The organism is Sporosarcina sp. P7 (assembly GCF_002743425.1).
Classification (GTDB): Bacteria; Bacillota; Bacilli; order Bacillales_A; family Planococcaceae; genus Sporosarcina.
In genome coordinates, this window is the sequence record NZ_PDZF01000014.1 from 1 (window position 1) to 57,671 (window position 57,671).

59 protein-coding genes and 1 pseudogene (1 of these 60 running past the window's edge) are annotated in these 57,671 nt (G+C 40.4%); 15 read left to right on the forward strand and 45 right to left on the reverse strand.

The window, feature by feature from the left end; genetic code table 11:
• The 3 genes and pseudogenes from CSV60_RS12785 to CSV60_RS12800 form a co-directional block, all read right to left on the reverse strand.
• Positions 1–323: pseudogene (locus tag CSV60_RS12785) on the reverse strand (conserved phage C-terminal domain-containing protein); the annotation flags it as partial.
• 471 nt (positions 324–794) lie between these two features.
• Complete coding sequence (locus CSV60_RS12795) at positions 795–2,111, reverse strand: hypothetical protein (protein WP_099637266.1); 1,317 nt, start codon at positions 2,109–2,111, stop codon at positions 795–797.
• Positions 2,092–3,705: an AAA family ATPase gene (locus CSV60_RS12800; RefSeq protein WP_158233181.1), complete on the reverse strand. Its 1,614-nt coding sequence runs from the start codon at positions 3,703–3,705 to the stop codon at positions 2,092–2,094. Before CSV60_RS12800 ends, CSV60_RS12795 begins: the two co-directional genes overlap by 20 nt.
• Positions 3,706–3,941: 236 nt before the next feature.
• On the opposite strand from CSV60_RS12800, the gene CSV60_RS12805 reads away from it, so the two are divergent.
• Positions 3,942–4,946, forward strand: coding sequence for a restriction endonuclease PLD domain-containing protein (locus CSV60_RS12805; protein ID WP_099637268.1), 1,005 nt, complete (start codon positions 3,942–3,944; stop codon positions 4,944–4,946).
• A 164-nt stretch (positions 4,947–5,110) separates the two neighbouring features.
• Here the strand turns inward: CSV60_RS12805 and CSV60_RS12810 are convergent, their stop codons facing one another.
• Complete coding sequence (locus CSV60_RS12810; RefSeq protein WP_099637269.1) at positions 5,111–6,280, reverse strand: DNA cytosine methyltransferase; 1,170 nt, start codon at positions 6,278–6,280, stop codon at positions 5,111–5,113.
• Between the two features lie 521 nt (positions 6,281–6,801).
• Between CSV60_RS12810 and CSV60_RS12820 the strand changes: the two genes are divergently transcribed.
• Both CSV60_RS12820 and CSV60_RS12825 read left to right on the forward strand, forming a co-directional pair.
• Positions 6,802–7,914 carry an SAVED domain-containing protein gene (locus CSV60_RS12820; protein ID WP_099637271.1) on the forward strand — a complete coding sequence of 371 codons (1,113 nt, stop codon included), beginning with the start codon at positions 6,802–6,804 and terminating at the stop codon, positions 7,912–7,914.
• Positions 7,901–9,295, forward strand: a complete 1,395-nt coding sequence (locus CSV60_RS12825) for a nucleotide-binding domain-containing protein (protein ID WP_099637272.1) — start codon at positions 7,901–7,903, stop codon at positions 9,293–9,295. Before CSV60_RS12820 ends, CSV60_RS12825 begins: the two co-directional genes overlap by 14 nt.
• Before the next feature lie 404 nt (positions 9,296–9,699).
• On the opposite strand, the gene CSV60_RS12830 is transcribed toward CSV60_RS12825, so the two are convergent.
• Positions 9,700–9,981, reverse strand: coding sequence for an ATPase, T2SS/T4P/T4SS family (locus CSV60_RS12830; RefSeq protein WP_199175290.1), 282 nt, complete (start codon positions 9,979–9,981; stop codon positions 9,700–9,702).
• 344 nt (positions 9,982–10,325) lie between these two features.
• Between CSV60_RS12830 and CSV60_RS12835 the strand changes: the two genes are divergently transcribed.
• On the forward strand, positions 10,326–10,568 hold the full coding sequence (locus CSV60_RS12835; protein WP_099637273.1) for a DUF2626 domain-containing protein: 243 nt from the start codon (positions 10,326–10,328) through the stop codon (positions 10,566–10,568).
• 61 nt (positions 10,569–10,629) lie between these two features.
• On the opposite strand, the gene CSV60_RS12840 is transcribed toward CSV60_RS12835, so the two are convergent.
• The gene (locus CSV60_RS12840) at positions 10,630–11,265 is read right to left on the reverse strand and encodes an MBL fold metallo-hydrolase (RefSeq protein WP_099637274.1); all 636 of its coding nucleotides are present in this window, start codon (positions 11,263–11,265) and stop codon (positions 10,630–10,632) included.
• Positions 11,266–11,423: 158 nt separating this feature from the next.
• On the opposite strand from CSV60_RS12840, the gene CSV60_RS12845 reads away from it, so the two are divergent.
• On the forward strand, positions 11,424–11,606 hold the full coding sequence (locus tag CSV60_RS12845; RefSeq protein ID WP_029054522.1) for a DUF2759 family protein: 183 nt from the start codon (positions 11,424–11,426) through the stop codon (positions 11,604–11,606).
• 137 nt (positions 11,607–11,743) lie between these two features.
• Here CSV60_RS12845 and CSV60_RS12850 read toward each other — a convergent pair whose 3' ends face one another.
• From CSV60_RS12850 to rpmG, 5 genes are all read right to left on the reverse strand, one after another.
• The gene (locus CSV60_RS12850; protein ID WP_099637275.1) at positions 11,744–12,763 is read right to left on the reverse strand and encodes a YqgU-like beta propeller domain-containing protein; all 1,020 of its coding nucleotides are present in this window, start codon (positions 12,761–12,763) and stop codon (positions 11,744–11,746) included.
• A gap of 68 nt (positions 12,764–12,831) precedes the next feature.
• Positions 12,832–14,733 carry an LTA synthase family protein gene (locus CSV60_RS12855; protein ID WP_099637276.1) on the reverse strand — a complete coding sequence of 634 codons (1,902 nt, stop codon included), beginning with the start codon at positions 14,731–14,733 and terminating at the stop codon, positions 12,832–12,834.
• A 127-nt stretch (positions 14,734–14,860) separates the two neighbouring features.
• A complete protein-coding gene (locus CSV60_RS12860; protein WP_099630186.1) occupies positions 14,861–15,046 on the reverse strand; it encodes a YqgQ family protein in 186 nt (61 codons plus the stop codon).
• Positions 15,039–15,623 (reverse strand): 5-formyltetrahydrofolate cyclo-ligase, encoded by a 585-nt coding sequence (locus CSV60_RS12865; protein ID WP_099637277.1) that lies wholly within the window; start codon positions 15,621–15,623, stop codon positions 15,039–15,041. Before CSV60_RS12865 ends, CSV60_RS12860 begins: the two co-directional genes overlap by 8 nt.
• Before the next feature lie 55 nt (positions 15,624–15,678).
• Positions 15,679–15,828, reverse strand: a complete 150-nt coding sequence (rpmG, locus tag CSV60_RS12870; RefSeq protein ID WP_029054517.1) for a 50S ribosomal protein L33 — start codon at positions 15,826–15,828, stop codon at positions 15,679–15,681.
• Between the two features lie 174 nt (positions 15,829–16,002).
• On the opposite strand from rpmG, the gene CSV60_RS12875 reads away from it, so the two are divergent.
• Positions 16,003–16,362 (forward strand): hypothetical protein, encoded by a 360-nt coding sequence (locus CSV60_RS12875; protein WP_099637278.1) that lies wholly within the window; start codon positions 16,003–16,005, stop codon positions 16,360–16,362.
• Positions 16,359–16,808 carry a hypothetical protein gene (locus CSV60_RS12880; protein WP_099637279.1) on the forward strand — a complete coding sequence of 150 codons (450 nt, stop codon included), beginning with the start codon at positions 16,359–16,361 and terminating at the stop codon, positions 16,806–16,808. Before CSV60_RS12875 ends, CSV60_RS12880 begins: the two co-directional genes overlap by 4 nt.
• Positions 16,809–16,862: 54 nt before the next feature.
• Here CSV60_RS12880 and CSV60_RS12885 read toward each other — a convergent pair whose 3' ends face one another.
• From CSV60_RS12885 to CSV60_RS12900, 4 genes are all read right to left on the reverse strand, one after another.
• Positions 16,863–19,013 carry a peptidoglycan D,D-transpeptidase FtsI family protein gene (locus CSV60_RS12885; RefSeq protein WP_233189625.1) on the reverse strand — a complete coding sequence of 717 codons (2,151 nt, stop codon included), beginning with the start codon at positions 19,011–19,013 and terminating at the stop codon, positions 16,863–16,865.
• Between the two features lie 99 nt (positions 19,014–19,112).
• Positions 19,113–19,721 (reverse strand): superoxide dismutase, encoded by a 609-nt coding sequence (locus tag CSV60_RS12890; RefSeq protein ID WP_099637280.1) that lies wholly within the window; start codon positions 19,719–19,721, stop codon positions 19,113–19,115.
• Between the two features lie 87 nt (positions 19,722–19,808).
• Positions 19,809–20,291 carry a DUF456 domain-containing protein gene (locus CSV60_RS12895; protein WP_099637281.1) on the reverse strand — a complete coding sequence of 161 codons (483 nt, stop codon included), beginning with the start codon at positions 20,289–20,291 and terminating at the stop codon, positions 19,809–19,811.
• A 21-nt stretch (positions 20,292–20,312) separates the two neighbouring features.
• Entirely contained in the window at positions 20,313–21,944 is a 1,632-nt protein-coding gene (locus tag CSV60_RS12900) for a Na/Pi cotransporter family protein (RefSeq protein WP_099637282.1), read from the reverse strand.
• Positions 21,945–22,187: 243 nt separating this feature from the next.
• Between CSV60_RS12900 and CSV60_RS12905 the strand changes: the two genes are divergently transcribed.
• Genes CSV60_RS12905 through CSV60_RS12920 form a run of 4 tightly spaced genes read left to right on the forward strand, consistent with a single transcriptional unit; the run spans position 22,188 to position 24,852 of the window.
• The gene (locus tag CSV60_RS12905) at positions 22,188–22,691 is read left to right on the forward strand and encodes a DUF1189 family protein (protein ID WP_099637283.1); all 504 of its coding nucleotides are present in this window, start codon (positions 22,188–22,190) and stop codon (positions 22,689–22,691) included.
• A 46-nt stretch (positions 22,692–22,737) separates the two neighbouring features.
• On the forward strand, positions 22,738–23,082 hold the full coding sequence (locus CSV60_RS12910) for a hypothetical protein (RefSeq protein WP_099637284.1): 345 nt from the start codon (positions 22,738–22,740) through the stop codon (positions 23,080–23,082).
• A gap of 55 nt (positions 23,083–23,137) precedes the next feature.
• Positions 23,138–24,265, forward strand: coding sequence for a flavodoxin-dependent (E)-4-hydroxy-3-methylbut-2-enyl-diphosphate synthase (gene ispG / locus CSV60_RS12915; protein ID WP_099637285.1), 1,128 nt, complete (start codon positions 23,138–23,140; stop codon positions 24,263–24,265).
• Positions 24,262–24,852, forward strand: coding sequence for a 5' nucleotidase, NT5C type (locus tag CSV60_RS12920; protein WP_099637286.1), 591 nt, complete (start codon positions 24,262–24,264; stop codon positions 24,850–24,852). The genes ispG and CSV60_RS12920 overlap by 4 nt, the downstream gene beginning before the upstream one ends.
• 204 nt (positions 24,853–25,056) lie before the next feature.
• Here the strand turns inward: CSV60_RS12920 and CSV60_RS12925 are convergent, their stop codons facing one another.
• The 3 genes from CSV60_RS12925 to CSV60_RS12935 are packed head-to-tail and all read right to left on the reverse strand — an operon-like array spanning position 25,057 to position 27,096.
• Positions 25,057–25,473 (reverse strand): Fur family transcriptional regulator, encoded by a 417-nt coding sequence (locus CSV60_RS12925; RefSeq protein WP_099637287.1) that lies wholly within the window; start codon positions 25,471–25,473, stop codon positions 25,057–25,059.
• Positions 25,474–25,498: 25 nt separating this feature from the next.
• On the reverse strand, positions 25,499–26,329 hold the full coding sequence (locus tag CSV60_RS12930) for a metal ABC transporter permease (protein ID WP_099637288.1): 831 nt from the start codon (positions 26,327–26,329) through the stop codon (positions 25,499–25,501).
• Positions 26,326–27,096 (reverse strand): metal ABC transporter ATP-binding protein, encoded by a 771-nt coding sequence (locus tag CSV60_RS12935; protein ID WP_099637289.1) that lies wholly within the window; start codon positions 27,094–27,096, stop codon positions 26,326–26,328. The genes CSV60_RS12930 and CSV60_RS12935 overlap by 4 nt, the downstream gene beginning before the upstream one ends.
• A gap of 99 nt (positions 27,097–27,195) precedes the next feature.
• On the opposite strand from CSV60_RS12935, the gene CSV60_RS12940 reads away from it, so the two are divergent.
• Positions 27,196–27,438 carry a hypothetical protein gene (locus CSV60_RS12940; protein ID WP_099637290.1) on the forward strand — a complete coding sequence of 81 codons (243 nt, stop codon included), beginning with the start codon at positions 27,196–27,198 and terminating at the stop codon, positions 27,436–27,438.
• Positions 27,439–27,474: 36 nt separating this feature from the next.
• Here CSV60_RS12940 and CSV60_RS12945 read toward each other — a convergent pair whose 3' ends face one another.
• Together CSV60_RS12945 and CSV60_RS12950 are read right to left on the reverse strand one after the other, a co-directional pair.
• A complete protein-coding gene (locus CSV60_RS12945; protein WP_099637291.1) occupies positions 27,475–28,377 on the reverse strand; it encodes a deoxyribonuclease IV in 903 nt (300 codons plus the stop codon).
• Positions 28,374–29,669, reverse strand: coding sequence for a DEAD/DEAH box helicase (locus CSV60_RS12950; protein WP_099637292.1), 1,296 nt, complete (start codon positions 29,667–29,669; stop codon positions 28,374–28,376). The genes CSV60_RS12945 and CSV60_RS12950 overlap by 4 nt, the downstream gene beginning before the upstream one ends.
• Positions 29,670–29,778: 109 nt before the next feature.
• On the opposite strand from CSV60_RS12950, the gene vrrA reads away from it, so the two are divergent.
• Both vrrA and CSV60_RS12960 read left to right on the forward strand, forming a co-directional pair.
• Positions 29,779–30,228 (forward strand): VrrA/YqfQ family protein, encoded by a 450-nt coding sequence (vrrA, locus tag CSV60_RS12955; protein ID WP_099637293.1) that lies wholly within the window; start codon positions 29,779–29,781, stop codon positions 30,226–30,228.
• A 69-nt stretch (positions 30,229–30,297) separates the two neighbouring features.
• Entirely contained in the window at positions 30,298–31,263 is a 966-nt protein-coding gene (locus CSV60_RS12960) for a 4-hydroxy-3-methylbut-2-enyl diphosphate reductase (protein WP_099637294.1), read from the forward strand.
• A gap of 40 nt (positions 31,264–31,303) precedes the next feature.
• On the opposite strand, the gene CSV60_RS12965 is transcribed toward CSV60_RS12960, so the two are convergent.
• The 9 genes from CSV60_RS12965 to ccpN form a co-directional block, all read right to left on the reverse strand.
• Complete coding sequence (locus CSV60_RS12965; RefSeq protein WP_099637295.1) at positions 31,304–32,425, reverse strand: Nif3-like dinuclear metal center hexameric protein; 1,122 nt, start codon at positions 32,423–32,425, stop codon at positions 31,304–31,306.
• Positions 32,412–33,119, reverse strand: a complete 708-nt coding sequence (locus CSV60_RS12970) for a tRNA (adenine(22)-N(1))-methyltransferase (RefSeq protein ID WP_099637296.1) — start codon at positions 33,117–33,119, stop codon at positions 32,412–32,414. Before CSV60_RS12970 ends, CSV60_RS12965 begins: the two co-directional genes overlap by 14 nt.
• Positions 33,120–33,236: 117 nt before the next feature.
• Positions 33,237–33,611 (reverse strand): c-type cytochrome, encoded by a 375-nt coding sequence (locus tag CSV60_RS12975; protein ID WP_199175291.1) that lies wholly within the window; start codon positions 33,609–33,611, stop codon positions 33,237–33,239.
• 138 nt (positions 33,612–33,749) lie between these two features.
• Positions 33,750–34,889 carry an acyl-CoA dehydrogenase family protein gene (locus tag CSV60_RS12980; RefSeq protein ID WP_099637336.1) on the reverse strand — a complete coding sequence of 380 codons (1,140 nt, stop codon included), beginning with the start codon at positions 34,887–34,889 and terminating at the stop codon, positions 33,750–33,752.
• A 110-nt stretch (positions 34,890–34,999) separates the two neighbouring features.
• A complete protein-coding gene (locus CSV60_RS12985; RefSeq protein WP_099637298.1) occupies positions 35,000–35,566 on the reverse strand; it encodes a hypothetical protein in 567 nt (188 codons plus the stop codon).
• 80 nt (positions 35,567–35,646) lie between these two features.
• Positions 35,647–36,816 carry an RNA polymerase sigma factor RpoD gene (gene rpoD / locus CSV60_RS12990; RefSeq protein WP_099630208.1) on the reverse strand — a complete coding sequence of 390 codons (1,170 nt, stop codon included), beginning with the start codon at positions 36,814–36,816 and terminating at the stop codon, positions 35,647–35,649.
• 15 nt (positions 36,817–36,831) lie between these two features.
• Positions 36,832–38,649 carry a DNA primase gene (gene dnaG / locus CSV60_RS12995; RefSeq protein WP_099637299.1) on the reverse strand — a complete coding sequence of 606 codons (1,818 nt, stop codon included), beginning with the start codon at positions 38,647–38,649 and terminating at the stop codon, positions 36,832–36,834.
• A 173-nt stretch (positions 38,650–38,822) separates the two neighbouring features.
• Entirely contained in the window at positions 38,823–39,641 is an 819-nt protein-coding gene (locus CSV60_RS13000) for a pyruvate, water dikinase regulatory protein (RefSeq protein WP_099630210.1), read from the reverse strand.
• Positions 39,642–39,652: 11 nt separating this feature from the next.
• Complete coding sequence (gene ccpN, locus CSV60_RS13005; RefSeq protein ID WP_099630211.1) at positions 39,653–40,291, reverse strand: transcriptional regulator CcpN; 639 nt, start codon at positions 40,289–40,291, stop codon at positions 39,653–39,655.
• 314 nt (positions 40,292–40,605) lie between these two features.
• Between ccpN and CSV60_RS13010 the strand changes: the two genes are divergently transcribed.
• Complete coding sequence (locus CSV60_RS13010; RefSeq protein ID WP_099637300.1) at positions 40,606–41,985, forward strand: glycine--tRNA ligase; 1,380 nt, start codon at positions 40,606–40,608, stop codon at positions 41,983–41,985.
• A 28-nt stretch (positions 41,986–42,013) separates the two neighbouring features.
• Here the strand turns inward: CSV60_RS13010 and recO are convergent, their stop codons facing one another.
• From recO to CSV60_RS13095, 16 genes are all read right to left on the reverse strand, one after another.
• The gene (gene recO, locus CSV60_RS13015; protein ID WP_099637301.1) at positions 42,014–42,808 is read right to left on the reverse strand and encodes a DNA repair protein RecO; all 795 of its coding nucleotides are present in this window, start codon (positions 42,806–42,808) and stop codon (positions 42,014–42,016) included.
• 30 nt (positions 42,809–42,838) lie between these two features.
• A complete protein-coding gene (gene era, locus CSV60_RS13020) occupies positions 42,839–43,747 on the reverse strand; it encodes a GTPase Era (protein ID WP_099637302.1) in 909 nt (302 codons plus the stop codon).
• Positions 43,728–44,141, reverse strand: a complete 414-nt coding sequence (locus CSV60_RS13025) for a cytidine deaminase (protein ID WP_099637303.1) — start codon at positions 44,139–44,141, stop codon at positions 43,728–43,730. Before CSV60_RS13025 ends, era begins: the two co-directional genes overlap by 20 nt.
• 28 nt (positions 44,142–44,169) lie before the next feature.
• The gene (locus CSV60_RS13030; RefSeq protein WP_099637304.1) at positions 44,170–44,520 is read right to left on the reverse strand and encodes a diacylglycerol kinase family protein; all 351 of its coding nucleotides are present in this window, start codon (positions 44,518–44,520) and stop codon (positions 44,170–44,172) included.
• Between the two features lie 4 nt (positions 44,521–44,524).
• Positions 44,525–44,998: an rRNA maturation RNase YbeY gene (ybeY, locus tag CSV60_RS13035; protein WP_099637305.1), complete on the reverse strand. Its 474-nt coding sequence runs from the start codon at positions 44,996–44,998 to the stop codon at positions 44,525–44,527.
• Positions 44,999–45,013: 15 nt separating this feature from the next.
• Entirely contained in the window at positions 45,014–47,131 is a 2,118-nt protein-coding gene (locus CSV60_RS13040) for an HD family phosphohydrolase (protein WP_099637306.1), read from the reverse strand.
• Positions 47,132–47,211: 80 nt separating this feature from the next.
• Entirely contained in the window at positions 47,212–48,174 is a 963-nt protein-coding gene (locus CSV60_RS13045; RefSeq protein WP_199175292.1) for a PhoH family protein, read from the reverse strand.
• A gap of 5 nt (positions 48,175–48,179) precedes the next feature.
• Positions 48,180–49,271, reverse strand: a complete 1,092-nt coding sequence (locus tag CSV60_RS13050; RefSeq protein WP_099637308.1) for a sporulation protein YqfD — start codon at positions 49,269–49,271, stop codon at positions 48,180–48,182.
• Positions 49,261–49,518 carry a YabP/YqfC family sporulation protein gene (locus tag CSV60_RS13055; RefSeq protein ID WP_099637309.1) on the reverse strand — a complete coding sequence of 86 codons (258 nt, stop codon included), beginning with the start codon at positions 49,516–49,518 and terminating at the stop codon, positions 49,261–49,263. Before CSV60_RS13055 ends, CSV60_RS13050 begins: the two co-directional genes overlap by 11 nt.
• Before the next feature lie 47 nt (positions 49,519–49,565).
• Positions 49,566–50,084 (reverse strand): hypothetical protein, encoded by a 519-nt coding sequence (locus CSV60_RS13060; protein ID WP_099637310.1) that lies wholly within the window; start codon positions 50,082–50,084, stop codon positions 49,566–49,568.
• A 36-nt stretch (positions 50,085–50,120) separates the two neighbouring features.
• Positions 50,121–51,110, reverse strand: coding sequence for a flotillin-like protein FloA (gene floA, locus CSV60_RS13065; RefSeq protein WP_099630343.1), 990 nt, complete (start codon positions 51,108–51,110; stop codon positions 50,121–50,123).
• Entirely contained in the window at positions 51,110–52,444 is a 1,335-nt protein-coding gene (locus CSV60_RS13070) for an NfeD family protein (protein ID WP_099637311.1), read from the reverse strand. Before CSV60_RS13070 ends, floA begins: the two co-directional genes overlap by 1 nt.
• A gap of 829 nt (positions 52,445–53,273) precedes the next feature.
• Positions 53,274–53,447 (reverse strand): 30S ribosomal protein S21, encoded by a 174-nt coding sequence (rpsU, locus tag CSV60_RS13080; RefSeq protein ID WP_029054680.1) that lies wholly within the window; start codon positions 53,445–53,447, stop codon positions 53,274–53,276.
• Positions 53,448–53,591: 144 nt separating this feature from the next.
• The gene (gene deoC, locus CSV60_RS13085) at positions 53,592–54,263 is read right to left on the reverse strand and encodes a deoxyribose-phosphate aldolase (protein WP_099637337.1); all 672 of its coding nucleotides are present in this window, start codon (positions 54,261–54,263) and stop codon (positions 53,592–53,594) included.
• Positions 54,264–54,357: 94 nt separating this feature from the next.
• Positions 54,358–55,716: a tRNA (N(6)-L-threonylcarbamoyladenosine(37)-C(2))-methylthiotransferase MtaB gene (mtaB, locus tag CSV60_RS13090; RefSeq protein ID WP_099637313.1), complete on the reverse strand. Its 1,359-nt coding sequence runs from the start codon at positions 55,714–55,716 to the stop codon at positions 54,358–54,360.
• Positions 55,717–56,457: 741 nt separating this feature from the next.
• On the reverse strand, positions 56,458–57,671 hold the 3' portion of the coding sequence (locus CSV60_RS13095) for a midas domain-containing protein (protein WP_143565347.1). Its footprint extends 541 nt past the window's final position; 1,214 of the gene's 1,755 nt are visible here — the last part of the coding sequence; its start codon lies off the right edge, out of view; the stop codon is at positions 56,458–56,460.

The window sequence follows — 57,671 nt, forward strand, 5'->3', positions numbered from 1 at the left end:
ATTGGCTTGCCCAATTCCGCCACGTGGACTTGCTCAACTTCGACAGGTGCACGTGGCGGTTCTGAGCAAGTGACTTGCTCATGTACGAACGCACTTGCAGGCAATCGAGTATAGTCGATTCGGTACCATTTCGTGTTGTCGATTTTCATTTTGTGGTATTCAGAAGTCGATATAAGGCATCCTTGTTTCTCCAAATTATAAATCGTGCGTTTGATCGTCATTTGTGACAAGAACGAAAATTCTTCCAACCATTGATCATACGTTTTACACACCCATAGATGGCCATTATGCATATTTTTTGAAATGAGTAAATGGAAATGCAATTACTGCAAAAATAACGCCTCATGTAACCCGACTAGATGCACAAGAGACGGTAGTAATTGTAATGGCTGTTCATTGATTACTAACTTCATACGGAATTCCTCCTCCATTGCGTGTAAGTGATAGCCATACACCACTTCACTTACTATATAGAGAGCTTTTTGGATAAAGATACTCATTTTGAAAATAATTTCGTGCTCAAAAACTGCACAAAAAAAGAGCGGAAGCATGGAGCCTCCACTCACCTGTGTTAGACGTTAGTTAATATTCAATATTCTTCAGTTTTCGTTTAGCTTCGATAATCATGACTATTGACCAGAAGTAAATCACTTTATGCTCATTATTTTTAATAAATATATAAAATAACGGGTATCCTTCCACTAAATTTCAATCCACACTGAACAGAGTTTGATGCGATATCATTTAGGATTGCAAAGGCATCATATTTCAAATCTTCTGCAATTCAGATTTAATCAGCTGTTCTTCTGTTGAGGATTGTCAACCAAGAATTCTATTAAGTTTTCTTCTAGCTGATAAAGGAATAAAGGCAAAGCCTCCCAGCCAGACGCATAAACTTCTTTATTACCTTTTGGGGCTTGAAGACCTTTAATTTCCCATCCAACTAGCAATCCAACCGAATCAGCAGAATTTTGAAGTGAAATCTCAAAGTCCTTTATATATCCAAGTATTTTATAGATCCCATCCGCCAGATAACCACGATTCTTCGAACGCTTCACTTCAACAATTGTATACCTCTTCTCACCCTGTCCATTGATCCATTCAAGAATAATATCAGGTCGTCGATGATGAATGCTTAACTTCGTCTCTTTCATCAATTCCTTATATTTGCTATGCTCTGCAAAATGGGATGGTATATGCTGATAAAAAATATTGAGTTTAGCATTTCCTTTTTTAAGTACGCTAAGGATTTTTTCTTTTTCTCCAATTAAGGAAATTCTCTCTTCTATCCATCCACACTCCGTATAAAAATCTATAACTTTGAAAGCCACTGCAACTTCATAAAGCGTGTCTCTGCTCATAGGTACGAGGATTTGCTTGGAAAATGCATGGTATAAAAAATCAAGTGGTTGATTCCGTTGCATAGAAATCAGCTCTGCTATGTCTGCTAATGATTTATAGTCTACCCCTCTCGCTTTTCTAGTCCTTTCGATTTGCTGACTGTTTATGCCGTGTAGTTCTGTAATATTTTTTAGTAACGGATTCTTCAACAATTTCCTGCATTTAAAGAGAATGTACTCAACCTTCTTTATCCACTTTTTATGTTCTGCTAGGTAGTCTTCAGAGGTTGATTCATCGGGAGGTAATTCTGTGCCAATTACACCTTGTCCAATCTGATATATATAACGGAGACAAAATAAGAGAACTTTATTCTCGATTAAATCAAAGATAGAAGATCTATTTACGCATACAAAAATAGATGGATCCATCTCGGTCGTCTGCTTCAAAACTGTACGATTCCAATTCACTTTTCCTTTGATTCGTCCTCTTTCAATAGATGTACTGATTCTAGATGACTTAGAAATTCTTCTCAAGATGCTCGGAGCAATAATATCAACAAGCTTTGTCACCTCGTCTGATAATAGAAGATGAGTTGAAGATAGTGTCCGAATTTGATGTTCATTCAATCCTGTTATGTTCTCTAATAGGTTATTTTTATCAACTAAGGAAGCGTGTTGCTGAATGAATCTCCATAACCTATCGCTTGTTGATTTCAGAATCTCTTCATACTCTTGATGTCCCCAGCTGTCATTAATCGTAATAAGACTCATCTTCAGTCTCCTTGTAAGTATTCAAATCTAAATCAAAGAAATCCCTAATGTATTGAATCACCATATTTCTCTGCGGCATTGTAAGGTAAGTCTGTATCTTTCTATAAAACCTTTCTATTTGATTCAACACCAGACCTTCAAATTGCGGAAGAACCGAACTGCACAATACTTCGGCTCGTCCATTTTCTCCTGATATCTCTAGATATACAAGGATATCCAAAATAATTGCTGGACCTAATGATTTTGGTGACTGTTCTAAAACTTTTTTGACAAAAGTTTTATCTTCTTGTTCAATGTCGCTATTTTCAATTAGAAGGTTTAATTGATCTAGACTAGGAACAGGAATGTTGATGAATTTGAATCTACGCATAAGTGCGAATGACATTTCAAATAAGCTATTTTTGTCAAATGTATTCATTGTACCTACTACACGCCAATTCTTACCTATCCAATAAGTAGCAATCGAACTGTCATAATAACTTTTAAGACCATCATAAGATTTGATACTGATATTCTTTTTGGTGGTCAAATCTTTATATGGTAACTCAACGTTCTTTCCTGATAAAGAAGTAAAAATTTGGCCAAATGCTTTATCAATCTCAGCACGGTTAAACTCATCGATGATAATCCATTTGTTCTCTCTTATGCTCTTTAGGAAAATCCCTTCTTCAAATTCCAGCTTTCCTTCATGGTTCGGCATATACCCCCCAATCGTCTCAAATGTACTCCAATCTGCTGTCGCCGTCGTAACTATATAACCGTTTATGTATGCTTTACGTTTCGCCTCAGAAGCAGCATTTTCTGCAATTGTGGTTTTCCCAGTCCCAGGTGGGCCAGTAATTAGAATATGACTTCCAATATTAATATTATTTTTAAATGCAAATAAAGCAGTGTGATCCATAAGCATTCCATTAGCTACTCTGGCTATGTCTGGTTCATATATATCCGTTAACTGGGGTGAATCTATCACCATGTCGTTTTCCTGCGCTTCAACCAAAGGGGTCTCTTCTCCATACCTATAAGATTGTGGTATTAGATACTGATTCTCACCCATGACATTGGCCATGAAAGATTGATCAAATATTTCTCGCATCCCTTCTTCTAGTTCGCTATACTTGTCAAGCATTGCTCTAACCAATGTAATAGTTTTACTTCTTTCAATTCTAGAAATGGCTTGGTTGGGTTCCCACTTAGTCATGGGGCCTATACCAATCACATTATAGGCATTGGCATAATGCAGGAAATCATGCCTTGACATCGGTTCGTTCATTAATAGCTCAATGTCTATTTCAATTCTATAATTCCTACCTGCATATCCGGAATCAAATGGCATCCTAACAATTCTTCCAATACCTATCAGCCCCGTCTCCCAAAACACTTCAGATTTCCCTTTATCTCCGCCAAGCACTATGAAAACTGGTTGTTCTATTGCTATGGCATCCTCGAATAAATTAATGCCTTCTACTACGATTCTAGATTCACGATCTAATATTTTTTGTACTGTAATCGGATCTTTTGTTCTAATGCTATAATATGTTTCATATTCGTTATCGATTGTATTTTCTTCTTCCTCCAACAGTGATATTTGATTCATGGTCATTCCCCCAGTAAACTATTATTTCAATATATATAATACTATTTAACAGCACTTTATCAACAAGTATCAAATTCTCGATATTCGTCTCTTCAAATCAGATGAAATAATCTTATAGTTTAAGACTTTGTAGGTTAGGGTAAAATAATAATTGCTTATTCTTCCATTAATAAGTAAAATAATTCTATATTACCATTTGAGTAATTTAAATCAAGTAGAATCGGAGTGATTCATCAATGTTTCTTTTAACAGATTTAGATAGTCATGTATTTGAAACACCTTACCAAAATGGCTATCGAAACATCCGAATCTTATCGGGGTATGCATCTTCCGCATTCCTTACTCACATTTTAACAATTTATCCAGACATAGAAATTGAACTCATCATCGGCATGGCGAGAAGAGACGGTATTAACAGATGGGATCACGAAAGATATCAAGATCTATCGAGTACCAATTCAAAAATTACGATTAAGTATCAAAGAGCACTCCCTGGAATACATACAAAAATCTATTACTGGTTTGAACCTCTATTGAATAACTCCAGAACGTTTATAGGCTCAGCTAACTTTTCATGGAATGGCTTCCGTGATCAAAATGAATTACTCGCGGAAGTGAGTTTTCCAAATGTAGAGGATGTTTTTGATGTCGCCAATTCGATTGATTGCAGGGATAATGATGTAGAAAACTATATAACCTTTTATAATTTAAGATTCCATAGAGTTCTTATAGAGCCGGGAGTAGATGGGGTTCAATTAGATATGGAGATTACCTCCAATTCTAATACAGAGGTTCGATCACTCAACAATTTGGATTTTGTAGATCTCCCTCTATTAACTAATAATGATACATCAATTCAAGAAACAGCAGGTTTGAATTGGGGACAAAGACCAGGTAGAAATACAAATGAAGCGTACATACCTGTGTCTACCATATTCAATAGAAATCATCCTGATTTCTTCCCTCCCCTAGAGCAGTCTTTCACTATTCTAACCGATGACGGCGAGCAACTCATCTGTAAAATGGCTCAGGAAAATAGAAAAGCAATACATACAACAGAGAGCAACAGAATTATGGGAAGATACTTCAGGAGAAGACTAGGAGTGCAATCGGGGGCCAGGGTAAATGTGCAGGATGTTTTAAACTATTCTAGAACGTCGGTAAGGATTTATAAGATTGACTCAGACACCTACTTTTTGGATTATGGCGTCGCTGGGTCTCCACTTACTGAGGTATGGTGAGTTCTTTTAATAATAAACGGATATTAATAACAACATTTTAGATTCCCTGCAACGAAGAGTTATTTATTAAAATGAGTTGTTACATAAAAAAACGCCCAGATTTGAGCGTTTTTTACTTATCTACTAATTCATCTCAACTAATTAAAAAGATTTTGCATATTTTTTCACTTTGTCACTTTCAGCAAATCTTCCATTGCCATCTGCTTCGACAATGTTCTTTCTTGTCGCTTCTTAATATTATTTTCAAGAATCTTTTTAATATCTCCACTCCATTTAGCTTCCACGGAATCGTAAGGGATTTTTGCAAAGGATTTCAAAATTGCATTGATAATTACTTTAGCTCCAAGCGGAGGTACAGCCATACCAATTTGTTTGCGTACAGATTCTTTTCCACCAATAAATTCAAAATCATCAGGGAATGTCTGAAGACGCGCACGTTCTCTGCTTGTTAATGCCCGGAAATGTTCATAGTGATACATGTGAGTGCCACCGCCACCAGAACCTGTAACAGTGTAAGATGGTGTGTCTGGATTTAGACGCCTATAAATATTGCTCATACGAGCACCCTTAACATTTAAACGCAGTTCTTCGGGAATTTCTTCAGACCAAGCATTTCCTCCTTGTGGAATATGAGATAACATTTTAACCACTTTTGCTTGATGACGTGTGAAGTCATGATTAAAAGCATCATTATTAATGGGAGGTTCTTCAATTGCCTGTTTAGATGTAATCCATGTCGTAGGATCTTCGTGAGTAGGTTTTGGCACTTTAAATTCCACATCTAAATCATTCCTAATTCCTACAATGATAATCCGATGACGCGCTTGCGGTACTCCATATTGCTCAAATTTATATAAGTGTGGGGTTAACTTATAGCCTTGGTCACCCGCGTTAGCTAAGTCGGTCAAAATTTGCAGAAATGCACTACCTTCATTTGCACTTTCAAGCCCTCCTACATTCTCTGCCAGAAACCATTTGGGATTAAACTTATTCAACACTTTCACCCCATATGTATAAAGGGGACCATATTCACCTTCAAACCCTTTCTTCTCTCCAACAATACTGAAGTCATTGCATGGGAATCCAAAGGAAAACGCATCAATTGGTTCAAGTTTACTTATATCTAATTTGCGAACGTCTTCACATATTACGGATTCAGGTCGTTCTGGACATATATTTTGTCTAAATGTCTCACAAGTGTCCTCATCTAAATCATTAGCCCATGCATGTTCCACGAAAAATTCTTCACCCATATCGTTGGTAACTGTTGCATCCTTAGCACCTAGTGACAGCCCACCTGGTCCGCAGAATAATTCTCCTTTTGTAAATTTCATTGCAATCTCTCCTACTTCCTTCACCAGTAATACATTTGAAGCTACTTCAATTATTATATATCTTTACTTATAATTCGACAATGAATAAGTGTTCCCATTTTTGTTCGATTTTATTAAAGCTAAAATCCTTCTCTGTAGTTTTAGGAGACTTGATTATGTCTATTGCAATTGAATGTTGAAAGTTAAACAATTGATTGTCTGCGTGGCTCTTTTGAGATAATGACAATTCTATAACTATTCGCGCGATCCTAGTAGTCTCTGTTCCCGCCCCAAAAGTTTTACCTAAGACATTAAATAGGTCGAGAAAAGATATGATAAAGCAACTTAGACAAAACAGTATTTTAATCCATCTAAATATATGCAAACACATTTACCTCGTTTTATTGGTTAGTTCAATACACATTAATATACTATTTATGTTGTCTGTAAAAGGTTGTTTAAATTAAAAAAATTATGAAAACTTTCCTAGTAATATGGGGACTAATGATATAATTGTAGATATTAAGAAAGGTGTGCAAATAATGCGAGGAAGCGATTTTATATTAAAGGTTATTAGAATATTGAGAGGAACGATAGAAAATAAAATCATCTTTACCTTATTATCCATTGGAGCAACTTGTATTTTAGCTGCTGTGGGTCCAAGTTATATATTACGATTCATACTTGAACTCCTAAATTATTTATTCAAAACAAATTTTGATACAACTATTTTTAATCTTAGCTACATTGTATTCGGAGTACTATTAACAGTAGGAATATTGTTCTGTGTTGGTGCGATACTTTTCTATACAATGACTAAAAAGAATCATATTATCGGCAAGTTAATGAAAATACGACATTCTTCTATTGAATCATCAAATTTTTCGAATACTGACATATCTCCCTCTAGATATCTTTTGGAGATAGTGAATATTGATCAAAAGCTTGAGATGTCTAGTAATACAAAAGAAGGAATTGAAAAAGCCCTCTATATCCAAGAGAAAGCAGTGAAAAAGATCATTCAATTCACAGATGGTAATGATATTAATGACGTAGAATATTACGGAATGGCACATATACCAATAGTTGTTCTGCTAGGTTATCAGATTGCAGACAAAGTCCCAATAAAACTGCACGAATGGAATCAAAATATAAGTCTATGGGAAACCGTCGATTCCGATAACAGAAATTACCCTCCTCTCTTATTGGAAAAGTGTACCGAAAAACAATTACCAAATGAAACTAAAGAATTAGTGGTTAAAATAGGTTTGACATATCCTATTCCAGATGAAAATTTAGATGGCTTAAATCTACATCATTTAAATTCTTATTACATTCATCTAGAAACACCACATCGAAATAACATCGTCAATATTGAACAACTTCAAAGTTATAAGAAATATTTTCGTGATCTCTTAGATGAAATCAATCAAAAGTATCTGAAACTAGAGAAAATACATCTTTTTTATTCTGGTCAGCCAACTTTTGCATATTGTATTGGGAGTGCAATCACTCCAAGAATGGATAAAGAATTCGTCATTTACAATTATGTCGGTACCGAATTTCCCCAGTATAATTGGCACATTAATCTCAAAAAAATAGATCAACCTATTTCAGTTAGTTTAACGAAGGAGTATGTAAATGGGAATGTATAATATGAACGGAATGTTCAACACATTTTATAACAATTATGTAGTATTAAAAAAAACGCAAAAAAATGAGTTGCACGAGAAGAAGAAAACAAATATTGAACGGTTAAAAAACGGTTTAATTGCTTATAACCAAGAAAACTCTACGGATTATAAAATGGCTGAGGAACCAGTAACCCAGGGAAGCGTGGCCATGCATACAGTTACCCAAAATGAATCAAATGATTATGATATAGATGTTGCCATTGTTTTTGAAAAAGACAACTTCCCCGAGAGTACGACTATTGCCAAGCGAGTAATTGAACAAGCACTTTTAAAGAAGTGTACAGGCTTTAAGATTGCACCAAAAGCACATACGAACTGTGTCCGAGTTGTGTATAAGGACGGGTACCACATTGATTTTGCTATTTACCGTCGATTCAAAGAAAGCGAAAATGATGATGAATATACATATGAACATTGTGGGAGTCAGTGGAGGGTTAGAAATCCACGTTCCATTACCCATTGGTTTATTAAACAAAACAAAATTCATGATTCCAGATTAAGAGAAGTTGTGCGCTTGTTAAAAATGTTTACTAAATCGAGGAAGGATTGGGAGATGCCTGGTGGCCTCATACAGAGTGTTCTTACTGACGAAAAATGTCAATCAACTTACACTAGGCTGGACGAAAGGTTTTATTATACATTAGATCATATTAAAAACAGGTTAGAATCAACTATGGAAGTATTAAACCCAACCGATGCTACTCAAAGTTTAATGCTCGTTCAACATGACATCACCAAAATGACCAATTTACTTAATAGAATAAGTTCCCACCTAAAGAAATTAAATGTTTTATTTGAGAGTAACTGCGAGGAAAGTCAAGCAATATCTGCGTGGAATGATTTCTTTAATCATCATTATTGGGAAAACCTTAAGGAAGATCGGTCAATTAGTGAGTTAGCTAAATCCCAGTCCAACAAATTTGAATCTTTCTATGATTTCCGAGAGACTGAAGAATTCATTGAATATATCACTCCAATAAACCTGAAAAACACATTAAAATTAGATTGTAATATTGTCAGTGGCAACAAGACAATAGGCAAATTATCAGATGTCCTTAAAAACAATCAAACATTGGATTCTGGGTTAGGTCTTTACTTTATTGCTACTACAAATGCATCTCCTCCCTACAAAGTTTACTGGAAGGTAAAAAACCGTGGAGATGTTGCTAAAAGAAACGATGTTATTCGAGGTGAATTAACTTCTGGTATTATAAAGGAAAATCAACTATTCCATTATGAAGAAACAGAATTCAACGGGAATCACTTTGTCGAATGTTACATCGTTAAAAAAGGTATATGTATTGCTAGGGGAAAAATAAAAGTTCCAATTAAGGTCAAATGAGATGAGTAAAAAAACAGGTATTAATTCTCTTAATAGTGTGGAATGGATATCTGTTTTTTTCTAATACATATTTGAGTTAATATTACGTTACAAGTCCATACATCCTTAATACATGTTTATGAATTGCTTTACTCATAACATTGTAGCAATCCTTATAATAGAAATGTTTCTCATCCCCTATTCAAATCTATTTTATAAGATTAAATCAAAGTATCTACGAACACACGGTAGATTCATTATATAAATATATATTTGGTGATTAATTCCCTTATAAATGGGTGGGTAATTAAAGTCTTCTAAATCCATCGTACTAGCTTCAATCGGAAATCAACTATCCATATTATTCAGAAACTCTTCACCTGTTGGAATTTCTCATTGGAATTTAAGATTCCTAGTACCTTTACCTAATGATTGTTCAGTCTAAAAAATGACCGGTGAAAGGAACCACTTTGCGGACGACGTTGTTCGCTGATATCTAAAGAAGATAAGAATTTATAGAATGAAATTAACCGTCCGCCTAATGTATGAGGATACTGCCCGATTTTCGAAAAATACGAGTGCTTGCGAATTGTCACGTCATATCCTTCTACCGTAGGCACAAAATGAATATCTGTCGCTTCAGAATTAATTGCTTTCTTGAGCAACTCTAAACATGTTTTTTCTATTATGTTCTTTTCAGTTTCCATAGTTCTCTCCTTTCTCCATTCGACAAAAGACCACTTTTTATCTTAGAAAGAAGTATATATGGAAATTAAATTGTTTGAAAACGCATGACATTTATGTCAATTCAATTTTCATAGTCCATATTGGGTCATAATTCATTTCTTTACGTCAATTCGATATCAAAAATCAATTTTCACATTATTTTCATCATAGGTTCTGTTATACTATAATCAGCTACTATCTTAATCTGTTCGTACAAGTACACTCTTTTGACACAATGTAAAATCGATTGGAGTTTACTTTTGGGCTGACGTTCTATTATAATGGATAAGAGCTTATTGTAATGTTGTGAAGGAGGGATTCTTAGATGGATAATATGTTTAAACTTTTAGGATTCTGGTCAGGTATTTTTGCGGTAATGTTCTTTGTAGGAAATATGATTCCGGCTGCTTTACTTATGGTAGCAGGCACAATCTTCTTTGTTCTACTAGGATACTTGAAGCTTTCAGAGCGTATGTATGTTTACCTATTCGGAGCATACCTGATGATCTTCATGGTTGGTTTTAGTTACTATTCTATTTTCATTCACGTACCTGGCGGAGGACACTAATCCGTACATACAAAAAACAGCTTTCTCAATGGAAAGCTGTTTTTTGTTTGCTTTATTTTGTTCAAAATCCGTGTAAGTATGGGTTTTGGTCTTTTTCGATTCCGATTGTTGTCGCAGGTCCATGTCCTGGATAGACCAACATCTCGTCGTCCAGTGACAATAATTTTTCGTGAATCGCTTTGAGCAATGTTTCCGTATCACCACCAGGCAAGTCGGTACGGCCTACGCTTCCTTGGAACAATGTATCTCCTACGATTGCGAACCCTTCATCTTCAAAGATATAACAAACGCTTCCAGGCGAGTGTCCAGGCACATGACGTAGCTCCATCTTAAACGGACCCACTTCCAAATACTTTTCATCATGAAGTAGTACGTCAGCAGGATGACAAATCACGTCAGGTAATACGGGGTATTTAGCAGAACCGTTTAATTCGGGGCTAGCAAGCCATTTCTTTTCCGCCACATGCAAATACACAGGAATATCAAAAGCAGTTCGAATCTTTTCCACCGCTCCGATATGGTCAAAGTGTGCATGCGTCAGCAAAATGGCAACTGGCTTCAAAGATAACTTTCGTAATTCCGATAGTAATGCCTCTCCATCCTCACCTGGGTCGAAAACTAAACAATTTTTCTCTTCGTCTTCCAATATGTAACAATTCGTCTGAATTGGACCTAATGGACGTATATGTATCCTCATTTAACTCACCTCTAAGTCTAATATTAATGAATATGGACACAAACTTCAAATAATCGTCATTATTTAATCTCGACAAAACGATTCATTAACAGTACAATAGAGGAGGAATATCGCTTTATGGCATTCATTTTTTCAATGTTGAAAGGAGTGTCTACTCAATGAATTTATTAGTCATCATTTTTGGATTGATTGCAATTTTAGCAGTCTTTGGAACGGTCCAAGCTTTTAAAGAGCGGAATCTGTTAAGTATAGTATTCAATGTGGTAACGGTTGTAGTTATCGGAGGATTTACGATCGCTACTGTTATATATTCTGGATACCCGCCACAACTCCACAAATAAGTTCCAAAAAATAAGGACACCCTTTCATTGGGGATGTCCTTATTTTTTTGATTCGATAGTAGACAGTATTGGCGCTTCGGAGGAACGCATTCTAGCTTGCCTTTCATTCCCCACGTAAAAATAGTAACTCCCCAAATTTATTCTTGCGGCTCGATCTCCAACCACTTTACCGTCTCACCAGTCTCTATATCCATCCAAGTATCCAAACTATATCCAATGAGACACTTGTCGCCTTTGCAATCTAAGGAACCGCCTCCCTCTAGCTCTTGGCGCTTTACTTCCTTACCGTCCTGTACCTTCACTAGAAAACTAGTTGGTCTCATCTCGGTTTGATTGGTAACAGTCATCATCAATGTAGTATCATCTGAAAATACAGCGTGACCCATCACGAATGAATCATCTTCGGAAAACCAGGATTGTTTCTCTTTCCGGTTTGCATCCATTACAGTGTATCGTATCTGCTCGCCTTCAAATGATTCAATCAATACTTGATCTGAAGAGGTATGGAATTGGTTGGCGTTATTCGCGAGTATAGTCTCTTCTCCCGTAGACAGCGCTTGTTTTATTACCACTACGTCTTCCATGTACACCAACTCTTCCGCACCTAGCCAACGGGGAAACGGATCAGGTAGTTCTACCGCTACCAATGTATCGTCATTCGCGTCATAGCGCATGATTTCGTAACTCCAATCATCAGAGAAAGCGGTGATCAGTAATTGTGAAGCATCGAATTCGTTCCATTGAATTTCAAGTTCCGAGGATTCTACCGACACTTCATTTAATGGAGTACCCGCATGATCGAGTATATGTATGACAGCTTCTGTTGAGTCGTCTGCTGTTTTGACTAGCAGTTGCGAAGCAGTAGGATGAACTTGCACTTCAGAGATCGTTGCAGTGGCCGTAAATAAGGTATGTATATCACCCGTCTTCAAATCAAACGACAGCAGACGGTCTTTAGCGTCTTTTTGATTGACGAATAAAATCGTCATTTCGTTCAACCAGCCTGCAACAAAACGAATATCATCTTGTGAAGCTGTAAGTTTTTCTACTGGCTCGGCTTCTTTTTCTACTAGTTGTTCTTCGGTTTCAACATCTTCAGATTGCGTACATGACATTAAAAACAATGCACACACTATTGAGATAAGAATTCTTTTCACTTTTTCACTTCCTCTTCAGTTGGTTAAAAAAGAGCTGCGCGGCATAGGCAGCCGCGCAGCTCATCAATTTATTTACTTTCTTTCATTTCAGGACTGCCATCTGGTCTTTCTTTAAAGCGAAGCAAGTCACCGTTGATGATAGCATCTGAATAATTCAATTCAGTATTCGCACGTTCAATATACGGCTCACATTGCGCTTCATCTATTGCTGCTTCTCCTGTTTCGATGTCATAGCAAACTTCCTGAGCGTAAATATTTTTGTCTGTGACAAAACGGCCGTCACGGAAAATCACAAATGGTTCATGATCTGGTGAAAATAAATCGGAACCGAATTGCATATCTGCTTTCGTATCAATTCCCAGTAGGTGAAGAATAGTAGGTCGGATATCTACCTGTCCGCCAAGCTCATGCATCTTCTTACCTTCACCAGAACCTGGTATATGAATGAATAATGGAACCTTTTGAAGCTCTGCATTATCAAATGGTGTAATTTCTTTATCCATATACATACCCATTGCTTTATTGTGGTTCTCGGAAATACCATAGTGATCTCCGTACATGACAATGATCGAGTTTTCATACAAACCGCTTTCCTTCAAGTCCTCAAAGAACTCCTTAACTGCTTCGTCCATATATCGAACTGTTTGGAAATACTTATTCAACGTGTTGGAATTTGATGTGTATTCAGGAATTAATTTATCCTGCTCATCCAAATCAAATGGATGATGGTTTGTTAGTGTAATCATTCGTGTAGCAAATGGTTGCTTGATATCTTTCATCAAGTCAACTGACTGGTGGAAAAACGGAATATCTTTCATTCCCCAGTTGACTGCTTCATCTTCACCAATTGTGTAGCTATCCACATCGTAGAACTTCTGTACGTTAAGTGCTTTATACATAATATCACGGTTCCAGAAACTCTTACTGTTTGCGTGCATGACACTTGTAGCATAACCATTCTCGCCTAGACGTTCAGACAGCGAGTTATATGTGTTACCACTATGCGTGAAAAATACTGCACTACCGTTACGTCCATATAATGAGTTCTCTACGATAAACTCAGAATCGGATGTTTTCCCTAACCCAGTTTGTTGATAAAAGTTGTCAAAGTAGAATGTATCTTTATCGTTTGTTAATCCATTTAAGAATGGAGTAATTTCATGTCCATCCATATCATTGTTAATAACAAAGTTTTGTAAGGATTCAAGTGAAACGATAATTACGTTCTTGCCTTTTGCAGTACCAAACATTTTCGGATCTGGTTGCGCATGGTTGGCTTTGACGTAGTTCTCAATTTCCGTCAACTCGGTACCATCAGCAAATGTACGCTGTGCATGGGATTTGGATTGAACGAATAAATCATATAGATGGTAGTTGTACGTACCAAGGTTTTTAACGAGTAATTCGCGATCAAAGCTTCTTGTCAATAACTGTGGTCGCTGTGTTTCTGCAAGCGCCAAATTGAACATCATCAACGTAGCAGCGGCGGCAAAGTACACTTTACGTCCCATTTTACTGCTTGATTCTTGAACTGGTTCTGGACCTTGCTTGAAGAAGCGAATAGCTACTAAAATAATCAAAACATCCGAGAAAAAGAATAGATCAAGGAAACGCAAGTTCTCGGTAATTGAAGAACTTAAATCTGCAAAGTTACTTGTCTGGAACAATAGAGGCAGTGTAATAAAATCTGTAAAGAAACGATAGAACACAGCATTGGCAAACATGACAAAAGATGTAATGAAACTAATCGCTAAAATATATCGGTTACGTGTTTTTGTCTTTTTAATAAATAAAGCCACCCCATAAATAAACAATAGAAATGCTAGGGGATTAATTAGTAAGATAAATTGTTGCATAGCATTATCGATCTTCATATTGAAACTGGTGAAATACCCGATGTAGGTAGTCAACCAAGTTGCGATTACAGCGATAATGAGTACGGAATGCTTAGGCCATGAAAATTTTCTCATTCCATCTCTTCCTTTCGTTTCGTTTAGATACTGTTTTTTTATTGTCAGCGTATATATATACGTTTGACTGAGTGAAAAGTTTCACATAATACGAGGAATGAGTAGTTTGTATGATATCAGCTAGTTGTTAGCTAGTTTGTTCTCTTCGCAAAACAAGCAATGCTTGAATATATGTTTGTTGATCAATAAATTGATGATCATACAGTTCTTTGACTTCGGACTCCATTACTATACTGTCCTGTCTTTTATTTCCTGTATAAATGATTACACCAAACCGTTTAAGCAATTTCATCACATCATAAAATTCATTCATTCGCGTCACGAGCTTTCTGACAATCTATAATATGTTTGTCTGTGTAAATATAGGACACCGGAACGTCATGCGGCTCCTTAACTATATTATGGCGGATTTGACAGTCAAATGCCAGCGATATTGTTTCAAATGGAAAATTTATCAAATAGCGATCGTAGTAACCCCCACCGAATCCAATCCGGTAACCAGTCTCTGAATACACGACGCCAGGCACGATTTGTAAGTCAATTTCTTCTGGTTTTACAGACTCTGTTATATCTATTTTCGGTTCTCTCAAGTCCATATAGACTACTTCTGTTTGATCAAATGAATCAATCAAACGAAAATCCATTTCCCTCGTAGAGGAGATACATCGAGGAATCGCAACTCGCTTCCCGGCTTGCCAAGCGATTTCTATCAAACGACGCGTGTCCACTTCCGGAAATCTAGATAATGTGATTCCGATTGTTTCTGCATACTTAAATTCATCCGAAGCAAGAACTTTTTCTACTATACTAGCTGATTTTTGTTCGTGATCAGATGGAGTTAATTGATGTAATTGCTGTATAACCTGTTTTCGAAGATGCTGCTTTTCCACTGTACTACCTCCCGTAAGAAAAAACCAAAACCGAAGCAGGTTTTGGTTTTAATGATTATTTCGTTTCACGGTGCAAAGTTTGCTTTTTTTCACGTGAGCAATATTTCATCATTTCAATACGTTCTGGATTGTTACGCTTGTTTTTCTTAGTAATATAATTACGCTCTGCACATTCTGTACAAGCGAGTGTTACGTTTACGCGCATTACTGTCCCTCCCACTCAATAGCTATAGATATAAGTAAAACATGAGCATGATTTATACGACTAATATATTATACCATAGATTCAATCATTGTACAGCAAAAAAAAATCAAATATCATTCATCATATGCTTATGGTATTATGAAGGAAATTCTAGTTATGCGGGAGGGAAACACTATGGATATCCCCTTAATATTACTCAGTATTGGTGTATTGGCTGTTATACTATCGTTTTTTATCGGAAATAAGACTCGTGCGATGGATGATGAATTGGAAGCTGTTTCGATTAGCCTTCATCAGGAAATGAGTAATCTAAAAAAAAGAGTGCGGTTGCTTGAAGAGGAATTGATGGTTGCATCCCCGACTTCCGAGCCCATTGCACCAGCACCTCAAAAAACGATACACGCAATTATAGTCAATCAAATTATCTCTCTTCACAAACAAGGCTACACGGTCCCCGAGATTGCAAAACGCGCTTCACTTAGTGAAAAGGAAGTAACGGACGTGCTACATTCCAAAGGAGTGCGGTTGTCATGATCAAGGAAATATTGCGCGCTGTAGGTATTGGTTGTTTGATAGCTGGTGGCATTCTGTATTTCGTACAACAACAAACATCCGAAGGTTCGTTGCAAAAGCAATTAGCAGATTTAAAAGAAGAAATAGCCATTCTAAAAAAAGAACTGGCGATTGCACAGACATTGTCGCGGAAAGATGCTATCCGTCAACCAGAATCTGAACAAGATACGATTCCAGAGAAAAGTGAAGCGGAGGAAATTGTCACGAAGAGCTTCACGGTTAAAGCAGGCATTACACCTGCCGAGTTATCACGTGAATTAGAAAAAGAAAAATTAATAAAAAACGCAGAAGAATTCGAATTATATATAATTGAAAATGATTACACACGAAAAATCAAAACCGGTACATACGAATTACGCTCCGATATGCGTTTTCCCGAGATTGCTAAAATCTTTTTACACTTATAATAAAAAAGACGAAAACCAAATGGTTTTCGTCTTTTTTGTATTGATCAATCCTTGTTATTTCTGTATCTTCACATCCGGAGACGCGTTGTCAGCCTGTAAACTTCTCTGTCTTTTTTGTTCAAAGTATACATCGAGTGCTTCCTTAGCTATCTCACTTGCCGTAGCGGATGGATAGCGTTTCGTATTCGTTGAAATATAGGGAATGATTACTGAATACGCAACTTCAGGTTGATCAGCAGGTGCATATCCTACATGGGACAAGTTAATTGTCGGAATAACAGGATTGGATTTATTACCCGTGTAATAGAATGATTCGGCGGTACCCGTCTTTCCGGCTCCTGTATAAGGCGCGCCCGCTAGTAAACCGGATGCAGTACCATTCGCGCCATAGTATACATAATGCATGCCTTTCTTCACTTGATCGATTTCCGCTTGTGAGTTTTTCAGATGATTTAACACTTTTACGGGTGTTTCTTCAACCAATTCTCCGAGTACTTCGCCATCTGGAGAAGGTTCACGAATTTCTTTCAAAATTTTCGGTGCTATACGATTTCCATCAGCGGCAATGGTTGCCACATATTGCGCCATTTGCAGAGGAGTATACGTATCAAACTGGCCAATTGAGAAGTCGAGGAGCTTTCCGGGAATCGTTTCCGTACCCGTAACGCCTGTATATTCGCCAGGTAAATCAATGCCTGTTTTTACACCTAAACCAAATGCCGCAAAGTTCTCACGGAATGTATCAAATGCTTTCTTGTCGATTGGTAATCCTTGACCCGGTCGGTATGTTGCGTTTCCTAACCCCATCGCAATACGGAACATATACACGTTGGAAGAACGACCGATAGCGGAAATATCGTTTAATGCAACCCGACCATTCGGATTAAATAAGGACCGTTTGTACCTGCCGCCAATATTGATCGGTTGGTCAATTTTCACTTCACCGATTTTAACGGCTCCTTCATTGTATCCTGTAAGCATGGTTGCCAATTTCACTGTAGATCCCACTTCATACGCAGAAGTAAATGTACCAAATGTGTAATCTTGTATTGCCCATCTGCCTGTCGATTCGTCTTTTACTACTTTCTTTCCGACAAGAGATAGAATTTCTCCATTGTTTGGGTCCAACATGACAAGGAATGCTGATTCCAACGCACTTGTATTCGGACCTTGTTTTAAACGCAATAATTTATTGGATACGACGTCTTCAAGCGCCTTTTGCAAATTGGTGTCTGTAGTTAAGATCAGATCTTTACCAGGCTTTCCTTCTTTCACCGTTTTCGTTTCAACGACTTTCCCCGTGCGGTCTTTGACATTTTTCACAATCGTCTTTTGACCTTTCAGTAAGTCTTCGTAATATAATTCCAAATAACTTCGTCCGACGCGATCATTTCGCGAATAATCTCGTGCTAGGAAGTAATTTAAGTGAGAACGAGGAATTCCTTCTATCGGACTCGTCGTAGATCCTAGAATTGCACTATCAGATTTCTTAACTCGATCCCAGTCCGTAGTCGTATTGACGCCCGGCAGTTGATCCAATCTTTCAGAAACCACAGCAAGTTCTTTATCGGTAACGCCATCGCTTTTGATGATTTGTGGGGAGTAGGCGTAACCTGCCATCATTTCTCGATAAATTGCGAGCACTTCTAAATCTTCCGCTGTTAATGTAGCTAGCTCTTCGTCCGTGATCCGGTCGCGCGTCAGCTGGTTAATCTCTCGTTGAATATCTTTCTGAGATTTATTTTCATCTTTACTGAGCTCGGTTTGTTCTTTCTTAGGTACTTTATCAGCTGCTTTTACAGGATTCAATAAAATCCAGAAATCTCGTTTATCGCCTATTGTCACGCGCTTTGTATCTTGATCAATCAACTTCGCAATTTTTCTAGCAAGCGCAAGCATTTCTTTTGTTGTCGTGGAGGATGTTTTCGTATACGTGATAGCATTTTTCGCTTCATTGTCTACGAGTACTTTCCCGGTACGGTCGAAAATTCTTCCACGCGGTGTGCTCGTGTTGACCGCAATTTCCTCCGTTCGTTCAAGACTGCGTGCATAATCCTCCCCTTTGACGATTTGCATATAACCTAAACGGAATATGAGTAAGGAAAAAAGGACAAAAATCGCTACAAATAAAAAATTCATTCGAAATGCAATATGTTGACGTTGACTCGTTTTGGGCGGCTCCGTCTTTTTTTGGTTTCTCTTCAACAGGAATCTCCTTTCTCAGGAAGTTTATGTATAAGAATTATAGCATGAAAACAATAAAGAACACACATCTAGACGAACTAGATGTGTGTCAGGTTTCAATTACTTATTGTCTTGGTAACGCTTTTCAACTTCATCCCAGTTTACTACGTTCCAGAATGCTGAAATGTAGTCAGGACGACGGTTTTGGTAGTTTAAGTAGTACGCATGCTCCCAAACGTCCAAACCTAGCAATGGTGTTTTACCATCCATATAAGGTGAGTCTTGGTTAGGAGTTGATGTGACTTCAATTTCACCGTTGTTTACAACAAGCCAAGCCCAACCTGAACCGAAGCGAGTTGTTGCAGCTTTAGCGAACTCTTCTTTGAAAGCATCAAAGCTACCGAACTTTTTGTCGATTGCTTCTGCAACTTCCCCAGTTGGGTTGCCGCCACCGTTTGGTGAAAGGATTGTCCAGAACAATGAGTGGTTAGAGTGCCCGCCACCGTTATTACGGACTGCTGTACGCTTGTCCTCTGGAACTTTGTCCAAGTTTGCAACTAATTCGTCAATAGGCATGTTAAGAAGTTCATCGTGACCTTCTAGTGCGTTATTCACGTTCGTTACATACGTGTTGTGGTGTTTCGTGTGATGGATGTTCATCGTTTCTTTGTCGATGTGTGGCTCCAACGCATCATATGCGTATGGTAGTTCTGGTAATGTATAAGCCATTTTCCATTCCTCCTCTAAGATATCTCTGTTTTGCCCTACCACTTCACATTATCAAAATATGAGTCAGCATTCAAAGAAAATGGACTGTTAACGGAGAAATAATAGGAATATGACAATCATGACTACCATAATGGTACCTTTTACAGCAACTGATGTCAGAAAACCAACAACAGAGCCGATTCCTGTGCGAAAAGCTTGTTTAATCCCAGAACGAGTAAAAATGAGTTCTGCAAGGATTGCGCCAAGAAATGGTCCAGCTAAAATACCCACGACCGGAATGACGAATGGACCAATAAGTAGCCCAATCGTACTTCCCCACATTCCTGCCTTGCTACCGCCAAAACGTTTAACACCGACGAGATTTGCGATCGTATCCGCGCCAAACAATAGCAATACGAATAAGACTTGGATTACCCAAAACAACCACGTTAACTCTTCAAATGAAACGATTGCGCCATAAAGCAGGAAGCCTACCAATAAAAACACAACAGATGGAATGACAGGATAGATCAATCCGACAAACGCGATCGCAAACATGATAATTGCCAATGTCCAACCGATCCATAACATAGTCGTCACTCCTTTAATTCATTATGCGTGCTTGCCTAAAATGGCTTCCGCAATATTCACTGCATGGTCACCAATTCGTTCAAGGTTCGACACGATATCGACGAATACCATACCCGCTTGTGCACTACAATGTCCTTCATTCAAACGTACAATATGGTTTTTACGGAATCGACGTTCCATATTATCAATTAAATCTTCTTTCTCTGAAACAACACGCGCTAGATCTGTATCGTTCTGATCCAATGATTCAATGGCTTTTTGTACAGTTTCGATTGTCAATGTGAACATTTCTGTTAAATCTTCCAACGCATCGTCTGTCAGCTTCAGCTTATTAGTTTCACGTAAATCTATCAGCTCTATAATGTTTTCAAAATGGTCACCAATACGCTCGATATCCCGAACAGAATCCATCAATAATACATGACGGCCGGATTCAGCTGGTGAAACGATTACTACAGACACTTCAACTAAATAGTCTGTAATTTTACGGTCGAGATTGTTGATGGCATCTTCAATTTGATACGCTGTTTCTGCGTGTTTTTTCTGGCCTGTCTTCAAATACTCGAATGATTCCTGAAGACCACGGACACTGAAGTCACCCATGCGTACAATTTCTTCTTTAGCTTGGCCTATTGCCACAGCTGGCGATTGTGCGATGAAACGACGATCAAGGTGTTTCGGTTTGTATTCGATCGTCACATCCTCGCCCGGTATCATCTTAGTGACTAGATAAGCCCAAGCAGCAATGAACGGAAATTGAATAATAGTATTGGCGACGTTGAACGAACCGTGCGCAAATGCGATTTGCATTTTGCTTTCGAGGTTCAAAACACCAGAAATCCATTCAACGTACGCCGTAAATGGTATGAGCAGGATCATAAAGATGATAGTACCGACGATATTAAATAGTACGTGTACAGCTGCCGCTCGTCTTGCTGCAACAGATGCACCAAGTGATGCAAGTACAGCAGTGATTGTCGTCCCGATGTTATCACCGAAAAGAATCGGCAAGGCAGCTTTCAGAGTTACCAAATCTTCAGCAAAGAGACCTTGCAAGATCCCAACAGTCGCACTAGAACTTTGTACGATCAGTGTAAAGATTGTACCCGCAACGACACCTAACAATGAATGTTCACTCATTGCGAGAGTGAAATCAGCAAACGCTTCTAATGAACGTAAAGGTTTCATACCGTCACTCATTAATTCAAGCCCTAGGAACAATCCTCCGAAGCCGAAGATGACTTCACCCAAGTTCTTGATTTTAGCTTTACGGACGAAGAAAATCAGGAAGGCCCCAAATGCCATGATCGGTAACGCATACGCGCCGACATCTAGCCCGATAATAAATGCAGTCACAGTCGTACCGATATTGGCGCCCATGATGACGCCGATCGCCTGACGAAGTGTCATGAACCCAGCACTTACTAGACCGACTGTAATAACAGTTGTTCCAGAACTAGATTGGATTAACACGGTTACGATAATACCAACTAGAACACCCATAAATGGATTGGTAGTAAAACGGTCTAAGATTTCACGAAGTCTGTCCCCTGCTGCCTTTTGCAATCCGTCCCCCATGTACTTAATTGCAAATAGGAAAATTCCTAATCCTCCAAGAAATTGGAACACCACTTCCTGCCAGTTCACTTCCATTGAATTGTCAACCTCCATTAAACATTTTATGTATGATTTCTAACTGCCCTTCACATCTTGCAAATTGTCGTGAAGTTTCAACTTATTATGCAAGTTGTATACATCAATTGTAAAGTATCCGACAGCAATCTTTACATCACCTTAACAATGCAGCAATAAAATGTCATAAGAATGTCGAAATTTCTGCAAAGCAGTATGTTTTAAATAAATGGTAGACTGTATGTAGAAAGGGAGGCCGGCTCAGTGAAATTTCATCAACTCTTTAAAGCTTCATTTCACGAACCGAAAAAACTTGCAGCGTTTCGCATGTTATCCATCGGTAAAGTCATTCAATACATATTTGTGTTTATTTTTCTCTACACCGGTGTATCGTTTTTACAATTTGTACTAGGTGATCATACACTGTTCCAGTCATCTCCTGAATTAGCGGAAATCGGCGAAACGATCGGCTTTTTGATCTATCCAATCGCATTTGTGTTGCAATTGGTCATTATTACGTCGTATTTATTTATTCGCATCAGTATTTTTGCTATCATAGGGGTATTGCTATTGAAACTATTGCGTCGCCGTGGTGAATTCCGTTTTATGTGGCGAACAGCAGCGATTGCTGCAACATTACCTATCTTGCTGACGATGGCATTTGAATTTGTTCCAGCCATGCAATCGTATAGCTTGTGGCTTGCATCTTTAGTCCATCTACTCTTTGTGTGGAGAGCAGCAGTCTATTATCCAAAACTCCCACGATGAATAGACTTCCTCTTGTCTGCATAGTGTAGTGCAGGAGGGATGCATGATGAGAATATTACTAATCGCACTTGCTGTATTCTGCATAGTTCATTTTGTTCGAATGGATTTAACGGAAGGGACAATCCCTCTTGCAGCCTTTTTTGATGATGAATCGTCCTGTATAGAGGAAACTTCAAATCATTCAATTGTCATTCGAGTGGTTGAAGGTGATACAATAGAATCGTTATTCGCATTATATCCAGATTCAACACAAAACTTTCTTGAGAGGTTGGAACAATTTTATTCCATGAACCCTCATCTCGAACGCCAACAATTTATAGCTGGCGAACAAATTAAGTTGCCTATCGGTGAACAAGCGGAATTGACTTGCGAAGAAGGCGAAAAAGGATAATTTTATATTCCATCGAATTGCGATGGTATTTACTCATTTGAAGGAGAGAGACATAATGACTGAAATGATTCATCGTTCCAATACCCGTCCCGTGAAAGTCGGTAATTTGACGATAGGGGGAAGCAATGAGCTGTTTATGCAAAGCATGACAACGACAAAAACACATGATGTCGAAGCAACAGTTGCAGAAATTAAACGTTTGGAGGATGCAGGCTGCCAAATCGTACGTGTAGCATGTCCCGATGAGCGTGCAGCGTATTCGATTGGTGAAATCAAAAAGCAGATCAATATTCCGTTAGTAGTGGATATTCACTTTGACTATAAATTAGCATTGATTGCAATTGAACAAGGTGCAGATAAAATTCGTATCAATCCAGGTAATATCGGCCGTAAAGAAAAAGTAGAAGCTGTTGTCAACGCGGCAAAGGCGAAAGGTATACCGATTCGTATCGGTGTCAACGCAGGTTCACTCGAGAAAAAAATTCTTGAAAAGTACGGCTACCCTACAGCGCAAGGTATGGTAGAAAGTGCATTGCATCATATCAAAATCCTCGAAGATTTGGATTTCCACGATATTATCGTGTCACTTAAAGCTTCTGACGTGAACTTGGCGATCGAAGCGTACAAGCTAGCGGCAGCGGCATTCGATTATCCGTTACACTTAGGTATTACAGAATCGGGTACGTTATTCGCGGGTTCGATTAAGAGTGCAGCAGGACTTGGTTCTCTTCTATCTTCAGGTATCGGTAACACGATGCGCGTATCATTAAGTGCGGATCCAGTCCAAGAAATCAAAGTAGCGAAAGAGTTGCTGAAAGTATTCGGTTTATCGTCTAACTCTGCAACATTAATTTCTTGCCCTACATGTGGCCGTATCGAAATTGATTTAATTTCTATTGCTGATGAAGTAGAAGAATATATCTCGAACATCAAAGCACCGTTAAAAGTAGCAGTTCTTGGCTGCGCAGTAAACGGCCCAGGTGAAGCACGTGAAGCAGATATTGGTATCGCCGGAGCTCGTGGTGAGGGGTTACTCTTCATGCATGGTAAAACCGTACGTAAAGTTCCTGAAGAGACAATGGTCGAGGAATTGAAAAAGGAAATCGACATTTTGGCTGAGGAGTATTTTGAGAAGAAGAGACAAGAAGAAGCACTTGCAGCACAAGGTAGCGTTTCTGAATGAGGGATATTCGTTTCGGGATCGATATTGACGGAACGGTAACTACTCCGACAGCCCTTCTCCCCCATATCAACAAACATTTCGGTTCCAATCTGACACTCGATGATATTAAAGAGTATGATTTGACGAAAGCGTTTGATGTGGATCCTATACAGTTTGGGCAATGGTACAAGGAAACGGAAGAATTGATCTATCAGACTTCCCCTGCTCAAGAATTTGCAAAAGAAGTCTTAACGAATTGGCAGAAGCAGTTCGAGTTGTTTTATATTTCAGCACGTAGCCGGAATGTACTCGAATCTACAACGAACTGGTTTCATGAGCAACAAATACCTTATGACCACGTAGAGTTGATTGGTACACATCATAAAATCGAGACAGCTAGACAATTCAATGTAGATGTATTCTTCGAGGACAAGCATGACAATGCAGTCGGGATTCATGAAGAATTGGATATTCCGGTGTTCTTGTTTGATACACCTTATAACCAGGATCCGATTCCAGAAGGTGTCATACGGGTAGCGAATTGGAAACAAGCTGATCAGTACGTCAGGCAGATGTTTCACGCGACGGAAATGATAAAGAGTAAGTGATCGGAAGAGCATCGCATATTGCGGTGCTCTTTTTTCGTAGTATCCTTCTATTTCTGCATCTTACCTGGATTCTCACATGTATAATAATGTGAGAATCCAGGTAAAATAAACCGGAATGATCTTACCGTTTACTTCCATCCAAATACTAGTACATAATAAAAGGCAGTACATCATGAACATAAAATGATGTACTGCCTTTTTAACCTACCCAGCTATACAACTCGGACATCTACCATAAATCTCGAACTTATGCCCCTCTATTTCATAATCAGACAAATTGACTGTCACACTATCCATCGGGCAAATCGGAATGGATTTCGTCCCACCACACGTCGTACAAATGAAATGATGGTGATGGTGATCCGTTGCGCATTGCATGCGAAAAAGTCGTTCGCCGTTCAATTCAGTCTCATCTAAAATTCCAAGCTTTGAGAACATGGCAAGATTCCGATAAATCGTATCAAAACTAATGCCTGGATTATCCTGTTCCACAGCTACTCGGACTTCCATAGCCGTCACATACCGATCCGCTTGATCAAAAAACTGCAATAATATCTCTCGATTTCTTGTTCGTTTATAATCATATTTCAATAGAATATCCCATGCTTCATCTATCGACATAGCCTAACGCCACCTTTCCTGCTTCTCATGACCGTACTTTTTTCCAGAAAAGTACAAACAGTAAAATGAACACCGATGTAACTACAATGGTCCCACCAGGCGCGATATCTAAGTAATACGCAGAAATCAGTCCGATGACCACCGCAATTTCCCCGAATAGTATGGAATATACCAGTGCACCTTTATAACTTTTGGCTACTTGGATAGCTGCCGCCACAGGCAATGTCATCAACGAAGAGACAAGCAAAATTCCAACGATTCGCATCGATGCACCAATAACTAGCGCTGTGATAATCATAAATGCTGCCTGAATGACGCGTTCATTAATTCCGGAAACTCGTGCATATTCGGGATCAAATGCCAATGAAAATAGCTCTTTATATAAGAAATAGATAAATGCGATCACCATAACAGCTATTAACATAACAATATATAAATCTTGCCGACTCACGGCGGATACTGATCCAAATAAATAACCGACTAAATCTGTGCCGAATCCTTTGGCAAGAGAAATGAATATGGCCCCAAAACCAATTCCGGCAGATAAAATAATCGGAATCGCCAGTTCCTCAAAGCTTTTATACACTCTGCGCAATCGCTCGATCAATAAAGAACCGACTACCGCAGCGCCCATTCCTAAATACACTGGATTAAGCGCTGCAAAGAATAATACTTGCTGACTTAAATAGAGACTGCCTGCAATCCCTGCAAGTGCTACGTGACTAAGCGCATCTGAAATCATCGACATCCGACGCACTACGATAAATAAGCCGAGCATGGGAGCGATTAGACCGATAATCAGCCCGGATAAAATAGCATTTTGTAAAAACTCATAAGTAAAAATAGCTTCAATCATTTAACCGGCTCCGTTTCTTTTTGATGGAGCCGACGAATAGGATGACCGTACCAACCAGACAATTCCGCCTCACTCATTTTTTCATAGTCAGCATGGACGCCATGGAAATGGATAGAACGATTCAAGCATGCAATATGCGTTGCGAGCTTCGTTACGACATCGATTTCATGTGTCACGAGTAAAATCGCTATTCCGTACTCACGATTCAGTTCGCTAAGCATAGAATAGAAGGATTCAACGTTTTGTCTGTCGATGCCGACTGTTGGCTCATCCATGATCAGCAAATCGGGATGGCTCACGAGGGCTCTAGCAATAAAGACACGCTGTTGCTGACCACCTGACAGATCACCTATACTTTCATCTTTACGGTCTGCCATTTTCACTATATGTAACGCATCAATGGCTTGCTGTTCATCCTCTTTATCGAATCGCTTAAACAGTCCCTTTTTGGCAGTCAAACCACTTTTTACGACTTCCAATACAGTTGCAGGGAACTTCGTCGTAAATGCGTTGGACTTTTGAGAGACGTAGCCGATTCTTTGTTGTTGGTTAAACGAATCAATCGGACCGCCAAACAGTTCAATAGTTCCTTGTGACGGTTTTAGCAACCCTAGTATGATCTTTAACAATGTGGATTTACCCGAACCATTTGGTCCAATTAATGCCCAAAACTCCCCTTGTTTCACTTCTAGACTGACATCAGAAAGCGCAACGGAATGGTTAAATTTATGCGTTATATGCTCTAAGTTAATAATGGAATTTGTCATATACATATCCCTTCCTTTAATTCGGAATCATTCCGATTACTTTATGAATTATATAGTAAGATGCGGAGGGATACAACCAATTGAAAGGAATTGATGAAGATGGATTTACTTCAGTTAATTCAGGAAATTAAACAGTTGCCCGATCAGGAAGCTGTAGATTACGCGGCAAGTTATGGTGTAGAGTTGTCTACTAAAGAAGTGCGGCAGTTACGTCCTTTGCTGGATGAAGTTTCATTCACTTGGCTATTTACAGGCATTCCATCCGCATTTATCGAAAAAGTCACTTCGATCATTGGATATGAGAAGACGATGCTGTATTTGGAATACTATAAACTACAATAGAAAAAGCGTTGCGGTTACGCAACGCTTAAAGCTTTTTTAGTTATGCAATTCTTCCAATCGAGCAGGAGTGAATTGATGGTTTTTTAACATGTCAATCTCCACAGCATAAGGTGCTTTTTTACTCGCTTTATCCAATCCGATGAATGGTGTTTCCAAAATTTTTGGAACGTCCTTAAACACCGGATGATGAACGATATAAGCTAACGGTTCAAAGCCAATATGTCCCATGCCAATATTTTCGTGGCGGTCTTTTCCAGCGCCACAAATGTTTTTACTGTCGTTCACATGAATGACGGAAATTCGGTCTAATCCGATAATGTCGTTAAATTGATCCAAGACACCTGAGAAGTCATTAACAATGTCATAGCCCGCATCATGGACGTGGCATGTATCAAAACAAACGGATAGCCGTTCATTATACTTCACGCCGTCGATGATCTTCGCAATTTCGTCAAAACTTCTCCCACATTCTGTTCCTTTACCAGCCATCGTTTCAAGTGCAATGCGAACATTTGCGTCTTCAGATAATACTTCATTCAAGCCTTCAATAATTTTTTCGATACCTATTTCTGTCCCGGCGCCCACATGAGCTCCTGGATGAAGAACGATTTGATTGGCACCCAGTGCTTCAGTGCGCTGAATTTCCTGTTGCAAAAAGTCTACGCCTAGGCGGAACGTTTCAGGCTTCGTGGTATTCGCAAGATTGATAATATATGGTGCATGGATGACGAGATTTGATTGACCATTTGCCTCCATGCTCTGTGTACCACTTTCAATATTCAATTCTTCAATTGGTTTACGTCTCGTGTTCTGAGGTGCTCCCGTATAGATCATGAATGTATTGGCTCCATAACTTAGAGCTTCTTCACTTGAACCAAGCAACATCTTTTTACCACTCATGGATACGTGAGAACCTAGAAGGACATCATTTTGTGTCATGATTTCTTCTTTATTCTCCTTTGTCTTCTTTTAAAGTTTTCTTTTTGTTCAGCCATCTTCTTTTTGTAGCCTGGCTTTACTTTATCTGGTTTTCGAATATAGGAATCCGCTTTTTTATCAATTTCATCTACTTCACGCACGCGCTTCTTACGCGCTTGACGCTCTTTCACTTCAATCCATTCACCGTTTTTCACATCTTCGTGTATGAAAGGAATTCCAAGCTTTTCAATTTGATTAATTGCGTCTTCATCAGACGGTTCGTATAACGTAATTGCATGACCTTGCATGCCCGCACGTGCAGTACGTCCTACGCGGTGAACGAAGAATTCCAGATCATCTGGCAATTCAAAGTTAATGACGTGACTGACACCGGGAATATCGATCCCTCTTGCTGCTAAATCAGTTGCCACAATGTATTGATACTCTAGATCGCGTACTTTCTTCATAACACGTGTACGTTCACGAGGTGTTAAATCACCATGGATTTTCCCAGGCTTATGGCCATGCTCTGCTAAATAGGTAGCTAGTTGATCGGCATTTTGCTTAGTGTTCATGAAGATAATCGCAAGATATGGCTGAAGGGCATCCATCACGTGAAGTAATTTCTTGTTTTTATCCATACTTCTAACAGGAACTAATGAATAATGCATATTCTCCGTCAACGGTTTTTTATCATCCATACGCACATGAACAGGTGAGTTCATATACTTCGATAAGAAGGGCTTCAATTTTTCAGGAATCGTTGCAGAGAATACATACATGCTGATCTTCTCCGGCATTCTGGAAGCAAACTTATCAATGTCTTCAATGAAGCCCATGTCGAATGCTAGGTCCGCTTCATCAATTACGAGCTGCGTGGCAGTGTGGATCGGTAATGCGCCGGTTTCCGACATATCTTGGATACGCCCTGGTGTACCGACGATGATGTGCGGTATGCTCTTCAATCGTTCAGCAGAGCGTTTTTTATCTGTACCGCCAATCAGGATCGCACTTTTAATATCCGTTCCTTCGATTAGCTTTTTTAATTCATCATGAAGCTGAACAGCTAATTCACGTGTCGGTGCTGTAATGACCGTCTGCAGTTCATCCTGCTCCGGCTTAAGCTTTTCAACAAGTGGAATGAGAAAACTATGGGATTTCCCTGTTCCTGTATGAGCTTGCCCGATTGCACTTGTATTTTTCATGATCAACGGAATCATTTCTTTTTGAATGGGTGTTGGTTCTTCAAACCCTAATTTTTGAATGGCTTCCCTCAAAAATGGTTTGAATTGATAATCAGTAAATTTAGACATATCGTTCCTCCTCTAGATAAATCTTATTGTACCATGATTCGGTGCCATCAGTGGTTTTTTTCGCATAGGATATAGGGGAAACAACTAAAAAATTAGAAAGGAGTTCGTGATGAGATATCAATCATTTTATCCGTTCAGCAATCAGCCACCTCAGTCTAGGATGACACCTAACACTCCGCCTATTCAACAACGGGCGCCCATGCCTTTCCCCCAAGGCATGCAAGGGAATCCCAGGGGTCCGCGGGAAATGCGTGGTAGTGCTCCGCAACAGCAAGCAGGCATGCAAGAAAACGGTCCTTCACGGGCTGAACAATATATGCAAACCGCCAATCGTTTTTTCAATACCGCCCAACAATTTGCACCATTAGTTCAGCAGTTTGCACCACTTGTCCAGAATTTACCGGCTATGTGGCGATTATATAAAGGGGTACAATCTATGCCGGACGCACCGACAGCCTCTTCCGCTCCACGTCCAAGTGGTCCGCGAACGTCTAGTCCTGTACCTCCTCAAGCCACTAATCAGCCATCTTTACCGCGAATTTTTCAACCTCCCTTCTGAACTCTTTGAATCGTTCACGAATCTCCGCTATAATGAAAGAGAAGTTAGTAGAGGAGTGGAGTGGAATAAATGAAAGTACTCAAGATATCACCAAGAGGTTATTGTTACGGTGTAGTTGATGCGATGGTCATTGCGAGGAATGCTGCGCTAGATCCTACCCTGCCGAGACCCATTTATATATTAGGCATGATCGTCCACAACAAACACGTTACAGATGCATTCGAAGAAGACGGAATTATAACGTTGGACGGCGAAAACCGCCTGGAAATTTTACGCAAAGTAGATAAGGGAACTGTAATCTACACAGCACACGGTGTTTCACCTGAAGTTCGCCAATTAGCGAAAGAAAAAGGATTGGTCGCAATCGATGCAACATGTCCTGACGTTTCCGTTACACACGACTTAATTGAAGAAAAAGTAGCTGAAGGCTATGACATTCTTTATATCGGCAAAAAGCACCATCCGGAACCCGAAGGCGCGATTGGCGTTGCCCCCGATTCTGTTCACTTAATTGAGCGTCTTGAAGATATTGATAACTTAGAGATTACCAATGACAAACTACTGGTTACAAATCAAACAACCATGAGTCAATGGGATGTTGCACATCTTATGGAAGAGTTGCAACGTAAATTCCCTCACATCGAAGTTCATCAAGAAATTTGTCTAGCTACACAAGTTCGTCAAGAAGCTGTAGCAGAACAAGCCGGCGAGGCAGAGTTGCTGATCGTTGTCGGAGATCCGAAAAGTAATAACTCCAACCGTTTAACGCAAGTATCGGTAGAAATTGCAAACACACCTTCATACCGCGTCTCAGACGTCTCAGAAATTGATCCTGCATGGTTAATGGACATTGAGACAGTAGCGGTCACGGCAGGCGCTTCTACACCTACAATAATCGTTAGAGAAGTTATAGCGTTCCTAAACGAATTTGACCAAGAAGATCCTACAACACATCATCCGGAGAGAAAGTTTAAGCTTGAAAAAATCTTGCCGAAAGTCAAGAACCCGACTCCTGTTATCCGGATCGAGCCATAAGCAACGAAAAAACCGTCGAGTTTGTGCTCGACGGTTTTATTTACGATAGGAATTGAAAAGGCTCAGTAATGACTTTCGATTCAATAAATTCAACAGGTAATTTATTTTCTTTACACAGTTCTGTCATTTTATTCGCAACGCCAGCAATCATAATTTTTTCGATATTATGACCTGGGTCTACAATGGCAAGATCGAGTGCTTGCGCTTCTTGCGCGACGTGATAATACATATCCCCTGTCACGAATACATCGGCTCCTTTTCTCTTCGCAGCCGTAATGTACTTATTTCCATCACCACCAAGAACCGCCACTTTACGAATTTTTCTCTCCGGATCACCTACGAAACGTAATGCGGGAACTTCGAATACATCTTTTACATGTTGTGCGAATTCCTTTAACGTCATCTCATTAGCGATTTGTCCGATACGCCCGATCCCTTGCTCATTCGTTTTCTGCTGCATTTTTACCAAATCAAATGCCGGTTCTTCATAAGGATGCGCGGCAAACATTGCTTTGATGACTTTAACTTGCTGACTTTCCGCAAAAACGACTTCAATTCGCTCTTCATCTACCAGCGTCGGCTCGCCTACTTCTCCGATTGCCGGATTTGCTCCCGCAACCGGTGTAAATCGTCCAATACCCTGTGTGCTAAAACTGCATGCCTGGTAATCGCCAATCGCACCCGCTCCCGCAGATGCCAATTTCTGACGCAATGCATCAGCATTTTCTAACGGGCAAAATACCGCGAGTTTCATCAAATGTTCAGAATTCGTCATATCGATCGGCTCCGTCTGCTGTATGCCAAGACGTTCCGCTAGCATATCATTGACACCACCTGCTGCAATATCTAGATTGGTATGAGCAGCGTAGACCGCAATATTATGCTTGATACATTTCTCAATCATTTTCCCTTGTGGTGTATCGGTCAAAATAGATTTAACGGGACGGAACAATGGAGGGTGGTGGGCAATCACGAGAGTTGCCCCATTTTCAATTGCCTCATCAATCACTTGTTCGTTGACGTCTAGCGTAACTAGAACTTTATCTACGGGACGATTCAATTGGCCGATGTGCAATCCAATTGGATCTCCTTCAAATGCAAGTCGCTTCGGTGACCACTTTTCAAATAGTTCAATGATCTGATATCCATTACTTTTCTTCATGTGCTAACACCTTCCTGACTAATTCTATATTTTCTTGTATATTTGCTTTTTTTTGCTTAATTTCTTCTGTTTGTTCTGCGTTATCAAGGGCTTTTATGACCCGCCGCCATTCCAGCATTTCCCGTTCCCATTTCACGCGGAACACGGTAGATAGTTTACGTCGTAAAACCGGCCCGACGAGCAAATCCGTTCTCGTGTAATCAGCCGTTCCTCTTTCTAACACTAGGACTTCATAAATTTTATTGTCTTCTTGTAGAATCTCTTCGTCTACAATAATAAATCCATTTGCTACAGCCCATTCCCGAATCGCGATCGCATGCAGATTAGGTTGTGCGATGATCCGCTGTACATGCTTCAGACGATCCTTACCCGCTTCTAGGATGGAAGTAATCAATGTTCCACCCATACCGGCAATCGTTACGGTCTCGACATGATCAGCATCTTCTATCGCTTGTAAACCATTTGCTAGACGCACTTCAATACGGTCCGCAAAACCATGAAGATCTACATTGCGCGTCGCCGCTTCAAAGGGACCTGTCACTACTTCTCCTGCGATAGCCTTACGTATCTTGCCTTTGTTCATTAAATAGCACGGAAGATAGGCATGATCACTACCAATATCCGCAAGCACAGTATGATTCGGTACAAAACTGGCCACCATCGCCAGACGTTCCGATAATTGATTGGTATTCATGGTTCCCCGCCTTTCATTCTTATCTATTGTATAATCGCTACTCATTTCGTGCAATGCAAAAGAGCCAGTAAACCAAGAGTTACTCCGGTTTACTGGCTCTTTAAATTAAGTAGACAATCAGTCTAATGATAAAATGTAATCAACCATTTCATCTATGTTCTCATCAGGAACTAGTCCAGCTGGCATTGCAGTTCCAGCAACACCGTTTTTGATTGCATCATGTGCTTGTTTTGCGTCAAGTGAGCTATTTAAAGCCGGCCCCATTCCGCCAGCCAAGCCATCGCCGTGACAACTAATACACTTCTGCTGAGCAACTGCTTCTGCATCAAATTCGCCAGTGTTTGCACTTTCTTCAGTTGTTTGCTCAGTGCCTTCTTCGTTAGCCCCAGCAATTTCCTTTTTTTGATCTAGGCCATAAAGTGACATGAAGAAAACCAGTCCAATTCCGAGCGCGAAAATTAGGAAAAATGGTACAACAGGATTTTTAGTCATTGGATTACCCTCCTTCACCAGAATCTATTCTGTAAAAGATACAGTATACAATTAACATTGTACTGTATCTATAAGAAAACTGAAAGTGTTATTGGACGACTTTTCGTCTTTTGTGACAGAATCGCCATAATTCGCAATTTAGCAACCTAGTTGTCTAGCGATGACCATCCGCTGTACTTCTGAAGTACCTTCTCCAATTTCAAGGAGCTTGGCATCACGTAAATAACGTTCGACTTCGTACTCGCGCATATAGCCATAGCCACCGTGTATTTGGATCGCTTCATCGGCAACTTCCATAGCAATTTCGGAAGCATATAATTTACACATCGAGGCTTCTTTTGTAAACATTCTACCTTGGTCTTTCAGCCAGGCCGCTTTATACATCATAGTCCGTGCAAGTTCGATCTTCATCGCCATATCAGCCAGTTTGAATTGTGTAATTTGGAAAGAGGATAACGTCTTTCCGAATTGCTTACGTTCTTTTGAATACTTCAAAGCCCTCTCATAAGCTGCCTGTGCAATACCTACTGCCATAGCACCGATCCCGATACGACCACCGTCAAGCGTTACAAGGAATTGCTGAAGCCCTTTTCCACTCTCGCCAAGTAGATTCTCTTCTGGAACTACTACATCTTCAAGCAACAATTCTGTTGTATTGGAAGCATGCAAGCCCATTTTTTCATAGTTATCGATAATTTTAAAGCCTTTTAAATCTGTCGGTACGATAATTGCGCTAATCTCTTTCTTGCCGTCTTCACGACCCGTCACAGCAGTCAATGCTAGGTGTTTAGCGTAGCTTGCATTGGTAATATAGACCTTTGAGCCGTTGATCGTATACTGCCCGTTAGAAAGCACAGCAGACGTCTCTGTTCCACCAGCATCAGATCCAGCATTAGGCTCTGTCAAACCGAAAGCCCCAAAGGATTCGCCAGTACAGATCGGCGTTAGATACTTCTGCTTTTGCTCTTTTGTTCCAAATAAGTTGAGAGGTGCACCACCTAGTGAAATATGAGCGGAATACGTAATACCCGTCGATGCACATGCACGGCTCAATTCTTCCGTAACGATAGCAAAACTGATCGTGTCTGCCTCACCACCCCCGTATTTCTCGGGAAATGGTAAGCCCATCATGCCCATTTCTGAAAGCTTTTGAAAAATTTCCACCGGGAACTTTCCCGAGCGATCACGATCTACTGCACCTGGCGCTACTTCCTCATTTGAAAAATCTCTCATCAGTTTTTTCACCATTTGCTGTTCTTGAGTTAAATCAGAGTTCACCATGATCATCCTCTCTCCACTTATACCATTCTATTACACTTGTAAGCCCTTACATTCTAGTATATAGAAAAAGAACGGAATATAACAATACCTCATTACATTCCGTCCGTTTATATAGATAATAGTAAAAATGCGACTACTGTCAATAGACCTAGTGAGCCTGAAATAGTGAAGTATAGTAACTTTAATATTCTTCCAGTAAATAACCATAAACCGCAATTCAACACGAGGAGTCCGATCAATAATGTCGTGTCCCCATCAAAAAATGCAGTCCAAATCTTCAATGACATCATCAATAAAAGAAAAGCCATCGATATGTAGAGAAATGGTGCAAAACCTTTCTTACTGAATGTTTTTCCCGATACGAACGTTAGGAAAGTCATAGCCAATACAGCTGCAACAGTCAATGTGGCGACTGGATATTCCGTCAGTACAAACATAGCAACTGATGCTACACCTGCAAGCAATAGGCTAATAAGCAAAATCATAAATTGTTTGGCTCGCAACTTTCTGCGTTCCATTTGAATTGTGGAAGATTCTTTCTCTGCCACTTCGTCGGGATCTTCTCCTTGTGCATACAAGGTTATCAGGAAATCACAATAATGCTCAGGCAGGAGTTTATTGGCTTTCCAATACCGGATTTCAGAAATGATGATCTGTTTCTTATCTATAGCCATCCTTTCTCCTCCAATAGTATCAATCTTCTTTTTTAAAATAAAGAATAAAAAGCATCGGCTATTTCCAGCCGATGCACCTATTATTCTAAGAAGTCTTTAAGTCGTTTGCTGCGTGATGGGTGGCGTAACTTTCTAAGTGCTTTTGCTTCGATCTGACGAATACGCTCACGCGTAACACCAAATACTTTGCCCACTTCTTCAAGCGTACGTGTGCGGCCATCGTCTAGACCAAAACGTAAACGTAATACATTTTCTTCACGATCTGTTAATGTATCTAAAACATCTTCAAGTTGTTCCTTTAACAATTCATACGCTGCATGGTCTGAAGGAGACTGCGCTTCTGAGTCTTCGATAAAATCACCAAGGTGGGAGTCGTCTTCTTCACCAATTGGCGTTTCCAATGAAACGGGCTCTTGAGCAATCTTCAATATTTCACGAACTTTTTCTGGAGTCAAGTCCATTTCTTCTCCGATTTCTTCCGGGGAAGGCTCTCGTCCTAAATCTTGGAGCAATTGACGCTGAACACGAATCAATTTATTGATCGTTTCCACCATATGCACAGGAATACGAATGGTACGTGCCTGATCCGCAATTGCGCGTGTGATTGCCTGGCGGATCCACCAAGTTGCATACGTACTGAATTTAAAGCCTTTCGTATGGTCAAATTTCTCAACAGCTTTAATAAGACCCATATTTCCTTCTTGAATCAAATCTAGGAATAGCATACCGCGACCGACATAGCGTTTTGCAATACTGACAACTAAACGTAAGTTCGCTTCAGCCAATTTCTTTTTGGCATTCTCACCACGAATAATAGTAGCATCTAATGCAGGTGTCATTTTCCCTGTTTCCTCAAGCTCTGTTTCAGCAGCTAAACCATCGATAATCCGAATCGCTAATTCTACTTCTTCTTTACCTGTCAATAAATCTACTCGTCCTATTTCTTTTAAATACATACGGACTGGATCGTTGATTCTTACGCCAGGTGGCACACTTAAATCATTTAAATCAAATTGCTCTTCTTTTTCAGCCTTGGGATCAGCTTCTTCTTTTCTATCCATTTCGATTTCTTGCGCTTCAATCTGATCTAAAAACTCCTCAAATTGGTCTGGCTCCATTTCAAAAGATGCCAGTTTTTCTGTTACATCCTCTAATGTTAGTTCACCTGTTTTTTTACCTGCTTCAATAATTGCTGCTTTTGCTTCTTCAAGAGTCAATTCTACTTCTCCCGTTTGTTCTTCTTTTGTCATAGTGACTATACCTCCTTACAGAACCTTTAACGATCTCACAAGCTGGATTACTTCCGAGGCCAACTCCATTGCTTTCAGTAGGTCGTTCCTTTTTTCTGCTTCTTTAGATTCGTGTCGCTTTTGATCAATTAGACGTTTCATTTGATTTCTTTTTAAATGACGGATGCAGTCATTTACTTCTTGTGTGGTATGCTCCTTTGAACGTTCAGTTAAGATGGCTTCCATGACGACTTTCTTCAGTTGCCTGTCTTCCAACATTTCTGCAAATCGCTGATAGTTTGGCAAATCATATTGTTCATAAAACGCTGCCAACTTAAAGAATATTTTGATGACATCATCTCTTACAAATAAATCTTGAAGTTCCAGTCGTTTTTCCTCGAATAGATCTGCGTCCATCAGCAGATGTGCAAGAAGTAATTGTTCCGCGCGATCTGTTTCTGCACGATTCGCCGGGACCCTCGTAACTTGTACAGTTCTGCTTTCATCAGGACTTGAATCATGCGATTGTTTCGATTGTTTCGCCTTTTTTGCAATCGACTTAGTAAATTCTTGTTCAAGTGACTCTTTTGAAGCATGTGTTTCATTGTGGAGTTGCTGGATCAATAAATCTTTCTCAATAGGAGAACAACGGTGAGCCAGTTCGTCAAATACTTCATGTACGTATTGCTTGATATCATGATCGACAGATAGATTCTTATCTCTTCTATAGTAGGCCGCTACGAAAGAAATATAGGACAACGCTTGATCAAGCACCTTTTCCGAAAATACTTCTGAACTATGCTGACTGATATAATCATCAGGATCCATTTTGTCTGGCAAAGTGGCAACGAGTACATCCATTGCGCTATCCATTAATTGGTCAGCAAATCGTTTGGCAGCCCCCCAGCCAGCTGAGTCACCATCACAGCAAATGACTATTTTTTTTGCCATTCGCTTTAATTTCACGATATGATGCGCGGATAATGCAGTACCCATAACAGCCACCGTATTTCCTATTCCGCCACGATCTGCTGCAATCGTATCCATGAAACCTTCGAATAGTACTACTTTACCCGTTTTTCGAACATTAAGACGTGCTCGGTGAAAATTAAACAAAACCTTACTTTTTTCAAAGACGGGAGTTTCTGGACTATTGATATATTTAGCGTCAGAAGAAGAATCCTCCAACCTTCTGCCGGAGAATGCGATTGTTGCACCATTATCATCCTGAATCGGAAACATGATCCTTCCCCTGAAACGGTCAAAATAACCTGAGCCATCTTCTTTATGGAAACAAAGTCCTGCCGTTTCCATTTCTTGCATATCAAAACCTTGTCTCTTCAGCAGTGCCGATAAGGCATCTGACTGAACGGGAGACCATCCTATTTCATACTGTTCTATCTCATCACGCGTAAATCCTCTTTTTTCTAGATATTCTAATGCTTTTTCGCCTTCTATGGTGTTTAAGAGCAGATGGCTATAAAAATTAGCAGCCAGTGTGTAGGCTTTCAGCATTTTTTGATTAGACGAGGATTTTGACGCTTGGTTGTCTGTTTGGGAACTTTCCAACTCTAATCCCATTCGACTGCCTAGTTTGACGATGGAGTCAATGAATGATCGATTTTCCATATCCATCATGAACGTGATGGCATTACCGCTTGCGCCGCAACCAAAACAATGAAATAACTGCTTGTCTTCGGAAACAGAGAAAGACGGGCTACCTTCTTCATGGAATGGGCAGAGTCCAAACCAGTTTTTACCTCTTTTTGCTAATTGGACATATTCGCTGATCAAATCGACAATGTCAGTTCCTGAACGGATTTCCTCAATTGTTTCGTCAGATATTCTTGTCATTCTATCACCATTTCCACTCTATATACATAAATTCTAGACGTTTTCCAAAAATCCTTCTTTATCGACATTTTTTGCTATAACTATTTTCAGTATCTGCAATTATGTCACATTTATGACATGTTAGCCGAGTAGACACACACACACACAGAAAAAAGAAGACCCAACTAGTTCGTTCAGTTGGCCTTCCTTGCTGAAAATGCTTTAAGAATCGTATTGGCTGTCTCTTCTACCGCGCGATTCGTCACATCGATGACTTCACAACCGACACGTGTAGTAATTTCATTGAAATAGTCCATCTCTTGTTGAATACGTGCTATTTTCGCATAGTTTGCATCATCTTTCAAGCCTAATGCCTCCAAGCGAGATTTCCGAATCGAATTTAATTGCTCAACGGAAATACATAGGCCAAAGCACTTTGTAGGGTCAATGGAGAAAAGTTCTGATGGTGGGTCTACTTCTGGCATAAGGGGCACGTTGGCCACTTTAAAACCTTTATTCGCAAGATATTGAGATAAAGGAGTTTTGGATGTTCGCGACACACCGATTAGAACCATGTCTGCTTCCAATATACCACGCGTGTCTCTTCCGTCATCATAGCGAACTGCAAACTCGATGGCTTCGATTTTTTTGAAATAGTCATCATCTAACTTCCTGACAAGACCCGGCTCTTCAAATGGTTCTTGTTTCAATTGGTCCCCCATCTTCTCAATCAATGGACCGAGTAAGTCTACGAAAGGGACTTCCAATTCTTCACAAAGTACATATAGCTGTTCCCTCATCTGGCTTTTGACCAAAGTAAAGACAATCAACGCTTGCTGTTGCTTTGCCAAGAAAACAATTTCTTCTAATTGTGAATTCTCTTCTATATACGAAAACCTTTTTATTGAAACCGTCTCTAAATCATGACGAAACTGACTCGCAGCCGCTTTCGTCACAAGACCTGCAGTTTCCCCGACGGAATCGGAGACAATGAATAATGTGAATTTTGTCATGTAGTCACTCCTCACACATCTTGATCTTCCACTAATGAAAGAAAAGCGGCAGTAATATTTGTTTTTGTCACTCGTCCCATTACTTCAAGTCCGTTTTTACGCTCTTGAACTATAGGTAATGAATCGATTTGGCTGTCCATCATTTTTTTGGCAACGGAAATGAGTGTATCTTCTTTTTTGCAATATGTGACATTCGGCATTCTTGTCATAATGACATGCACGGGTATCTTTTCTAGTTCTGTTCTTCCGATGCTCGTTCTCAACAGATCCTTACGTGATACAACGCCTGTCAATAACGACTGCTGGTCCACTACGAATAGTGTTCCAACATCCTCTAAAAACAGTTGGCAAATCGCGTCATATACTGATAGATTTTCAGTGATGACGACTGGCCTCGATTGATAATTAGCTACAATCATATCCACCATGCCATCCGCAACGGATTTAATAGGTTTCTTACCTGAATAGAAATAACCTACACGCGGTCGTGCATCCAAAAATCCAGCCATCGTCAAGATTGCTAAATCTGGCCGGATCGTAGCGCGTGCTAAATGTAAACGTTCAGCAATTTGCTCTCCTGTAATCGGACCGTTTCCTTTGACGATGTCGAGGATTTCATTCTGACGTGTATTTAATTCCAAACATGTCACCGCCTTCAGACTTCAAAGTTGTATTTACTATCTAATTATATATCAACACGCTCGCTATTGCGAAGAAAGGAGAAGCATGCTAAACTAATTTTGAATCAAGTAAACGAAGAACGGTCAATAAGTAGTGTATATTTTGAGCGAGCAGGGATAGTGAAAGCCTGTACCTACACGAAACGGCAGCCGGGAGTTGAAACGTTCATTATGAAAGTGGGTTGAAAAACCAATCGGGGTGGAACCGCGGGTTATCATGCACTCGTCCCCGGACATGATCTATGTCCGGAGACGTGTGCTTATTTTAATTGGAGGCGTTTAGAATGTTATCTATGGAACAAGTAGTCAATCTTTCAAAACAACGGGGATTCGTATTCCCAGGGTCTGATATTTATGGTGGTTTAGCGAACACTTGGGATTACGGTCCACTAGGTGTCGAACTGAAAAACAATATCAAGCGTGCCTGGTGGCAGAAATTCATCCAGGAATCACCTTATAACGTAGGTCTTGATTCCGCAATCTTGATGAACCCAAGAGTTTGGGAAGCATCCGGTCATATTGGAAACTTCAACGATCCGATGATCGATTGTAAAAAATGTAAAACCCGCCACCGTGCAGATAAATTAATTGAAGAAGCTTTGGATGCGAAAGGAATTGAAATGGTCGTAGATGGCCTACCGTTTGATAAAATGTTCGATTTGATTCAAGAACACGAAATCAAATGTCCTACATGTGGTGCGTTGGATTATACTGAAATCCGTCAATTCAACTTAATGTTCAAAACAAGTCAAGGTGTAACAGATTCCTCTGCTAACGAAATCTTCCTACGTCCTGAAACAGCACAAGGTATCTTCGTGAACTTCAAAAATGTTCAACGCTCTATGAGAAAGAAAGTACCTTTTGGTATTGCACAAGTAGGAAAAAGTTTCCGTAACGAAATCACACCGGGTAACTTCACATTCCGTACTCGTGAATTTGAACAAATGGAACTTGAATTCTTCTGTAAGCCAGGCGACGATGAGCAGTGGTATAAGTACTGGATTGACCAGTCTGAAGGATTATTATTGAAACTTGGTTTGAAGAAAGATAATATTCGTCTTCGCGAACACAATGAAGATGAGCTATCCCACTATTCTAAAGGAACTGTGGACATCGAATACAAATTCCCATTTGGCTGGGGAGAGCTATGGGGAATCGCTAACCGTACAGACTTCGACTTGAAGCGTCATATGGAATATTCAGGCGAGGACTTCCATTACCAAGATCCAATTACGAATGAAAAATACGTACCGTACTGTATCGAGCCTTCCGTTGGGGCGGACCGCGTAACGTTGGCTTTCCTATGTGACGCATTCGATACGGAGGAACTTGAAGACGGCGATACACGTACAGTTCTTCGTTTCCACCCAGCATTAGCACCAATCAAAGCAGCAGTCCTTCCATTGTCCAAAAAACTTGCGGATGATGCAGAAAAAGTATATGCAGAGCTTTCAAAGCATTTCCCAGTACAATATGATGATTCCCAATCCATCGGACGTCGTTACCGTCGTCAAGATGAAATCGGAACTCCATTCTGTATTACATTTGACTTTGATTCACTAGAAGACCAACAAGTGACTGTTCGTCACCGTGATTCCATGGAACAAGAACGCATGCCTATTGCAGACGTTACAGCATATATTCAGAAACACCTACAATTCTAATCATAGGAAAGCCCAGGAGAAGTTGGCATCAGCCTTCCTCTTCTGGGCTTTCTTTAGTTCGTTCTTTTGGTTTTTGCAATTCAGGTGTACGTTCCAATTGTTCAATGAACTTTCTGGATTTTAGATAGATTCCGGTTTGCTCCTGATAAATCGTCGAAACAAGCTTCGCCATAAATGTTTTCGTCGGTTTCTTCAACGTCAGCTTACCAATCTGATCGAGCGGAACAGTATAAAACATTCGAATCAATTTAATTTGTGTAGGTGACAGCCGAATGATATACGGATCGACATGAAAGCAGCGATGACAGAGAAAACCTATCTGCTGGAAAGAAAATGCGAATTCACCTTCTGTAGCGCCACAGCTGGCACACTCGTGAAGTATAGGGTGTATTCCAGCAACCGGTAGCATCTTCCACTGAACGAACAGTGTGATAGCTTCTGCGTCATAGCCTTCTTCCATAGCATTAAATGACTCGTCAAGCAAACGAAATATGCTTGCATTCGGCTGTTCAGATTCCGTTAGGCGATCAAGCAACTCTACAATCAAGCCCGCATATGCAGTCGTCTCTAAATCAGAGCGAATGTGACGGACGCTGCTGATAAGCTCGCCTTGCTCAAGCGATCCCATGCCCCTGCTTGCCCGAACAAGAAAATAGCCGTGCGTAAAGGTTTGTGTAATAGCCGCTAAGCGACTCGCGGGCTTTTTCGCACCTCTTGCCATCGTCGTGATCTTCCCCGCTTCTTTCGTATAGATCGTCACGATTTTATTGGATTCTCCGTAAGGAATACTCTTGATAATATAGCCTTCCAACTTATTCAGCAACACGCTCTCTCCTTTAGCAGGACAGACAGCTTAGTAGTCTTCCTCGTTAAATCCGAATTCTTTCAAACGACTTGGACGGTTACGCCAGTCTTTTTGGACTTTCACCCATAGCTCCAAATACACTTTATGTCCAAGCAACATTTCGATATCTTTTCTTGCCTTCACACCGACTTCTTTTAAGAGCTTTCCACCTTTACCGATGACAATCCCTTTTTGTGAATCACGTTCCACTATGATGGTCGCACGGATATGCGTTTTGTCAGTTGCCGGGTCTTGCTCAATGCTTTCAATCGCCACCGCAATCGAGTGCGGTATTTCTTCGCGTGTAGTATGCAACACTTTTTCACGAATCATTTCGGAAATGATGAAACGTTCTGGGTGATCCGTCACTTGCTCTGCATCATAAAATTGTGGGCCTTCTTCTAGATAACTTTCTAGCGTTTCCACCAATCGTTCAATATTATTGCCGTTTAGCGCAGAGATTGGAACTACTTCCGCAAATTTCATTTCATTTGTATACGATGTAATGATCTCGAATAATTGATCAGGATGCACAAGGTCGATTTTATTGATGACCAAAAATACAGGAGTCTTGGATTTCTCGAGCCATTCCATAATAAATCTATCACCTGTACCGATTTTTTCATCCGCATTGACCATAAACATGATGACGTCGACTTCGCTTAGCGTACTGCGTGTCACTTTCAACATGAAGTCGCCTAGGCGGTGTTTCGGTTTGTGAACGCCTGGTGTATCGATGAAAATCATCTGAGATGTATCGGTTGTCACAATTCCCTGTACTTTGTTTCGTGTAGTTTGCGGCTTGTCGCTCATGATCGCAATTTTTTGACCGACCATGCGGTTGATAAATGTAGATTTTCCTACATTGGGACGTCCGATAATGGAAATAAAGCCTGACTTAAAGTTGTTCTTCTGCATAATCTAAATCCTCCTTGGAAAAAGCACCCGGCAATAGCTGGTCTACTGTTGTTTCGTGTATATCACCTTTCAAATTCGTCAAGTATACAGGCATGTTCGGTGCGCAAAATTCCGCAATGACTTGACGGCAAGAACCGCACGGCGCGATTGGACCTTCCGTATCGCCAATTACTGTGATTGACTTGAACGATGTAACACCTTCAGATATCGCTTTAAAAATAGCTGTTCTCTCTGCACAATTGGATAAACCATACGCAGAGTTTTCAATATTGCATCCACGATATATGGTACCGTCACTAGCCTCTAATGCAGCACCTACTGGAAATTTTGAATAGGGCACATAGGCCGTTTTCATCGCTTGCTTTGCTTCATTCATTAATTGTTCTACTTGCATCTACATACCATCCCTTCATTCGATAAATTTAACCAAACCATTTCGGAAAGAAAATTATACAGCCGATAATCGCGCTGGCTATGGCAAACACGAAAACTGATCCAGCTGCAATATCTTTTGCTTTTTTCGCTAGTGGATGGAATTCCGTTGTGACAAGATCCACTACATATTCCACTGCTGTATTCATTAATTCAAGCGCCATCACCCCTGCAATGACGATAAAAATGATCATCCATTCTATTTGTGACAGACCGGTGAACCAACCCGCAATCAACACGATCATTGCGGATAACCCATGAGATTTCATATTCCGACCTTGCCTAAAGCCGTCTTTAATGCCTTGCCACGCATAGAGGAATGATTTCAAGAATTTCTGCATAGACTCACTGCCGATCCAAACCGAATGCAGTTAAAATCTCTGTCTGTCTGCCGAACATCTCACGTTCTTCCTCTTCATCGAGATGATCATATCCGAGTAAATGCAAGAATCCGTGTAATGCAAGAAACCCGAGTTCCCGCTCGAACGAGTGATTATATTCAATAGCCTGACGTTTTGCTGTATCGATGGAAATCACGATATCCCCCAATACAACAGGCATATCGCTTTCTTGAACAATTGCCACTTCTCCTTCCGACAACTCTTCTAGCGCAAATGAAATAACGTCGGTTGGACGGTCTTTGCCTCTGTACTCAGCATTCACAGCTTGAATGGATTCATCATCCATAAACGTAATAGACAACTCATACAGACCTTCCATTTTCTCCATTCTTGACGCGTGAGTCAACAAATCCTTGATCAAAGCTTCCGAACTCGGTTCCACGATTTCTGTTTCATCTTCGAAATAAAAATCTATCATAGTTGCTCTGCTCCTTTACTTATCGGGATATTCAATCCGATTATGGAAGATCCCATTTAACGTTTCATTAATGGCTTGTTTCACTAGTTTAATTTCTTTTAACGACAAATCACATTCATCAAATTGATCATCTTCTAATTTCCCCCGCACAATCGCGTTGACGAGCGTGGCAATTTTTTCAGGTGTCGGTTCTTTCATAGAACGCACCGCAGCTTCCACACTGTCTGCAATCATGATCACTGCATTTTCTTTCGTTTGCGGTTTTGGACCAGGATAACGGAACTCGTCTTCATTCACATCGGGATTGGTTTCTTTCGCTTTCTGATAAAAGAATCTGACGCTACTCGTTCCATGATGCTGTCTTGCAATAGCTATAAGCTCTTTTGGCATACGATGCTTCTCCAAAATTTCCGCTCCATCTTCCGCGTGGGCTATAATCATATCACGACTTTTCTCGGGTGTCAGTGCATCATGTAGATTACGGCCATTATGTTGATTTTCAATGAAGAATCCTGGATGTATAGTCTTCCCGATATCGTGATAATAGCTGCCAACACGCGCGAGCAACCCATTGGCTCCAATTGCCTCACACGCCGCATCCGCTATATTCGCAACCATAATGCTGTGATGATATGTCCCCGGTGTCTCCACTAAGATTTTCTTTAGTAGCGGATGATTAGGATTCGAAAGCTCCACTAAACGCATATTAGAAAGCAAGTGAAAACTCGACTCGAAAAATGGTAATAACCCCATCGTCAAAGCCCCAGACAACAAACCTGATGAGATGGCTGCCACCGCATAGAAAATCAGCTCGGGTGTTGTATAACTAGTCTGTGTCATCAATAAATAAAATATGATGAACATCATGTTTGATCCCGCCACACCGAGACTTGTCTGTAAAATCGTTGAGCGTCTACCATGTTCACTTAGTAAATAAATACTCACAATCCCACCGAATAGAATATACAGCGCTACTTCCATTTGCATAATTGCGGCCAAGCCTTCTTGCATCATGATACCGGCTGTCGCAGACGTAATTATCGTCGCAAGTACTGCTGAACGCTCGTTAATTAATAGCTTGATCAGCATCGGCACGAGAGCCGTCGGAAATAAAAACGCAATGAGGACATCAAACTCACGATCGATGTAGCCGACGATTTTCATTAAAACGACGGATAGCAGGAAAATACTATAGAAAATACCTAGTGCTTTCTTTTTGAATGCCTCATCTCTTTTGGACTTGCCGAAGTGTATGGCAATCAAACCCGATACGAACAAAACAAACAAAACAATGCCGAACATCGGTTTAAGAGAAGACTGATTAGTTAGGACTCCTGAAAGCTTGAGCTGGTGATACACATCACGATCGATCAACTGTCCTTCACGTACGATGACTTGTCCTTGTAAAATACGAATGGCTTCAACTGAAGCCCGCGCATCCGTCTGATTCTTAACAGTCAATTCTTCATCGACTACCTCTGTTTCCACTACTGCCATTCGCCCGAGGGATAGCGCAACATCAAGCAAATCTCTCGGTAGTGTAGTAGTTTCACGAATTCTGCGCTCCACTTCATAGCGATGAATCGGCACTTGTTCAGCTTTAAACGGCTTCGATAACTCTCTTCCCACTACAAGTGTCAGTAATTCATGCAAATTATTTAGATCATTTTGTTCAGCCGTAAGCAGCTGCTTAAGTTGGTCATGTGTAACGGGTAATAAAGCTTGTTCTTTTTGCAGTCCTTCCAACTTCTCTTGAAGTAACTTCATTTTAGAACTTGACGTCATGCCAGGATCTTCTGTCGCTTCGACTTTGACATCACTGACTGCAGTAAAGATGGAACCGAGGATCGCTTGGCGGTTTTTCATAACATCCTCTGAAAAACGATAGGAATTAGGTACCGCCTGTTCTGCCCGTACACGTTCAAGTTCGGTTTTTTCGATATCTTCTATTGTTTTAGGTGAACGTATAGTTTTCGGTGAAATTTCAAAAGCTGAAATTTCGTACGTTTCGTTTTGTGTACTGCCATACATTAGAAAAAACAATGGGATACTGGAAAGAGAGACGACAAGAAGCAAAAGAAAGGTAAATTTCACTTTTCTTAGTTGTGAAAATAGTTCCTTTAAAGCTGTCATGCAGTTGCCTCCTTTTCGGCAAATGTTCCGCACATGAATGTCTAACTATGTATATTCATCATTCAAAAAAAAGCAGTCAATTAATTAGTTGACTGCTCTTTCTCATATGCATCAATGATCTTCGCAACAATCGGATGTCGGACTACGTCACCTTGTTCCAAATACATGAATTGGATATCTTGCACGTTCTTCAAAATATGTTCTGCAACATTTAGACCAGAATCTACACCACGAGGTAAATCAATTTGCGTTTTATCACCTGTGATGACCATTTTCGATCCAAAACCGAGACGAGTCAAAAACATTTTCATCTGAGCTTTCGTAGTGTTTTGTGCTTCGTCCAAAATAACGAATGCATCGTCAAGCGTTCTTCCACGCATGTACGCAAGTGGTGCAATTTCAATGACTCCACGTTCCATAAGACGTTCTGTATGTTCAGCTCCTAGCACATCGTGTAACGCGTCGTAAAGTGGGCGAAGGTACGGATCAACTTTTTCTTTCAAATCGCCTGGAAGGAATCCTAAGCTCTCTCCAGCTTCAACAGCAGGTCGGGTCAACACAATTCGCTTTACTGAACCCGTTTTCATTGCCTGCACCGCCATCACGACAGCGAGATACGTCTTTCCTGTTCCAGCAGGTCCGATACAAAATATGAGATCTCTTGAACGAATTGCCTGGACATATTCTCTTTGTCCAATGGTCTTTGCACGAATGACTTTCCCCTTTGTATTGCGTGCAATTTCTTCATCGTATAAAGAAGAGAAATATTCAATCGTGCCGTTTTTTGCCATCTCTATTGCTGTTGCCACATCGCGTAAATTAATATTAATACCTTTACGGATCACTTTCAGTAACTGCTCGAGCAATATTTTCGCAGCTACCGCTTGTTCTTCTGCTCCACTGATCGAGATATTTTCACCTCTAGTGTGGATTGAAACTTTCAATTCCTCTTCAATTAAGTTCATGTTCTGATCGGAAATGCCAAGAAGCATAATCGCTTCGTTCGGTTCTTCAATATGAAGTTGAAGTAAATGTTCGCTCAATATTTTCAGTCTCCTTGAGTTATAGGTCGTTTTTCAGCAATGTTTTCATTAAGTAAAAATAGTATAGTCCCACTCACTTTATCATTAGTAAAGGATACATGTAAAATGTTTTCTTCTTTAATTATGCGCTCATTTGTTTTCTTTGACAATAAATCATACTTGATCAATGGCAATATGATGGTCTCTTCCATTCCTTTTTTCAAAAACACTTCCTGAATATGCGTTTCTTTCAGCTTATCCATCACAATAGGGTTTCTAAAACGTATATCTTTTATCTGCTTACCTGTCCAGGGCTTTTGCCAACTGATATCCAAATTCTCTTCTCCTTGAATCGAATAACTAATCGTACGAGGTAATTCAAAATGACATTCTAACCAGTAGTCAGCAAATACTTCCCCATCTGCCCCTACTACTGTCGTTTTCTCTCCTTGTTCTAGAATACCTGTTGCTAGCATATCACCTTTTTTTACGGTTTGATGAATGATACTCGCTCTTTCTCCTCTCGTTAATGCAAAGCGTGTAATGACTCCTCCTGTTTTTGCTACTAGATGGGATGGCTTTTCCTTCACTTCTTCTTTCACTTCAGTGGACAGTGGAGCAAGCATCGGTGAAACAGTTAACGAAGTACCTGTCTTTGAGAACCGGATCCACGATAGAGAGGGTTCATCTTGCATCAGCAGTCGACGAATTTCATCTTCTTCCGGTAATTTGGATAATAAAGTAGGCGCAGTAATTCGCGCTTTCTGCATCTTGGTTTCCATTCGTTGCGCAATTTCCGGTACATCACTTTCCACTGTGATGTTCCACAGAAACAACGAGGCAACTAGCGGGATGAGACAGACGATTAAGAACAATAAAGATGCGAATAATCGATGCTGAACTGTATCCTGACCTTTACGCCTGATTTGTACTTTCACACGGTATTTCCTTCTATAACGACGGATAATATGAATTCCTTTTGAATCCGTCTCAAAAAACATTGCACTTCCAGAGACATACAAGCTGCTGATCTTGACATGCTCTCTTTGTAACCTACTTAGAAAAACAGAACCGTTACGAACATCTTTCACCTGAACTTCAAATCGTTTAGTACTCATGGCTGTTTCCTTCTTCAGGCGTAAAACGCACCGTCACTTCCTGCAGTTCGTCGATCGATATATGGGCGTGTTGTTCAGTCAGCATTAGAACCGTTACATCTTCTCCTTTGACAGTCATGACATAGTCATTCGTTTGAAAGGATACGGATTGTTCGCTTAATGCAAGCAAGCGATAGTTGCCAGTAATCCGCAATGAGTTGAATTCATCTAAAATAATGGATGGATGAAGTGCGAATAATTTTTTCATGAAAAAACCCCCTGTCTCATCCTATGAAAAGACAGGGGGCGGCATGATTACCGTTTTGATTTTGGTGGACCTAAAATTTCTGCATAGACAATCCCTTGCATGATCTGCTGTGGAGTTTTCGGAATCAAGTCTTCCTGCAAAATGGGTTCGTCTTCTAACATGATCTTACCTCCATGTAGTCTTCCTCTGCCCGTTTGACGTTCCGGACGTGACGCAGAAGCAGACTTAGCTGGCTTTTTAGGTTCTGCATAGAAGATTTCTGACTGAGGCGCCTGCGTCTTTACAGGCTGTTCAGGATCTTTCGTTTCTTGTTGAAGATCTTGGAATTCCTTTTGAATATCTTCGAATAGGTTCCTAGATAATTCCTTCAACGAACGCGGCTTCTCTTCAGGAGTTGCATGGGTCCGCTGAGTTTCTCTCTGATTCATTTGACGTTGAGTTGGTTGTGCTGGCCATTGCTGACTTGGCGGTCGTTTCGGTTTTTGACCTGGTTTTTCTTGGTCTTTCTTTTTACCGAATAAAGATCCGAGAGCCAGCATAATGACTAAAATTATCAGTTGTTCCATTATGCATCCCCTTCCCGGGAATTCATCTCGTTATAATTAATCTTTCTTTGGTTGTTGATCCGAACCTGTTTTGCTGATAGAATCCCGCATGCTTGTATCTGCTTGGATATTTTTATAATTCATATAATCCATGATTCCGATATTTCCTGAACGCAAAGCTTCTGCCATAGCTAAAGGTACTTCGGCTTCTGCACCCACAACTTTCGAGCGCATCTCTTGAGTCTTCGCCTTCATCTCTTGTTCACTTGCAACAGCCATCGCACGGCGTTCTTCCGCTTTTGCTTGGGCAATGTTTTTATCCGCCATCGCTTGTTCAGTCTGAAGTTCCGCTCCGATGTTTTTACCGATATCCACATCGGCAATATCAATCGAGAGAATTTCAAACGCTGTACCTGAATCTAAACCTTTTTTCAGAACAGTTTGGGAAATCATATCCGGATTTTCCAGTACTTTTGCGTGGCTGATAGAAGAACCGATTGTCGATACGATACCTTCACCAACACGAGCAACTACAGTTTCTTCACCTGCACCACCGACTAGACGGTCGATGTTTGCACGGACTGTGATTCGAGCTTTCGCTTTAACTTCGATACCGTTCATCGCAACACCTGCGATAAATGGTGTTTCGATTACTTTCGGGTTAACGGACATTTGAACTGCTTCCAAAACATCACGTCCTGCCAAGTCAATTGCTTGTGCTCTTTCGAAAGTCAAGTCGATGTTCGCACGTTGCGCAGCAATCAATGCATTTACAACGCGGTCTACGTTACCACCTGCCAAGTAATGGCTTTCCAACTGGTTGATTGATACTGTTAGACCCGCTTTATGTGCTTTGATTAACGGGTTAACTACCCTGCTCGGGATAACCCGACGTAAACGCATACCGACTAACGTGAAGATACTTACCCGTACGCCTGCCGCCATTGCGGAAATCCATAGCGTGACTGGCACAAATGTAAAGAATACCGCCAGTACGATGATGATAATGAAGACTGCAGCTACCAGTCCGATTGTTCCTAGTCCCATCATAAGCCTTGTTCCTCCTCTTTCTTCTCTCTTACTACAATTCTGAAACCTTCTACTGCTACGACAACTACTTGTTTACCACTCTCGATATAACGACCTTCTGATACTACATCGATTCGTTCACCGTCCAACTCGGCGACACCTGATGGATAAAGTGGTGTAATGGTTGTGGCAACTTTCTGCAACAATTCATTACGATTTTTGTTGGAGACGTAACCGCTTTCCGTATCCATCGTATCCATTAAAATGATTTTGTTCAACAGATGAAGTTTTTTACCGAAGAATTTCATAATAACCACTACTCCTATACATGCTACGGCTATCGCAATTAGCACCGAAATTGCCATGAATGCCAAGTTTGTGCCTGCCAATAAAATACTTCCTATGATAGCTAAGATTCCGAAGATCCCCGCTATCCCCCCTGCAACAAAGAATTCGGCAATTATAAGGGCGACGCCGAGCAGGAATAATAACAATGTTTCATAACCCGCAAGACCCGCTACTGTGTGTCCGTAGAAGAATAAAAACAGAGCGGTTAACCCCATGCTTCCCGGCACACCAAAGCCTGGTGAATATAATTCAACAATCAGACCGAGACTTGCAACGGAAAGTAAAATCGGGACTACGACCGGATGGGTGATGAATCGCGCCATTTTCTCTGTAAACGTTTCCGTTGTAGAAATAACTTGCGCTCCTTCCAAATCTAGCTTCTTAAGTAACTCATCAAATGTAGCCACTGTACCTTCACTGTACTTCACTTGTTCAGCTTCGTCAGCAGTGAGAGTCAGAAGTTCCCCTTTTTGTGCACGTAAGTCTGGCAGATCGATATCGGGATTTGCCATGGCTAGTGCATATTGTGGATCACGGCCTGAGTGCTTTGCGGCATTTTTCATTTGCGCCAACCAATAACTATTGGCTTTCGTTTCTGCTGCATTTCCCGATCCATCGATGACTTGTGCAGCACCGATCGAACCGTTTGGTGTCATGTAGATTTCATCTGCATAGAGCGCAAGGAAAGCTCCCGCGGATAGCGCCCGATCGTTGATGAAAGCAATAATTTTTACATCATCAGTCGTTTTCATCAGCTTGGCGATTTGGTCAGCAGCGTCTACAAACCCTCCAGGAGTGTCTATATCTAACACAATCGTCTCTGCACCTTCAGCTTTGGCTTCTTTGAATGAACGCTGTAGGAATGCATGCAGCCCCTTTTCTACTTCTTGGTGAAGGGGTACGCGATATACTTTTGTTTCAGCTGCGTCTGAGTGTATAAAAGGCAACGCGATTGTACCGATGAATAAAATGAGCAGAAAAACTGACCTAATCATTTTAGACATTATTTTCTCACCTCTCTCTACTGCCTATTATACTTACTATTTACGTTTGAAGAAGCATTTGGTTTCATTTAATCGCAATTAAATAAAAGTATTTCTTTCTGTGTGTCATTGCTTGTTAGTATATGGATTATATATGGATAAAAATGAGCAAATAGTTGAAGCCTTGTTTAAAGTTGTAGAGGATGAGGTTTGAATTAGAAGACTAAATTAGTGTCTATGAAGGGATGGAAGCTCCAGATGGCGGATGCTTTCCCATGGGCCTTCGGTGAATCAACTGATCGCTGCGCTCTCTTAGTTGTCTCACTTGATCAGGCTGATCTATCGGGAAGAGCCGTAACGAAGAACGGCTTTTGCGAGTAAAAGCGAAGCGTTAGGAACACATCTTTGCACTCACCGCCAGCTTCCGCTTCCATCCTACTCATTAAGTGGAGATACTTGGAACATTCATCGGAGCTAGTGAGTGAATTATTTTTGTGCTTAAACTTAATTAAGTTCAAGTTCAAAATAGATTATAAACATAACTTCAATGCACAACAAAAAGTATCATCCATTTACATTGCAAGGGATTGGCGCGTAGGAGGGGCGACTCCCAGAGGATCAGTTCGACAGGCGAGACAACCAAGGGAGCTTGCGACTGGTTGGCTCGCCGCGAACCCTCAAAAGCGTCCCCTCCAAAGTGCCAATCCCCACCCCTAGACCTTCGCCAACTACTCCTATAAATGGCTTAGTAAATTCCAGACAATAAAATAAACCGAAAATCCATGGAAGGATTTTCGGTTTATAAGAAATTACATTAGTAGGTAATATCAAAATTCAATGTAGGCAGAAATTAGAACTTGCGCTTACGTGCAGCTTCAGATTTCTTTTTACGTTTTACACTTGGCTTATCATAGAATTCACGCTTTCTACTCTCTTGTATTGTACCACTCTTGGATACAGTACGTTTGAAGCGGCGAAGAGCGTCTTCAAGTGATTCATTTTTGCGAACGACTGTCTTAGTCATATCTCTTGTCCCTCCCTCCAAACACACACTTCGAAACATAGCACTTTGCTATGTACTATAAAATTATATCGTATATTTTCTGTTTGGTCAATAAAAACTATTAGAATATCATGAGAAGTTTTACGAATTACTCTTATACCGTAATCAATAATCGGCTGATGATGATAGGCCTTGCATGATGGAAACACCTGAACTCGCACCAATGCGTGTTGCACCCGACTCCATCATACGATCTACGTCTTCCGCACTGCGCACACCGCCACTCGCCTTGACTCCAATTGCCGGTCCTACTACAGCACGCATCAGCTTCACGTCTTCTGGAGTTGCACCGCCAGTAGAAAATCCAGTCGATGTTTTGACGAAGTCCGCTCCTGCGAGCACTGCTAGTTCACATGCTGTACGTTTTTGGATATCGTCCAGCAAGGAGGTTTCAATTATCACTTTTACTAAAGCCTTACCTCTTGCGGCTTCTACAACGGCTGCAATGTCATTTTGTACTTGTTCAAGCAATCCACTTTGTAATGCACCAATATTAATGACCATATCTACTTCCGTGGCCCCGTTAGCAATCGCGTCTTTTGTCTCAAACGCTTTAACTTCAGATGTGCTTGCACCTAAAGGAAAGCCAATCACAGTGCAGACTTTTACTTCCGTGCTTTGTAAAGCTTCTGCAGCTGTTTTGACCCAAGTCGGATTAATACATACTGAAGCGAAAGAATATTTCTTAGCCTCTTCACATAATTCCAGTACTTGCTGTTTTGTTGCCTCTGCCTTTAACAGCGTATGATCGATATAAGCGGCATAGTTTGTAGTCAATGAAAGCGCTCCTTTTTTACGTACCGTTTTTTTCAGTATAACAAAGCTTACATTTCGTTGCACGAAAAAGACCACCCATTACAGGTGGTCCATATTAAATCGTTATTTTTTCTTCTGTAAGTACACGGACAGGTTGACCTTCACTGTAAGGATAGCCTGCTTTCGTAATTTTCACTTTTATAATTTGTCCGATCATCGTTTCGTCTGCAGGCAAGATTACTTTCAAATAATTATCTGTATAGCCTACATAGAGATCCTGATCAGTGTCGTCTTTAAAGCTTTCTTCCGGAATAACTTCGAGTACTTCGCCTTCAAAACGAGAAGCGTAATTTTTTGCTAATTGATCGTTCAATGTTAATAAACGGTGGACGCGTTCGTTTTTCACACTTTCGTCGACTTGATCTTCCATGCGAGCAGCAGGTGTGCCAGTTCTCTTCGAATAAGGGAACACATGGAGCTCAGAAAACTTATGGTCACGAATAAAGTTATAAGTTTCCATAAACTCTTCTTCTGTTTCACCCGGGAAACCTACGATGACGTCAGATGTAATAGCGAGATCCGGCAACGCTTCGTTCAGGCGCTGTAGACGATCAGAGAAAAATTCCATTGTATATTTACGGCGCATCCGTTTAAGTACAGTATCTGAACCTGACTGAATAGGAATATGCAAGTGGCGTACAATAATAGTAGAGTCGCGTAATACATCGATTACTTCGTCTGTTAATTGGCTCGCTTCGATTGAACTAATACGTAGACGCTTCAATCCTTTTACTTGCTGTTCTAGGTCACGTAACAGACGAGCTAAGTTATAGCCTTTTAGATCTTCACCGTAACCACCTGTATGAATACCTGTTAAGACGATTTCAAGATAGCCTGCATCGACAAGTTGCTGTGCTTGATGAATCACTTCTTCAGGATCACGTGAGCGCATTAACCCTCTAGCCCACGGAATGATACAGAATGTACAGAAGTTATTACAACCTTCTTGTATTTTTAACGAAGCACGTGTGCGATCAGTGAATGACGGTACGTCGAGTTCTTCGTAGACACGGTTTTTCATAATGTTGCGCACCGCATTAATCGGTTGGCGCTCTTCACGGAATTGGTCGATCAGCCCAAGTAGTTTTGAACGATCTTGTGTACCTACTACAATATCCACACCTGGAATCGCCATAATTTCTGCTGGCGATGTTTGCGCATAACAACCCGTTACACAGATGACTGCGTCTGGATTTTTACGAATGGCACGACGGATCACTTGTCGGCTCTTTTTATCACCGGTATTCGTTACTGTACATGTATTAATAACATAGACATCAGAATTCTGATCAAACTCTACTCTTTCATAGTTTGCTTCTTGGAACAGTTGCCAAATAGCTTCTGTTTCATAATGATTCACTTTACAACCTAGCGTATGAAAAGCTACGGTTTTCGTAAGCTCATTGTTACTCATATTTATTTTTCATCCTTTCATTACAATCAATAAAAAACACGACTTAAACTATAATATCACAATCGTGCATAATGGGCATAACGCAACCTTACTATATAAGTTGAACTTAAGAAGTAATCATCTCATGGGAACCGTTGATTTCCGTTCCAGGCGGACGCGTTCCGCGGGCACGGCCTCAATCTCCTCGTCCGCTACGCTACCTGCGGGGCTTTCAGCTCGTGCTGTTCCCGCTGGAGTCGCCGCCTTCCTCTCCAATCAACTTAGTGTATCCTAAATCTTTAATTCAATTTATATAGAAAGTAAAAACGGTCTGTAAACTTCAAAAAAGTCCTGCTTGTTAGTCGATACGATAAGAAATTGGCGAACGTACGAACACGGCTTTCCTAAAGAGTAAAGTTATAACTTATTAAAAAACTACCTGAGGGTAGTCGTAAAGAATCCAATTATCAGGAATGGGAAATTGGTTAAATTTGACCCCGGTGTGGTATGAATCATGTGCAAAAACATGATGATCTCTTAGTGTGAAAAACGAGACGGCGTACTTGTCCGAGTATGGTAAAATACACAACATTAGATTGTTCTTCCTCTGGTGAGTACTTTAACCGGAATAGATTATAATGAAGAACGTATCCAAGCAAAATTAGGCTACCTGACACCCATAAAATATGGTGTCAGGTAGCCTAATCATGTGTTTTATATGTGTCTCATATCGCTATGTCAGTCTAATTTATTATACGTGCTTTATTTCTTTAATGAACTAAATAAAGAATCGTAAGCTATAACGACTTCCTGGTAATAACCGACTAACTTGTCCCAAACCGTTGATTGAATTGCTTCATCATTCTCAGCAGGAACTTCTAGAGTATCATCTCTATTAGTCGCATCTTCAGCTACTTCTTCGTCCCCAGCAGGAACTTCTAAAGCGTCATCGCTATTAGTCACATCTTCAGCTAGTTCCTCGTCCTCAGCTGGAACTTCTGGAGTGACATCGCTAGTAGTCGCATCTTCAGCTACTTCTTCGTCCCCAGCAGAAACTTCTGGAGTGTCATCGCTAGTAGTCGCATCTTCAGCTACTTCTTCATCCCCAGCAGGAACTTCTGGAGTGTCATCGCTAGTAGTCGCGTCTTCAGCTACTTCTTCATCCCCAACAGGAACTTCTGGTGTGTCATTACCCTCGTCTGTTGTTTCATCCTCTACATCTTCACCTTCAATGGGAAGTGCCACAAGGTCGTCGCCTTCAGTAGGTGCTTCGATTACAATATCATCTTCAAGAGGCAAGATCCCACCAAGACGATCTTGGATGAGGTAATCATAATATTCAATTAAACTATTATAGTTCTGTATGACAGACCTATATTCATTCGCTAGATTTTCTGTTATAATCGTATCATCAGTAATTTGGTCAGTTGACGGCGTATCCCCAATGATATTCTCGTCAGCTGGCTCTTCTATTTCCTCTAATGAATCTTCTACGATTTCCGTTTCGTCTTCATCGGTTGCATCCACATCTACTTCCTCTTCGTCAACTGGAAGTTCAGCGTTTTCGTTTTCATCGATCGCATCCTCATCTGCTTCCTCTTCGTCAACTGGAAGTTCAGCGTTTTCATCTTCATCAATCGAATCCTCATCTACTTCCTCTTCGTCAATTGGAAGTTCAGCGTTTTCGTCTTCATCGATCGCATCCACATCTACTTCCTCTTCGTCAACTGGAAGTTCAGCGTTTTCATCTTCATCAATCGAATCCTCATCTACTTCCTCTTCGTCAATTGGAATTTCAGCGTTTTCGTCTTCATCGATCGCATCCACATCTACTTCCTCTTCGTCAACTGGAAGTTCAGCGTTTTCGTCTTCATCGACCGGATCTTCATCTACTTCCTCTTCGTCAACTGGAAGTTCAGCGTTTTCGTCTTCATCGACCGGATCTTCATCTACTTCCTCTTCGTCAACTGGAAGTT

What these genes read in the sequence shown, in the direction of transcription:
- CSV60_RS12795 (WP_099637266.1), bottom strand. Translation starts at nt 2,111, where the DNA reads ATGAGTCTTATTACGATTAATGACAGCTGGGGACATCAAGAGTATGAA.
- CSV60_RS12800 (WP_158233181.1), bottom strand. Translation starts at nt 3,705, where the DNA reads ATGAATCAAATATCACTGTTGGAGGAAGAAGAAAATACAATCGATAAC.
- CSV60_RS12805 (WP_099637268.1), top strand. Translation starts at nt 3,942, where the DNA reads ATGTTTCTTTTAACAGATTTAGATAGTCATGTATTTGAAACACCTTAC.
- CSV60_RS12810 (WP_099637269.1), bottom strand. Translation starts at nt 6,280, where the DNA reads ATGAAATTTACAAAAGGAGAATTATTCTGCGGACCAGGTGGGCTGTCA.
- CSV60_RS12820 (WP_099637271.1), top strand. Translation starts at nt 6,802, where the DNA reads ATGCGAGGAAGCGATTTTATATTAAAGGTTATTAGAATATTGAGAGGA.
- CSV60_RS12825 (WP_099637272.1), top strand. Translation starts at nt 7,901, where the DNA reads ATGGGAATGTATAATATGAACGGAATGTTCAACACATTTTATAACAAT.
- CSV60_RS12830 (WP_199175290.1), bottom strand. Translation starts at nt 9,981, where the DNA reads ATGGAAACTGAAAAGAACATAATAGAAAAAACATGTTTAGAGTTGCTC.
- CSV60_RS12835 (WP_099637273.1), top strand. Translation starts at nt 10,326, where the DNA reads ATGGATAATATGTTTAAACTTTTAGGATTCTGGTCAGGTATTTTTGCG.
- CSV60_RS12840 (WP_099637274.1), bottom strand. Translation starts at nt 11,265, where the DNA reads ATGAGGATACATATACGTCCATTAGGTCCAATTCAGACGAATTGTTAC.
- CSV60_RS12845 (WP_029054522.1), top strand. Translation starts at nt 11,424, where the DNA reads ATGAATTTATTAGTCATCATTTTTGGATTGATTGCAATTTTAGCAGTC.
- CSV60_RS12855 (WP_099637276.1), bottom strand. Translation starts at nt 14,733, where the DNA reads ATGAGAAAATTTTCATGGCCTAAGCATTCCGTACTCATTATCGCTGTA.
- CSV60_RS12860 (WP_099630186.1), bottom strand. Translation starts at nt 15,046, where the DNA reads ATGAATGAATTTTATGATGTGATGAAATTGCTTAAACGGTTTGGTGTA.
- rpmG (WP_029054517.1), bottom strand. Translation starts at nt 15,828, where the DNA reads ATGCGCGTAAACGTAACACTCGCTTGTACAGAATGTGCAGAGCGTAAT.
- CSV60_RS12875 (WP_099637278.1), top strand. Translation starts at nt 16,003, where the DNA reads ATGGATATCCCCTTAATATTACTCAGTATTGGTGTATTGGCTGTTATA.
- CSV60_RS12880 (WP_099637279.1), top strand. Translation starts at nt 16,359, where the DNA reads ATGATCAAGGAAATATTGCGCGCTGTAGGTATTGGTTGTTTGATAGCT.
- CSV60_RS12890 (WP_099637280.1), bottom strand. Translation starts at nt 19,721, where the DNA reads ATGGCTTATACATTACCAGAACTACCATACGCATATGATGCGTTGGAG.
- CSV60_RS12895 (WP_099637281.1), bottom strand. Translation starts at nt 20,291, where the DNA reads ATGTTATGGATCGGTTGGACATTGGCAATTATCATGTTTGCGATCGCG.
- CSV60_RS12900 (WP_099637282.1), bottom strand. Translation starts at nt 21,944, where the DNA reads ATGGAAGTGAACTGGCAGGAAGTGGTGTTCCAATTTCTTGGAGGATTA.
- CSV60_RS12910 (WP_099637284.1), top strand. Translation starts at nt 22,738, where the DNA reads ATGAGAATATTACTAATCGCACTTGCTGTATTCTGCATAGTTCATTTT.
- ispG (WP_099637285.1), top strand. Translation starts at nt 23,138, where the DNA reads ATGACTGAAATGATTCATCGTTCCAATACCCGTCCCGTGAAAGTCGGT.
- CSV60_RS12920 (WP_099637286.1), top strand. Translation starts at nt 24,262, where the DNA reads ATGAGGGATATTCGTTTCGGGATCGATATTGACGGAACGGTAACTACT.
- CSV60_RS12925 (WP_099637287.1), bottom strand. Translation starts at nt 25,473, where the DNA reads ATGTCGATAGATGAAGCATGGGATATTCTATTGAAATATGATTATAAA.
- CSV60_RS12930 (WP_099637288.1), bottom strand. Translation starts at nt 26,329, where the DNA reads ATGATTGAAGCTATTTTTACTTATGAGTTTTTACAAAATGCTATTTTA.
- CSV60_RS12935 (WP_099637289.1), bottom strand. Translation starts at nt 27,096, where the DNA reads ATGACAAATTCCATTATTAACTTAGAGCATATAACGCATAAATTTAAC.
- CSV60_RS12940 (WP_099637290.1), top strand. Translation starts at nt 27,196, where the DNA reads ATGGATTTACTTCAGTTAATTCAGGAAATTAAACAGTTGCCCGATCAG.
- CSV60_RS12945 (WP_099637291.1), bottom strand. Translation starts at nt 28,377, where the DNA reads ATGACACAAAATGATGTCCTTCTAGGTTCTCACGTATCCATGAGTGGT.
- CSV60_RS12950 (WP_099637292.1), bottom strand. Translation starts at nt 29,669, where the DNA reads ATGTCTAAATTTACTGATTATCAATTCAAACCATTTTTGAGGGAAGCC.
- vrrA (WP_099637293.1), top strand. Translation starts at nt 29,779, where the DNA reads ATGAGATATCAATCATTTTATCCGTTCAGCAATCAGCCACCTCAGTCT.
- CSV60_RS12960 (WP_099637294.1), top strand. Translation starts at nt 30,298, where the DNA reads ATGAAAGTACTCAAGATATCACCAAGAGGTTATTGTTACGGTGTAGTT.
- CSV60_RS12965 (WP_099637295.1), bottom strand. Translation starts at nt 32,425, where the DNA reads ATGAAGAAAAGTAATGGATATCAGATCATTGAACTATTTGAAAAGTGG.
- CSV60_RS12970 (WP_099637296.1), bottom strand. Translation starts at nt 33,119, where the DNA reads ATGAATACCAATCAATTATCGGAACGTCTGGCGATGGTGGCCAGTTTT.
- CSV60_RS12975 (WP_199175291.1), bottom strand. Translation starts at nt 33,611, where the DNA reads ATGACTAAAAATCCTGTTGTACCATTTTTCCTAATTTTCGCGCTCGGA.
- CSV60_RS12985 (WP_099637298.1), bottom strand. Translation starts at nt 35,566, where the DNA reads ATGGCTATAGATAAGAAACAGATCATCATTTCTGAAATCCGGTATTGG.
- rpoD (WP_099630208.1), bottom strand. Translation starts at nt 36,816, where the DNA reads ATGACAAAAGAAGAACAAACGGGAGAAGTAGAATTGACTCTTGAAGAA.
- dnaG (WP_099637299.1), bottom strand. Translation starts at nt 38,649, where the DNA reads ATGACAAGAATATCTGACGAAACAATTGAGGAAATCCGTTCAGGAACT.
- CSV60_RS13000 (WP_099630210.1), bottom strand. Translation starts at nt 39,641, where the DNA reads ATGACAAAATTCACATTATTCATTGTCTCCGATTCCGTCGGGGAAACT.
- CSV60_RS13010 (WP_099637300.1), top strand. Translation starts at nt 40,606, where the DNA reads ATGTTATCTATGGAACAAGTAGTCAATCTTTCAAAACAACGGGGATTC.
- era (WP_099637302.1), bottom strand. Translation starts at nt 43,747, where the DNA reads ATGCAGAAGAACAACTTTAAGTCAGGCTTTATTTCCATTATCGGACGT.
- CSV60_RS13025 (WP_099637303.1), bottom strand. Translation starts at nt 44,141, where the DNA reads ATGCAAGTAGAACAATTAATGAATGAAGCAAAGCAAGCGATGAAAACG.
- CSV60_RS13030 (WP_099637304.1), bottom strand. Translation starts at nt 44,520, where the DNA reads ATGCAGAAATTCTTGAAATCATTCCTCTATGCGTGGCAAGGCATTAAA.
- ybeY (WP_099637305.1), bottom strand. Translation starts at nt 44,998, where the DNA reads ATGATAGATTTTTATTTCGAAGATGAAACAGAAATCGTGGAACCGAGT.
- CSV60_RS13040 (WP_099637306.1), bottom strand. Translation starts at nt 47,131, where the DNA reads ATGACAGCTTTAAAGGAACTATTTTCACAACTAAGAAAAGTGAAATTT.
- CSV60_RS13050 (WP_099637308.1), bottom strand. Translation starts at nt 49,271, where the DNA reads ATGAGTACTAAACGATTTGAAGTTCAGGTGAAAGATGTTCGTAACGGT.
- CSV60_RS13055 (WP_099637309.1), bottom strand. Translation starts at nt 49,518, where the DNA reads ATGAAAAAATTATTCGCACTTCATCCATCCATTATTTTAGATGAATTC.
- CSV60_RS13060 (WP_099637310.1), bottom strand. Translation starts at nt 50,084, where the DNA reads ATGGAACAACTGATAATTTTAGTCATTATGCTGGCTCTCGGATCTTTA.
- floA (WP_099630343.1), bottom strand. Translation starts at nt 51,110, where the DNA reads ATGGGACTAGGAACAATCGGACTGGTAGCTGCAGTCTTCATTATCATC.
- CSV60_RS13070 (WP_099637311.1), bottom strand. Translation starts at nt 52,444, where the DNA reads ATGTCTAAAATGATTAGGTCAGTTTTTCTGCTCATTTTATTCATCGGT.
- rpsU (WP_029054680.1), bottom strand. Translation starts at nt 53,447, where the DNA reads ATGACTAAGACAGTCGTTCGCAAAAATGAATCACTTGAAGACGCTCTT.
- mtaB (WP_099637313.1), bottom strand. Translation starts at nt 55,716, where the DNA reads ATGAGTAACAATGAGCTTACGAAAACCGTAGCTTTTCATACGCTAGGT.